The following is a 54199-nucleotide window of genomic DNA, read 5'->3' as shown; positions in this document are numbered from 1 at the left end:
GCGCGCGACATGCTGGCCATCGCCTCCGAAGGCCTGAAGCGCCGGAACCGCCTCTCCGGCGGCCTCGTCGACGAAAGCGGCTATCTGTCCGAGCTGCAGCACATCGCCGAGACCGGCGTCACGCCGGCCGAACGCCTGCTGGAGCTGTACGAGACCCGCTGGGCCGGCGACGCCGGCCGGGTCTTCGAAGACTTCGCGTACTGAGGCTCGTATCGCGCCTCCCGCTTCGCAGGGGAGGCGCGTTGAGGCGTTACCGCAGCCCGCCGTCCGGCCCGGGCCCTTCCACGTTCGGCTCCCAGTGCTCGCGCTGGGTCGTGCCGTCGCCGGCGTCGGTGTGCTGGACGATCTCGTCCACCTCCCGGCGGTCCATGTAGCTGCGGTCTTCCTTGGCGGCGTCGGCGTCGTGGTGCGGGTTCACCGCCGCGTCGTCCACGGCGTACACCTCGATCTCGGGATAGAACGCGATCCGTCCGTTGATCTCGCCGACGGCGTCGTAGGGCGCCTCGTAGGTCCAGGCCGCCTTCTCGACGAGCTCGCCGTCCATGTAGAGGCTGTAGTGGCCGGCGTCGCCCTTGTAGGGGCAGTGGGTCACGTGGTCGGTGCGGGTGAAATATTCCAGCGAGACGTCGTTGCGCGGGAAATAGACGACGGGGCCGAGGTTGGCCTCCTGCATGATCAGGGCGTCGTTGGTGTCGGCGATCACGTGGCCGGCGAAGTACGCGCGCCACCGCCGGTTCGCGGGCTCGATCGTGATCGGATGGTCGGGGCCGGGGGTCAGCATGGCGGGTCCTCCTTCACGCCTGACAACGCGGCAGGGGCGATCAAAGCTCCGCCGCCCGCGAGTCCTTCCGGATATGGGGAGAGCGGGTTGCTTGTGCTTGCGCATCCCGCGTGATTTTCTCCCCGCAAATCTCCGGCCCTCGGGTGAAACTCTCCCGAAGCCCCGGAAGTCCATAGGGAAACCGGAACCTCCTCCGCATGAATCTCATCGTCCTGATCGGCATAGCGATCACGCTCATTACCGGCCTGCCGGTGCTGATGCAGCTCCGCAAGAACCACCCGCGCGGGCTGATCATCCTGTTCTTCGCCGAGATGTGGGAGCGCTTCTCCTACTACGGCATGCGCTCGATCCTGATCTTCTACCTGACCCAGCACCTGCTGTTCGACGACGAGACCGCGAACGCCCAGTACGGCTCCTACACCTCCCTCGTGTACCTGCTGCCGCTCCTGGGCGGCATCCTCGCCGACCGCTACATCGGCACCCGCAAGGCCGTGGCCTTCGGCGCGCTGCTGCTGGTCGCGGGCCACCTGACGATGGCGGTGGAGGGCACGCCCGCCACCCAGACCCTCACCTATGCGGGCCAAACCTATCAGGTCGCCTCTCAGGGGCTGATGGAAGAGCGCAAGGTGGGCCTGGTCGTGAACGGCCAGCAGCACGCGTTCGGCCCTGCCGAGGGCGGCGGTCTGGCCATCCAGGGCCTGCCCGCCGGCGCGCCGCTGCCGGCCGTCCTGCCCGAGGGCTCGTACCAGCTGACCAACACCGTCGATCCGTTCGGCAAGAACGCCTTCTACCTGGCCGTCTCGCTGATCATCATGGGCGTGGGCTTCCTGAAGCCGAACATCTCCACCCTGGTGGGCCAGCTCTATCCGCAGGGCGATCCGCGGCGGGATTCCGGCTTCACCCTCTACTACTACGGCATCAACCTCGGCGCGTTCTGGGCCTCGGTCCTCTGCGGCCTCCTGGGCGTGAAGTTTGGCTGGTGGGCGGGCTTCGGCCTCGCCGGCGTCGGCATGCTGGCCGGCCTCATCGTCTTCGTGCTGGGCAAGAAGCACCTGCTGGGCAACGGCGAGCCGCCGAACCCGGAGCTGCTGAAGCGGCCCGTGGCCGGGCCGATCAACCGCGAATGGCTGATCTACGGTCTCGGCGTGCTGGGCGTGCTGCCCGTGTGGTGGCTGGTGCAGCGCAACGCCGTCGTCGGCGTGGCCCTCGGCATCTCGACCATCGCCTCGTTCATCGGCATCGGCCTGATCATCGCCTTCATGGCCAAGACCTGGGTCGAGCGGCAGCGGATGATGCTGGCCACCGTCCTGATCTTGGGCGCGGTGGTCTTCTTCACCCTCTTCGAACAGGCCGGCACCTCGCTGAACCTGTTCGCGGCGCGGAACGTCGAACTGGTCGGCGTCAGCGCCGCCCAGACCCAGTCGTTCAACGCCGGCTACATCCTCATCTTCGCCCCGATCTTCGCGGCGATGTGGGCCTGGCTGGCGCAGCGCGGCCGTGATCCGAACCCGACCCTGAAGTTCGGCCTCGGCCTCTTCCAGGTGGGCCTCGGCTTCATGGTCGTCGTCTGGGGCGCGAGCTTCGCCGACGAGAACTACCGCCTGCCGATGATCTTCCTGGCGCTGCTCTACATGTTCCACACGACGGGCGAACTGTTCCTGTCGCCGGTGGGCCTGTCCGAGATCACCAAGCTCAGCATCGCCAAGGTCGTCTCGTTCATGATGGCCGTGTGGTTCCTGTCCTCGTCGGTCGCGCAGTACGTCGGCGGCTGGATCGCAGGCATGGCCGGCACCCACACCGTCGGCGGCCAGGTGACCGACCCTGCGGCCTCGCTGGCCGCCTCGCTGAAGGTGTTCAACATGCTGGGCCTGTGGGGCATGGGCATCGGCGTCGCGTTCGTCGTGCTCAGCTTCTTCATCAAGCACTGGGCCCACGGCGTGAACGACCCGGCGGGGCATGCCCAGCCCGAGCCGATCGCCCCGGTGCTCGACGGCGAGCGCCAGGCGGTGAGCCCGGCGGCGATCCGGCGGGACCTGAACAGCTAGATTTTCGGACAACCTGAAAAGACGAAGGCCGCGGAGCGATCCGCGGCCTTCTCTGCTTTCGGCGGCAGCGGGGCGGGCTAGCCGCCGAAAGTCTTTCGGACGCGCACGTAGAGCGAGCGTCCGGGGGTCAGGTCCCGGTCATCCGTGTAGAGCAGCGAACCGGTGCGGCGGTCGGGGCTGAAGGCCTGGGTGTTCACGCGGATGCCGCGCTCGCCGAGGTTCTGGTACTCGACGCGCAGGATCAGGTCGGGCCGCAGCCGCTTGTCGATCCAGGTCGTGATGTAGGCGTTGTGCAGCTTCACGTCGGTGATCGAGTTGTAGCGGTAGGTGGTCTGCGACCAGCCGCCGAACACCGCCACGCCCACGCTGGCGTTCCACTTCGGCAAGTCCTGGGTGTAGCGGGCCTCCCATTCCAGCGGCCTCAGGCGCGAGATCTCGCGCGACGTCAGCGTCGTGGGATCGGCGACCTTCGACCAGCGCTTGTTCAGTTCCCCCTGCAGCACCCCGCCGGTCCAGCCCAGGGGCTCGGACGGGACCTGCAAGGTGACGGTCAGCTCGTCCTTGGTCCCGTCGCCGATGTTGGTCGGCCGGTCGAAGACGAGGCGTTCGGGCCGACCGGTGTCGGGATTGATCCGGTCCACGAACACCGGCCCGCGGTCGATCACGTCCTGCAGTTCCGAGTGGCGATAGGTGAGCGTCAGGGCGCCGCTCTTCCAGAACCGTTGCTCCGCCGCGACCTCGGCCACCCAGGCCCGTTCGGGATTCAGGTCGGGATTGCCGACGCTCACGCCGGTGCCCTCCTCGAAGTCCGCACCCGCGACGAAGTCGTCGAAGTTGAGCTGGCCGACCACGCGTTCCACCCGGGCCCGGATCTGGGTGCTGGGGACCGGCTGCCAGGCGACGGCCAGACGCGGCTTGAGGAAGCTCAGGGTCTTCTCCAGCACGACGTCGCCGTCCGACGAGATTTCCGAGGCTTCGAAGCGCAGGCCGCCGTCGATCGTCCACTGCGGGGCCGGGCGCCACACCGCCTTGGCGAAGGCCTCGCCGCGCAACTCCTCAACTTGCACGTCGGCGGCCGACAGCGCCTGAGGAGCGCCGTTCACGAACGCGACGGACTGGCTGTCCAGCTTGTTCAGGGCCGCCTCGCCGCCAGCCTCGAAGGATAGCGCCGAGGACCGCTGATGCTTCAGCACCGCCCGGCCGATCGTCTCGTTGTAGGTCCGCTCGTTGCGGAACTCGTCCAGCCGGCCCGGCGTCTGCGCCAGGTCCAGGCTGTGGAAGTCGGAGTCGCTGCGCAGCAGCACGGCCTCCAGCTTCGTCCTCGGGCCGAAGTCGCGATTGTAGCGGGCGCCGAACTCCGTCTCGAACTCGTCGTAGGGCGAGGTGAAGTTGTCTACCCGGTCCACGGGGTCGGAGAACCGGACGGTGTTCTCGCTCTTCCAGTTATCCCAGAAGGCCCGACCGTTCAGGGTGATGCGTCCGCCCAGCAGCGGCTGCGAGTAGCCCGCGGTGATTGTCTGCTGAACGCCGTCACTCTCGGCCTCGTAGTCCGCCCGGCGCACGATCGAGCCGTTCGGGGCGATGCGGACGTAGGGGCCGAACTGCCCGCCGTCGTCGTTGCCGTAGCCGTAGCGGATGGTGGTCTCCCAGGTCCGCTGGCCGTCGCCGCCCGATAGCTCCAGGCGCATGCCGTGCATGTTGCGGCCGTCCCAGAGGTGGTTGTTGGCCACGGCGAACAGGCCGCGGAAGCTCGCGCCCTGCTTGCGGACCACATTGGCCAGCACCGACTTGCCCTGCATGTCGATGCCCGGCGCGCCGCCGCGGATGATGTCGATGCGCTCGACGGCGCTGACCGGCACGCGCCGCAGGATCTCTTCCAGGTTGTCGCTCTTGCTGGTCGGCCGCTGGCCGTCGATCAGCACGTTGCCGGCCGCGCCCTCGAAACCGCGGACGCTGTCGCCAGTGTCCAGGGTGAAGCCGGGCACCCGCGCCAGCATTTCCGCGGCGTTGGAGGCCTGCTGGCCCTGGAAGAAGCTGGGGGGATAGCTGATCACCCCCTGCTGCGGGGCCGCTTGCACGGCGGCGGGCGGCGCGGCGGCCACGGCGGCCTGGGCCAGGACGTTGACGATCAGCATACGTTGTAGCTCCCCAAGTGGGAGCAGATGGCCTGTACTCGGGCCGCTGGACAAATTACTTGCCCGTAAGGTGGATTAAATCGATGAAATGTTGCGCCATCACTGGAGGGCGCGCGCGAAAACACCCGGCTGACTGAAGCCGCCGGGCATGTGGTCGCGGGATGTCGAGAGCCTCAGCCGCCGAAGGTCTTCCGGACGCGCACGTACCACATCTGCGGCGCCTTCACGTCGCGGTGTTCCATGGCCGGCGGGCCGCCGGCGTTCCGCGGGCCGGGGTAGCTGACGATCGTCCGCCGCACCCCGCGGCCCGTAACGTTGGGCGCTTCGAAGCGGATGTGGATGTCCGGGCGCGGCTTCCACTCGATGAACGGGTGGACGTAGGTGCTGAATTTCACCGTCTCGACGACGTTGTAGCGGTAGTAGCGCTCGCGGAAGCCGCCGAACACATTGACCCCCAGGTTGATCCGCTGGCGCGGCAGGTCCTGGGTGAGGCCGGCCTCCCACTCCAGCGGCTCCAGGCGCGAGATTTCGCGCTTCTCCAGGGTGGTGGGGTCCGTCACCTCTGACCAGCGCTTGGTTACCTCGCCGCGCAGCAGAAGGCCTTTGAGGCCGACGCGATCGAAGGGGATGCTCGCTTCGAGCGCCAGCTCGTCCTTCGTGCCGTCGCCGATGTTTTCGGGCCGGTCGAACACTTCGCCCGCCGGACCGAACACCGGCCCCCGGTCCACGACGTCCTTCAGCTCGTAGTGGCGGAACGCCATCAGGACCGAGCCCGAACCCCAGAACCTCTGCTCCACCGCTGCTTCGGCCACCCAGGCCTGTTCGGGGTTGAGGTCGGGGTTGCCGGCCGTGACGCCGCCGCCGCTGGAGAACCGGGAGGAGGCGACGAAGTCGTCGAAATTGAGCTGGCCCACCTCGCGCTCGACCCGGAAGCGGAACTGGGTCTGCTTCAGCGCGTCCCAGGTCACCGAGACCCGCGGCTTCCAGTAGTGGAGCGTCTTCTCCAGCACGACGTCGCCGTCGGACGAGATGGTCGAGGTCTCGTAGCGGAGCGAGGAATCGACCGTCCAGGCGGAGATCGGCCGCCAGGTGGCCTTCACGAACGCCTCGCCGCGCTCTTCCTTCACCTGGACGTCGGCGGCCGGAAGATCTTGATCGACCCCGTTGACGAACAGCCGGCTGGCGCTCTCCAGCTCGTTGACCGCGAACTCGCCGCCGCCCTCGAACGAAAGCCGGTCGTCGTGGCGGTACTTCAGAACCGCCCGGCCGATGGTCTCGGTGGTTTCCCGGTCGAGCTCGAAGGTGGAGGTGGCGGGGCCGGCGGCGAAGCGCGAGACGATGTCGAACGTGCCGTCCTGGCGCAGGCCGACCAGTTCGATCGCGGTCCGGGCGTTCAGGCTGCGCGTGTAGTTGACCCCCAGCTCCGCATCGTTCTCGTGGAACATCTCGTCGCTCTCCTCGAGCGCCGGCGCGGGCGCGAGGATCCGAAAGTCCTCGTCGAACTTGTACTTCCGCTCGGACACGCGGCCGTTCATGCGGGCGACGCCGCCCAGCAGCGGGGTCTCGAACGTGCCCGTCCCCTGCCAGTCGAGCAGGTCGCCTTCCTGATCGAGGTCGGCCGTCACCGTGGGCCGGCCGTCGGCGTACCGTCGGATCGCCTCGCCCTGGCCATAGCCGTCGTCGATGCCCTTGCCCGCGTAGAAGCCGAGGTCCCACTTGCGGGGGCCGAACTCGCCTTGCGCCTCGGCCCGAGCCGCGAGCGCCGTGCGGCCGTCGGCGGTGTGGTTCTGGGCCACCGCCACCAGCCCGGTCAGGCCGCCGCCCGCCTTTCGGACCACGTTGGCGATGACGGTCTTGCCCTGCATGTCGATGCCCGGCGCGCCGCCGCGGATGATGTCGATGCGCTCGACCCGGCTCGCCGGGATGCGCCGCAGGATCTGCTCCAGGTCGTCGGTCTTGCTGGCCGGACGGCGGCCGTCGATGATCACATTGCCCGCCGCGCCCTCGAAGCCGCGCACCGAATCCCCGGTGTCCAGGACGAAGCCCGGGACGCGATCCAGCATCTCGGCCGCGTTGGCGGGCTGCTGGTTCGCGAAGAAGCTGGCGGGATAGCTGGTCACGCCCTGGTTGGCCGGAGCGGGCGAGGCGGCGACGGCGGCCTGCGCCAGGACGTGTACGATCAGCATGAAAAACTCCCCAAGCGGCCGCAGGTGAACCGCGTTAGCTCAGGGAGGGCCAATTAAATGGCTGTAAGGTCGGTTAAAGTTCGGAAAGGTTCGGCTAGACGCTGGTCCCGCCGACCGTCAGCCCGGTGATCTTCAGCGAGGGCTGGCCCACGCCCACCGGCACGCTCTGGCCCGACTTGCCGCAGACCCCGATGCCGGGGTCGAAGGCGAAGTCGTCGCCCAGCATGGTCACCCGCGTCAGCGCCGAGGGCCCGTCGCCGATCAGGGTCGCGCCCTTCACCGGCGAGGTCAGCTTGCCGTCCTCGATGAGGTAGGCCTCGGTGCACTGGAACACGAACTTGCCGTTGGTGATGTCCACCTGGCCGCCGCCGAAGTTGGCGCAGTAGAGGCCGCGCTTGGTGGAGGCGATCATCTCCTCGCGGGGCGTGTCGCCGCCCAGCATGCCGGTGTTGGTCATCCTGGGCATGGGCATGTGCGCATAGGACTGCCGCCGCGCGTTGCCGGTGGGCTCCAGGCCCATCAGCCGCGCGCTCTGCCGGTCGTGCATGTAGCCCACCAGGATGCCGTCCTCGATCAGGATGGTCCGCTGGGTGGGCGTGCCTTCGTCGTCCACGGTCAGCGAGCCGCGGCGGCCGAGGATTGCGCCGTCGTCGAAGACGGTGACGCCGGGCGCGGCCACGCGCTCGCCGATCTTGCCCGAGAACGCCGAGGTGCCCTTGCGGTTGAAGTCGCCCTCCAGGCCGTGGCCCACCGCCTCGTGCAGCAGCACGCCGTTCCAGCCCGGGCCCAGCACCACGTCCATCTCGCCGGCGGGGCAGGGAACGGCGTCCAGGTTGACCAGCGCCTGGCGCAGCGCCTCGTCGACCTGGGCCTGCCATTTGTCGGGCGTGATCCAGGTCTCGAAGCCGGCCCGGCCGCCCGCGCCGGTGTAGCCGTTCTCGCGGCGGCCATCCCGCTCCACCGTCACCTGGACGTTGATGCGCGAAAGAGGCCGCACGTCGCGGATCAGCCCGCCCTCGGCCCGCAGGATCTCGATCGTCCGCCGCTCGCCGGCCAGGCTCACCATCACCTGCACGATCCGCGGGTCTCGGGCGCGGGCCCAGGCGTTGATCTCCTCCAGCAGCGCCACCTTGTCGGCGAAGTCGGGCGAGGCGAGGGGATCGTCTTCGGAATAGAGCTTGGCGTTCGTCGCCCGCGGGCCCTCCGCCGCGACGCCCTCGTAGCCGCGCTTGGCCAGCTTCGCGGAATCGGCCGCCCGGCGGATCGCGGCCTCCGAGATCTCGCTGGCGTGGGCGTACCCGGCGGTCTCGCCGGCCACCACGCGCAGGCCGAAGCCCTCGGTGGAATCGTACGCCGCCGACTTCAGCCGACCGTCGTCGAACAGGAAGCTCTCGCTCTCGGAGCGCTCGACGAACAGCTCGCCGTCGTCGGCCCCGGCGAGCGCCTCGCCCAGGACGTCGCGGGCGCGGCCGGCGTCGACGCCGGCGGATTCGAGGATCGAGGGTGCGGGGGTGTGCGCGTTCATCCCGGCAAGATAGGCGCCCGGGCGAAGGGCGTCACCCCGCGCGACGCATTCCGTCGGCGCTCTTTGCGGGCATGACCCGCGACAGGAAATCGCGGGTGAGCCGCACCGCCTCGTCCAGCTGCGCCTCCAGCAACCAGTGGCCGGCGTCCAGCATGTGCAGCTCGGCGTCGGGCAGATCGCGCAGATAGGCCCGGCCCGAGGGCTCGGGCATGTAGCCGTCCTGCGGTCCCCAAAGCATCAGCGTCGGCGGCCGGTGCTCGCGCAGGAAGGCCTGATAGCGCGGGAACCACTGCTCGAAGTTCTCCTTCAGCCCCTCGATCGTCCGGGCGGCGATCGCCTGTCGCTGCGGCGTCATCAGCGACCAGTGCAGCCGCCACAGGTCCGGCGGGATGCGCTGCGCCAGTTCGGGCCGCACGTCGTTGAGGAACTCCTCCCGGAAGCCGTCCTCGCTGATCGCCTCGGCCAGCTTGCGGCGGTTCTCCGCGCTGGGGTCGCGGAACAGCTCGAGCAGGAACGCGTACTTCGGACCCAGCGCGTCGAAGTAGATGTCCACGTTCTGGATGATCAGGGCGGCCAGCCGCGACGGGTCCCGCATCGCCATCCTGAGGCCGATCCAGCCGCCGAAGTCGTGCAGCCAGATCGCGTAGCGCTCCACGCCCAGCTGCTCCAGCAGCCGCTCCAGGGTCTCCGCATGGGCGTCGAAGTCGTAGGCGAACCCCTCCGGCGTGTCGCTGTACCCCGAGCCCAGGAAGTCCGGCGCGATCGTCCGCCAGCGGTCGGCCAGCGCCGGCATCAGGTTGCGGAACTCGTAGGACGAGCACGGATAGCCGTGGGGCAGGACCAGGACCGGCGCGTCCTTCGGCCCCGCCTCGCGATAGAAGACGCCGTCGCCGTCGATCTCCATGCGCAGGTGCCGCACGGCGGTGCTGGAGGACATGGGAGGGCCTCGCGTTCAGCTGCGAGCGGGTAGAACGTCGTTCCTCGACGGCGGGTTCAGCGCCTCCGCAGCGGATCGTGCCCCCAGTTCATCAGGCTCCATCGCCATCGGGTGTCGGTCACGTCTCCCCACGGACGCTGGGCCAGGTGACGGCGGCAGTAGCCGATCACCTTCTTCATATGCGCGTAGTCGGCGTCGGTGAGGTCGGCGACGGTCTTCGCCTTGATCGCCAGGATCTTCCGCGCCGACTGGCGCCCGACCGATTCCGTCTCGCCGCGCCGGACCATGCCCACCTTCTTGCTCTGGGGCGTCGCCAGCCAGGCCTTCAGCTCCTTGGGGCTCAGGTTCACCAGCGCGTCGAACGCGCGGCGGATCTCGGCTTCTTCCTCCGGACTGCGGTGCAAACTGATTCTCCCCAAACGCCGCTCTGCCAGCCGGACGCGCGAACCCCGCGTCAGTGCGGAATCTACGGCTCTTCCCCAGCCAAGGATGCGCAGCCGCCCCATAGGGTGCGCGGCGGCCTTGGCAAGGGCATGCGATGCGCGTATGGACCCGCGCTGAGTGGGCCGGGCGGGCGCCAGCGAGCGCGTCTGCGCGCCTGTTCTCGAAGTCGGCTGAGCGCGCCGCACGTACCGGGGCGCGCCGTCGGACAACCAGACCGAGGGGACATGAAGTCGAGGTTTCAGGGTTTGCGGGCGCTGGCGGCGGGTCTCGTCGCGGCCGCTTCGGGGGTCTTCTGGGGCGCCAGCGCCTTGGCCAATGACCTCGTGGGTCAGCCGACGCCGGGCGGGATCGATCTTCAGCCGGGTGTGACCCCGCTGCGCGAGGACGCGATCTTCTTCCACAACGCGATCCTGCTCCCGGTCATCACGGCCATCACGCTGTTCGTGCTGGCCCTGCTGGTCATCGTGATCGTGAAGTACAACAAGCGCGCCAATCCGGTTCCGGCGCGCTGGAGCCACAACACTCCGATCGAGGTGATCTGGACGGTCGTTCCGGTCCTGATCCTGATGGTCATCGCCATCTTCTCGTTCAAGCTGCTCTACGCCTATCACGACATGCCCAAGCCGGACGTGACCGTGAAGGCGACGGGCTACCAGTGGTACTGGGGCTACGAGTATCCCGACCTGAACGTCTCGGAATACGTCTCCAACATCCTTCCCGAGGATCAGGCCGCCGCCAAGAAGGTCCCCTTCCGCCTGGCGGCCACCGAGCCGCTGGTCGTGCCGGTGAACAAGACCGTCCGCGTGCTGGTCACCGGCGCCGACGTGATCCACGCCTTCGCCGTGCCGTCGTTCGGCGTCATCACCGACGCCATCCCGGGCCGGGTGAACGAGACCTGGTTCAAGGCCGACCGCGTGGGCACCTACTACGGCAACTGCCGTGAGCTGTGCGGCGTGGACCACGCCTTCATGCCGATCGAGGTGCGGGTCGTGACCCAGGCCGAGTTCGACGCCTGGGTGGCGTCCAAGGGCGGCGGCGCGCCGGCGGCGACGCCCAGCGCCCTGAACGCCCAGGCCAACGCCGCGGGCGCCGCGAACACGGAGGCGGCTCCCGCCGCCGCCGACGCGGCCCAGCCGGCCGGCGCCGCCGCTCCGGTCAACCCGGCCGCCCCCGCTCCCGCCACGCCCGAGCCGAAGGCCCCCGCCGCTGCGCCGGCCGCCGCGCCCGCCGCCGCTCCGGCGAAGAAATAAGCAGGACTAGAGAGTAAGATGGCCAACGCCGCCGCTCACGACGCCCACGACCACGGGCACGACCACAAGCCGGGCTTCTTCGCCCGGTGGTTCTTCTCGACCAACCACAAGGACATCGGCACCCTCTACCTGCTGTTCGCCATCATGGCGGGCCTGGTCGGCGGCGCCCTGTCGGGCCTGATCCGCTGGGAACTGGCCGAGCCGGGCATCCAGGTGTTCCGCGAAGGCTCGTGGCTCGCGGCCACCGGCCTCGTCGAGCCCTCCAAGCACGGCTACAACGTGGTCGTCACCGCGCACGCGCTGATCATGATCTTCTTCATGGTCATGCCCGCGCTGATCGGCGGTTTCGGCAACTGGTTCGTCCCGCTGATGATCGGCGCGCCGGACATGGCCTTCCCGCGGATGAACAACATCTCGTTCTGGCTGCTGGTCGCCGCCTGGATCCTGATCTGCACCTCGATGTTCGTGGATGGCGGCCCGGGCCACGGCTTCGGCGGCGGCTGGACGGCCTATCCGCCGCTCTCCACCTCGGGCCACACCGGCCCGTCGATGGACCTGGCGATCCTGTCGCTCCACTTGGCGGGCGCCAGCTCGATCCTGGGCGCGATCAACTTCATCACGACCATCTTCAACATGCGCGCGCCGGGCATGACCCTGCACCGGATGCCGCTGTTCGTCTGGTCGGTGCTGGTCACCGTCTTCCTGCTGCTGCTGTCGCTGCCCGTGCTGGCCGGCGCCATCACCATGCTGCTGACGGACCGCAACTTTAACACCCACTTCTTCGACGCCGCCGGCGGCGGTGACCCGGTCATGTACCAGCATCTGTTCTGGTTCTTCGGTCACCCCGAGGTGTACATCCTGATCCTGCCGGGCTTCGGCATCATCAGCCACATCGTGTCGACCTTCTCGCGCAAGCCGGTCTTCGGCTACCTCGCGATGGCCTACGCCATGGTCGCCATCGGCTTCATCGGCTTCGTCGTGTGGGCGCACCACATGTACACGGTGGGCATGCCCATCAACCTGCGCGCCTACTTCGTGGCGGCCACCATGGTGATCGCGGTGCCGACGGGCGTGAAGGTGTTCTCGTGGATCGCCACGATGTGGGGCGGCTCCATCGACTTCAAGACGCCCATGCTGTGGGCGATCGGCTTCATCTTCCTGTTCACGGTGGGCGGCGTCACGGGCGTCGTGCTGGCCAACGCCGGCATCGACTACAGCCTGCACGACACCTACTACGTGGTGGCCCACTTCCACTACGTGCTGAGCCTCGGCGCCGTGTTCGCGATCTTCGCGGGCTTCTACTACTGGTTCGAGAAGATCTTCGGCGTGAAGTACCGCGAGTGGCTGGGCCAGCTGCACTTCTGGGTCATGTTCATCGGCGTGAACCTGGTCTTCTTCCCGCAGCACTTCCTGGGCCTGCAGGGCATGCCGCGCCGCTACGTCGATTATCCAGCCGCCTTCCACTACTGGAACGAGATCTCCTCGATCGGCTACGCCGTGACCCTGGTGGGCGTGGGCGTGTTCCTGGTGGTGCTGCTCGACGCGATGATCTTCCGCCGCAAGGCCGAGGCCAATCCGTGGGGCGAGGGCGCGACGACGCTGGAGTGGACGCTGTCCTCGCCGCCGCCGTTCCACCAGTTCAACGAGCTGCCCGTGGTGAAGCCGGACACGCACCACTAGCGTCCGGCTCCTTCGGGACCAATCTGATGGGGGGCGCGTCCGGAAGGGCGCGCCCTTCCCGCATTTAAGAGTATACGCATGGCCATGGTTGAAGGCCTGGGCTCACAGGACAGGGCGACGACGAAGGCCCCCGCGCGCTGGCAGGACTTCCTGCAGCTGCTGAAGCCGCGCGTCATGTCGCTGGTGGTGTTCACCGCGCTGACCGGTCTCGTGTGCGCCGACCGCGACATCCACCCGGTGCTGGGCGCCGTCGCCATCCTCTGCATCGCCGTGGGCGCAGGCGCGTCCGGCGCGCTCAACATGTGGTGGGACGCCGACATCGACGCCAAGATGCGCCGCACGCGCGGCCGCCCGGTGCCGGCCGGCAAGGTCCAGGGCTCCGACGCCGCCGCCCTCGGGGTGGTGCTGTCGCTGTTCTCGGTGATGCTGATGGGCATGGCGGTGAACTGGTTCGCCGCGGGCCTCCTCGCCTTCACCATCGTCTTCTACGCCGTCGTCTACACGATGTGGCTCAAGCGCTGGACCGCCCAGAACATCGTCATAGGCGGCTTGGCGGGGGCGCTGCCGCCGGTCATCGGCTGGGCCGCGGCCGACGGGTCCGCGCCGCTGAACGCCTGGCTGCTCTGCGCCATCATCTTCGTCTGGACGCCGTCGCACTTCTGGGCGCTGTCGCTCTACACCTCCGAGGATTACGCCCGCGCCGGGGTGCCGATGATGCCGGTCGTTCGTGGCGCGGCCTCGACCCGCCGGCAGGTGTGGATCTACAGCCTGCTGCTGATCCCGTTCTGCGTCGCCCCCGCCTTCACGGGGCTCGGCGGCGCGCCCTACCTGGCGGTTTCGGCCCTGGGCGGGCTCGTCTACCTGCTGCTGGCCTGGCGGCTGTTCCGCTCGCAGGCGGGGGAGGCGGCCGATCCGCGCAAGGATGACGGCCTCTACGACGTCCGCGCCGGCGCCCGCGACGCGCGCAACCTCTTCGCCTTCTCCATCCTGTACCTCGCCCTCCTGTTCGCCACCCTGCTGGGCGAGCATCTGGCGGGCCTCAAACCCCTGGAGCTCCTCTAGATGAGCGATCCCTCCCGCGAGAGCGACGCCGAGGCCAAGGCCCGCCGCGGCCGCAACATCGCCCTGGCCCTCGGCCTGGTGCTCTTCGTCATCCTGATCTTCGTCGTCACGGTCGTGAGGCTCGGTGGCAATGTCGCAGAACGCCCCTTCTGATCCGCGGCAGGATCCGGCCCGGCGGCGCAACGCGCGCGTCGCGGTGATCTGCGCGGCGGCCTTCTTCGGGATGATCGGCGCCGCCTACGCCTCGGTCCCGCTCTACCGCGCCTTCTGCCAGCTCACCGGTTTCGACGGCACGACGAGGCGGGCCGAGAAGAGCGCCGACGTGGTCCTCGACCGCGCCGTCACCATCCGTTTCGACGCCAACGTGCGTGACTTGCCTTGGACGTTCGTCACCAAGCAGACGCGGCAGGAAGCCAGGATCGGCGAGACCAAGGTCGCCTTCTTCCAGGTGACCAACAACTCGGACAAGCCCATCACCGGGCGGGCCGTGTTCAACGTCGTGCCGGAACAGGCGGGCCCCTATTTCCAGAAGCTCGACTGCTTCTGCTTCTCGGACCAGACCGTGGCCCCCGGCCAGACGGTCGACATGCCGGTGCTGTACTTCATCGATCCGAAGTACGCCCAGGACTTCGAGACCAGGGGCAAGCAGGAGGTGACGCTCTCGTACACCTTCTTCCCGTCCACCACCGCGCCTGCGCCGGCCCGCGCCGACCTGCATCCGCCCAAGGGCAAGCCTGCCCAGGCCGCCGGGGCCGCGGACTGAGCCGTAAGGACGAAATCCCTGCGTTATCCGGGCCCTTTCCCCCTTGGCGGGAGGGTCGACGCAAGGCTATAGCGTCCGCGACTTTCGCGCCTGGCGACTCCGTGTCAGCCGCCCTGGGCGCGTCTAAGAGGGATCTGAGGGGTTAGGACCGCAATGGCCGAAGGCGTCAAACACGACTACCACCTGGTCAACCCGAGCCCCTGGCCGCTCGTCGGCTCGATGTCCGCCGTGGTCATGGCCATTGGCGGCGTCATGTGGATGAAGGGCCTGTTTGGCTTCCCGGAAGGCACCTGGTGGCTGTTCGCCGCCGGCCTCGCCGGCGTCCTCTACACGATGGTCGGCTGGTGGCGCGACGTGGTGAAGGAAGCCAACGCCGGCGACCACACCCCCGTGGTCTCGCTGGGCCTGCGCTACGGCATGATCCTGTTCATCGCCTCCGAGGTGATGTTCTTCGTCGCCTGGTTCTGGATGTTCTTCGAGATGGCCCTCTTCCACGAGGTCCGCACCCACTCGGCGATCGAGGAAGTCCGCAACGCCTGGGCCACCTGGCCGCCGCACGGCGTCGAGACCGTTCCCGCCTGGGAACTGCCGCTGGTGAACACCCTGATCCTGCTGCTCTCGGGCACCACGGTCACCTGGGCCCACCACGCGCTGCAGCAGGGTGACCGCAAGGGCGCCAAGCTGGGCCTGATCCTCACCGTCGTCCTGGGCGCGCTGTTCACCGCGATCCAGGCCTACGAGTACCACCACATCCTGTCGCACCAGTACTTCTTCAACGAGGAAGCGGCGAACTCGGGCCTCTACGGCTCGGCCTTCTTCATGGCCACGGGCTTCCACGGCTTCCACGTCCTCATCGGCACCATCTTCCTGCTGGTCTGCCTGGTGCGGATCATGAACGGCGGCATGACGCCCCAGAAGCACTTCGGCTTCGAAGCGGCCGCCTGGTACTGGCACTTCGTCGACGTGGTGTGGCTGTTCCTGTTCGCCTTCATCTACGTGATCTTCGGCGGCCCGGCCCACTGAGGATGCGTTGAACGGGCTCCGTCCGCTGCTGGCGGGGGCGGCCGGGCGCTGCCCCAACTGCGGGGAGGGCGCCCTCTTCGAAGGCTTCCTGAAGGTCGCGCCCCGGTGCGCGTCCTGCGGCTACGATCTGAAGGCGGCCGACTCCGGAGACGGACCGGCCGTCTTCGTCATTCTGGTGGGCGGCTTCCTCGTGGCCTTCGCCGCCCTCTTCACCGAAATCGCCGTGCATCCCCCGGTGTGGGTGCATCTCCTCGTGTTCCTGCCGCTGGCGCTCGGCGTGTGCCTGGGGCTTCTGCGGCCGATGAAGGGCGTGATGCTCGCCGCCCAGTTCGTGAACAAGGCCAGCGAAGCGCGCCATGACTGAGTCCGCCGCCGCCGGCCGGCGCTTCCCCGTCGGCCTGACGGCCGCCGCAGCCATCGCGCTGTTGATCCTCCTCGGCCTCGGGACCTGGCAACTCCAGCGCCTCGCCTGGAAGCGCGACCTGCTCCAGCGGATCGACGCCCTGCAGCACGCGCCCGCGCGGCCGATCGGGCCGGTGCTCGCCGCCCGATCCGCCGGCCGGGACGTGGACTTCACCCGCGTCACCGTCGAGTGCCCCGGCCTCGCCGCGGCGCCGTATCTCGAGCTCTATGGGCTGCGGGACGGCCAGGTCGGCTCACGCCTGATCTCGGCTTGCGCGGTGGACGGAGGACCCTATCGCACGGTCCTCGTGGATCGCGGCTTCGTCGGCGACACGGTCTCTGCGCGTCCCCCGGTCGATCCGGACGATCGCGCGCCGCTCACCGTCACCGGCGTCCTGCGCAGCCCTGATCCGCCCAGCGCCTTCTCGCCCGCCAACCGGCCCGAACGCTGGTTCACCCGCGACGCCGACGCCATGGCCCGGGCGCTGAACGCGGCGGCTCCTGCGCCCGTGTTCCTGATGGCCGAGACCCCCACCAACCCCGAGTGGAAGGCTCTGGTCCCGGCGCCCGTACCGGCCGATATCCCCAACCGGCATCTCGAGTACGCGCTCACCTGGTACGGCCTTGCCGCCGCCTTGGCGGGCGTCTATGCCGCCATGCTCCTGAAACGGCGGAAGAGCTGATGCGCTACGTCTCGACCCGCGGGCAGGCCCCCGCGGTCGGCTTCACCGACGCGGTCCTGTCCGGCCTCGCGCCCGACGGCGGCCTCTACATCCCCGAGGCGTGGCCGACGTTCTCCCGCGCGAAGATCGAGTCCTTCGCGGGCCGCCCTTACGCCGAGGTGGCCGCCGAGGTGATCGGCGCCTTCGCCGGCGACGAGATCTCGTCCGCCGACATGCTGGACATGTGCCGCGAGGCCTACGCGACCTTCAACCACAAGGCCGTCGTCACGCTGGTCCAGATCGGACCCGACCAGCACCTGGCCGAGCTGTTCCACGGGCCGTCGCTGGCCTTCAAGGACGTGGCCATGCAGATCCTGGCCCGCCTGTACGACCATCTGCTGGGCGCCCAGCGGCGCACCCAGACCATCCTCTGCGCCACCTCCGGCGACACCGGCGGCGCGGCCGTGGAGGCCTTCCGCGGGCGCAAGAACGTGAAGATCGTGGCGCTCTTCCCCGAGGGGCGGATCTCCGAGGTGCAGCGGCGGTTCATGACCACGACCGACGAGCGCAACGTCGCGTGCGTCGCCGTGAAGGGCACGTTCGACGACTGTCAGGCCATCGTGAAACAGGCCTTCCAGGACCAGGCTCTGCGGCAGGCGGTGGACCTCTCGGGCGTCAACTCGATCAACTTCGCCCGCATCGCCGCCCAGGCGGTCTATTTCTTCACGACCGCGGTGGCGCTGGGCGCGCCGCATCGGCCCGTCAGCTTCTGCGTGCCCTCGGGGAACTTCGGCGACGCCTTCGCCGGTTACGTGGCCATGCGGATGGGACTGCCGGTGGCGAAGATCGTCGCCGCCACCAATTCGAACGACATCCTCGCCCGGGCCTTCGAGACCGGCCGCTACGTGCGCGGCGCGGTCCAGCCCACCATATCCCCGGCGATGGACATCCAGTCGGCCTCGAACTTCGAGCGCCTCTACTTCGAGACCGTGAACCGCGAGCCGGTCGAGACCGCGCGCGCCTTCCAGGCCTTCGCCGAGGCCGGCGCCCTCGACATCCCGCCCGCCGCCTACGCCCAGATGCGCGAGGTGTTCCGGGGCGTGACCATCGGCGAGGACGAGACGGCCCGCACCATCGTCTCCACCCTCAACGAGACCGGCGAGCTGATCGACCCGCACACGGCCGTGGGCGTCGCCGCGCTGCGCCATGTGGACGTGCCCGGCCCCGTCGTCGTGCTCTCGACCGCCCACGCCGCCAAGTTCCCCGAGGACGTCGCCAAGGCGTCCGGCGTCACGCCGGCTCTGCCGCGCGGCGTCGCCAACCTCGCCGACCGTCGCGAGACGTTCGATCGCCTGCCCGCCGAGGCCGACACCATCAAGGCCTATGTCCGCGCCTTCGCCGAAGCCTGACGCCGCCACGCCGCGCGTCCACCAGCTCGCCAACGGCGTCCGCGTCGTCTGCGATCCGCTGCCCGGCTGGCAGACGGTGGCGCTGTCGGTCGTCGCCGGGCGTGGCGCCCGCTTCGAGGACGAGGCCCGCTCGGGCTGGTCGCACCTCCTGGAGCACATGGTGTTCAAGGGCGCTGGCGGCCGCTCGGCGCGCGACATCGTCGAGGTGATCGAGGCCGAGGGCGGCCACATCAACGCCGCCACCGGCTACGAGCGGACCAGCTTCCAGGTCCGCGCGCTGAAGGACGGGCTCGACCTGGGTTCCGCCGTCGTCGCCGACCTCGTCCTGCGCCCGACCATGGACGCCGGCGACCTCGCCCGCGAGAAGCAGGTGGTCGGCCAGGAGATCGCCGAGGCCGCCGACACGCCCGACGACCTCGTCTTCGAACTGGCCCAGGAAGCGGCCTTCGGCGGCCAGCCGCTGGGCCGCCCGATCCTGGGGACCACGGCGTCCATCGGCGCCGCCACGCCCGATACGCTCAGCGCCTGGCGCCAGGCGCTCTATGCGGCCCCGTCGCTGGTGATCAGCGCCGCCGGCGCCGTGGATGAGGACGAGCTGTTGCGGCTGGCCGAGCGCGACTTCGGCGGCGCCGACGGCCAGGCCCTTCCGCCGCCCCAGCCGGCGACCTTCACGGGCGGCGTCCGCACGGTCGCCAAGCGGCTGGAGCAGGCCAACGTCGTGCTGCTGCTGCCGGCCGTCGGCGTCCACGATCGCGACTACTTCACCCTGCGGCTGCTGGCCGAGATCCTCGGCGGCGGCATGGCCTCCCGGCTCTTCCAGGAGGCCCGCGAGAAGCGCGGCCTGGCCTACGCGATCGACGCCTATTCCGAGACCTATGCCGACGTCGGCGCCCTGGGCGTCTTCGCCGGCTGCGCGGCCGAGGACGCGGTGGAGCTGGCCGAGGTGACGGTGGCCGAGATCGCCAAGCTCACCGAGCGCGTCCCGCCCGCCGAGCTCGCCCGCGCCAAGGCCCAGCTCAAAGGCTCGATGTTCATGGGCCGCGAGGCCGCGCTCGCCCGCGCCGAGCAGGCCGCCGGCCAGGTGCTGCTGTTCGGCGAGACGCTGGACCCCGAGCATGTGGCGGGCGAGGTCGACGCCGTGACGCCGGAGGCCCTGGCGTCGCTGACCACCCGGATCCTCGAGCAGAAGAAGGCCGCCGTCGCCGTCCTCGGCCCCAAGGCCGCGCTCAAGGCCGCCGACGCCTTCCAGCGCCTGGTGGCCGGCTAGGCTTTGCTTCCGCCGCCAAATCGGCGACTCTCGCGTCGATGGCTCTGCTGGACTGGATCGCGCCGGAAAGCGGCCTTCGCATCGAGGGGGAGGGCGTGTGGCTGCGCGCGCCGCGGTCCTCCGACTATGCCGAATGGCGCGAGCTGCGCGCCGAAAGCCGCGCCTTCCTGCAGCCGTGGGAGCCCACCTGGCCGGCCGACGACCTGTCGCGCGGGGCCTTCCGCCGCCGGCTGCTGGCCTATGCGCGGGACCGCGAGGTCGGCGCAGCCTATCCGTTCTTCGTGTTCCGGGGCTCGGACGATGCGCTGACCGGCGGCATCACGCTCTCCAACGTGCGCCGCGGCGTCGCCCAGATGGGCTCGATCGGCTACTGGTGCGGCCGCCCTTTCACCCGCCAGGGCCTGACGCTGGCGGCCGTCCGCGCGCTCAGCGAGTTCTCCTTCCGCACGCTGGGCCTCCACCGCCTGGAGGCCGCCTGCATCCCCGAGAACCGTCCATCCCGCGATCTGCTCGGCAAGGCCGGCTTCGCCGAGGAGGGGTTCGCCAAGGCTTATCTGAAAATTAACGGCGCTTGGCGAGATCATGTCCTGTTCGGCCGCGTCAGTCCCTATGGCGAGCGCGACGGTCCGGACGAGGGGGTGTCGGTCTGAAGCCGACGCCGGGTTGGGCGCGGCCGGAAGTGATGTCGAACGACCGCTGGATGTGGGACGCCACCGCCACGCTGGAGGCGCTGGGCGCCGCAGACGTCGCGCTGTGGGTGTGGGAGCCTGAGAAGGACCGCCTGCGCCTCACCGGCGCCACCCGCGCCCTGGGCCTGGGCCCGCTCGCCCCCGAATGCTCCTCCGCCGCCCTGCGCGCCCTGGCCCTGCCGCAGGACCGCGCCTATGCCGACGACATCCTGCGCGTCCAGTCGCCCGGCGGGGAGGTGGCCGTGCGCCTGCGCATGCGCGGCGGCGGCGTCTGCATCTGGCGCGGCGTCTGGCTGGAGGAGGGCTGCCGCGCCTCGGGCGTCGTCGCCCCCGAGGTCAAGTTCGCCGCCTCCGACCAGGACGCGCTCACCGGCCTGCTCGACCGCCGCAGCTTCATCGCCCGCGCCCGCGAGCGCCTGCAGGCGCCGGGCTCGCACGAGCTCATCGTCGCCGACCTCGACCGCCTGCGCCGCCTGAACGAGGCCCTGGGCCACGAGCGCGCCGACTTGGTGCTGGCCGCGCTGGGCTCGCGCCTCGCCGCCGCCTTTCCGCCGGGTGCCCTCCTGGCCCGCGTCGGCGAGGACGAGTTCGCCGCCCTGTGTCCCAAACCGGAATCGCCCGGCCCTGCCGCCCTGCGCCGGGCCCTGGAGCACCCGCTGCGGGTCGCCGGCTTCGACATCCACCCCACCCTGTCGATCGGCGCCGTCGAGGCTCCCGGCGGCGACGAGGCGCCCGAGGCGGCCGAGCTGCTGCGCCGTGCAGAGCTCGCCGTCGAATCCGCCCGCAGCCAGGGGCGTGGCGGCGGCGCGGCGGCCTATGGCCGGTCGCTCGAGACCGACGGCCTCTCGCGCCTGGCCCTGGAAGGCGACCTCAAGGGCGCGCTCAGCCGCGGCGAGCTCCTGCCCTTCTACCAGCCGATCGTCCGGCTCTCGACGGGCGCGCTCTCGGGCTTCGAGGCCCTGGTCCGCTGGCGCCATCCGCGCCGCGGCCTCTTGATGCCCGAGCAGTTCCTGCCGCTGTGCGACGAGATGGGGCTGATGAGCGACATCGGCGCCATGATGATGCGCGAGGCCGCCCGCCAGCTCGCCGTCTGGCGCCAGCGCCACCGCGCCGCGGGCGAGCTGTCCGTGGCCGTGAACCTCTCCACCGGCGAGATCGACCGTCCGGATCTCGTCTCCGACGTCACGGCCATCCGCCGCGAGACCGGCCTGCCGCCCGGCGCCCTCAAGCTGGAGGTGACCGAGAGCGACGTCATGCGCGATCCCGACCGCGCCGCCGTCGTCCTGCGCAATCTGCGCGCCGCCGGCGCCGCGCTGGCGCTGGACGACTTCGGCACCGGCTTCTCCTCGCTCAGCTACCTGACGCGGCTGCCCTTCGACACGCTGAAGGTCGACCGCTACTTCGTCCGCACCATGGCTACCAACGAGGGCTCGACGAAGATCGTCTCATCGGTCGTCAAGCTGGGCCAGGATCTCGACATGGAGGTGGTCGCCGAGGGCGTCGAGAACGCCGGCATGGCCCGCCACCTGCTGGCGCTGGGCTGCGACTATGGCCAGGGCTTCGGTTACGCGCCCGCCCTCTCGGCCCAGGAGGCCGAGGTCTACCTCAACGAAAGCTACGTCGACGGCGCCGCGCCCCTGAAGGCCCGCGGATAGCCCAGACCGCTGTCAGGCCCGCCCGGCCTCGGCGCCCAGGAACTTCGGGTCGATGCCCAGCTTGGCGAGCGCCCGCGACCACTTGGTCGCGTAGTCGCAGTCGAAGATCAGCGCCTCGTCCGCCTCGCAGGTCAGCCACACGTTCTCGCGGATCTCCTGCTCGAGCTGGCCCGCGCCCCAGCCGGCGTAGCCCAGCGCCAGCAGAGAGCGTCTCGGCCGGTCTTCCTCGCGGCCCATGGCCTCCAGCACCTCGCGGGTGGCCGTCAGCCCCACGCCGGCGCCGACCTCCAGGCTGAACTCGCCGCGGTAGTCGTCGGTGTGCAGCACGAAGCCCCGCTCGCGCTCCACCGGGCCGCCGACGCGCACGAGGTCCGGCGGCAGCACGATCGTGGACTTGATCCCCAGCCGCTCCAGAAGGTCCGGCACGGTCAGGCCCTCCACCGGATGGTTCAGGGCGATGCCCATCGCGTGGTGGGCGTCGTGGGCGCAGATCAGGATCAGCGTGCGTTCGAACCTCGGGTCCGAGATCCCCGGCATCGAGATCAGGAGTTGGCCGGACAGGAAGCCGCTTTCCATCGCCGCGAATGTCGACCCTCCTCGTGGCGCTTTCAAGGAGCTTCGGCTATCAGCGTCGCTCAAAGAGCCCTTCAGGAGACGCCTCATGACCATCAAAGTCGGCGACAAGCTGCCCAGCATGACCCTGACCCAGGCCACGGCCGAGGGGCCGAAGCCGGTCTCCACCGACGACTTCTTCAAGGGGCGCACCGTCGCGCTCTTCGCCGTCCCCGGCGCCTTCACGCCCACCTGCTCGGCCAAGCACCTGCCCGGCTTCAAGCAGGAGGCTTCGAACCTCAAGGCCAAGGGCGTCGACGAGATCGCCTGCATCTCGGTCAACGACGCCTTCGTCATGCGCGCCTGGGCCGAGGACCAGGCGGTGGGCGAGGACATCGCCATGCTGGCCGACGGCAACGGCGCCTTCGCCAAGGCCATCGGCCTCGATTTCGACGGCTCCAAGTTCGGCATGGGTCCGCGCTCGCAGCGCTATTCGATGATCGTCAAGGACGGCGTCGTCGAGCAGCTCAACGTCGAGCAGGCCGGCGAATTCAAGGTCTCGTCCGCCGACTACCTGCTGGCCCAGCTCTAGGGTCCCCCCGCCTGGCGGCGACGACACTCACGTCCGGGAAAACGGCCGGCTCACATAGCGCGAGCCGGCCTCTCCGAACCGCCAGGGCTTCTCCACCGCCTTGGTGATGCCGATCCGGGGCCCCGCCACGATCCCCGCCGCCGGCCCGAGTTTCAGGGCGAAGGGCGCCTGGTCGGCGCGCATCCCGTCGTGCTCCCGCGTCACCGCCAGCGCCTGGCACAACTTGCCCGGCCCCGAGCAGAGCGCGCGGCGGTCCATCAGCCCGCGCCGCTCGGCCATGATCTCGAGCCCATGCGTCGGCTCCAGCGCCCGGATCAGCACGGCCGCCCCATCGCCGTCTGCGCCGCACACCAGGTTCATGCACCAGTGGATGCCGTAGCTTCGGTAGACGTAGATGTGCGCCGGCGGCCCGAACATCACGCGGTTCCGCGGCGTGGGACCTGAGAAGCTGTGCGAGGCCGGGTCCTCCTGGTGGTAGGCCTCGGTCTCGACGATCCGCCCGCCCACGCCGTTCAGTGTCAGCTCCCAGCCGATCAGCTCGCGGGCCACGAGCACGGGGTCGCGCATCCAGAAGTCTTGACGCGGCGGGTTCGAAGGTCCGGAATCTCTCACAACGACAGAACGCATAAGGTGGGAGGATGCCGATGCCCTACGTCCAGGGCCAGACCGTCCATGACGCGGACAGCCACATCATGGAGCTGCCGGGCACGATCCATCGCTACCTCGACCCCAAGGTCCGGGACGCCTTCGTGGAGAAGACCGGCCGCAAGGATGTCCTGCCCGAGTGGTTCGCCAGGGCCGCGGACCAGCACGACGATCCCGAATTCCGCGCCGGCGCCGAGGCCAACATCCTGCTGCGCAAGAACTACGAGGCGCTGGGCGCCTTCCGCGCCGAGGACCGGCCGGCCACCCTCGATCACCTGGGCTTCGCCTCCCAGCTCGTCTTCACCACCGCCTGCCTCTCGAACTGGGGTCTGGAGCAGATGGGGGAGGTCGACCTCGCGCTCGAGGCCGCCCGCGCCCACAACCGCATGATGACCGAGTTCTGCTCGGTCGACCGCCGCCTGCTGGCCACCGGCTACGTGCCGCTCGTGGACCGGGCGCGCGCGCCGCAGATCGCCCGCGAGGCCATCGCCCTCGGCGCCAAGGGGCTCGTGATCCCGTCCCGCCATCCGCCCGGCTTCTCGCCCAGCCATATCGAGCTCGATCCGCTCTGGGCCCTGGCGGAGGAGGCCGGCCTGCCGATCCTCTTCCACGTCGGCGGCGAGGAGAAGATGCACCCCGACTACCTGGAAAACGGCCTGCCGCCGGTGAAGGATTTCCACGGCGGCGACGAGAACTTCACCTCCCTCACCTTCATGACCATCCCGCTCAGCATCTGGCAGACCCTCTCGGCCCTGGTGATCGACGGCGTCTTCGACCGCTTCCCCAGGCTGAAGTTCGGCGCGATCGAGCTGGGCGCATCCTGGCTGCCCAGCCTGATGCGCTTCCTCGATTCCGGCTGCGCGGCCTTCGGCAGGGAGGAGCGGCTGCAGAAGCTGTCGGCGCGCCCGTCCGAGATCCTGCGCCGCCAGCTCCGCGTCACGCCCTATCCGCACGAAGACGTCCGCTGGATCATGGAGAACGCCGGCGAGGAGATGGTGCTGTTCTCCTCCGACTTCCCGCACATCGAAGGCGGTCGAAACCCGCTCAAGCGGTTCAACGAGAGCCTGGAGGGCGTCTCCGATGCGGCCCGCCGCCGCTTCTACCGCGACAACTTCATCGACCTGATGGGCCGGGGCCTCGACCCGGCCCTGCACGACCTGCCCGCGAGAGAGGCTGCCTGATCGAAGCCGTCATCCCGGCCGCGGCGAAGCGGAGAGCCGGGACCCAGGCGGCGTTGCTGTGCGTCATAAATCCTGGATCGGCCTTGCCGGCCGTCGGGACGACGTCTGGGTTCCGCGGACGCTAAGCCACCTGGGCCGCGGCCTGCTCGGCCGGCGCCTGCAGCGCCCGCAGGATCGACGCCATAAGTTCGCCGACCTGGATCGGCTTGGGCGAGTGCTCGGTGAAGCCCAGCGACAGGTAACGCTCGCGGCCGCCGGAGGTCACGTCCGCGGTCAGCGCCACCACCGGAACGCCGCGGTTCGGCCCCTCCATCTCGCGCAGGCGGGCCAGGGCCTCGATGCCGGTCATCCCGGGCATCTGGATGTCCATCAGCACCAGGTCGAAGGGTTGCGCGCCGAGCAGCTCCAGCGCCTCGGGCCCGCTTGCCGCCTTCACCACCATGGCGTCGAAGGCGGACAGCAATTGGTCCAGCACCAGCAGGTTCACCGCATTGTCGTCCACCGCCAGGATGGTCATGCCGCCGATGCCGCTGCGGCCGTCCGCGGGCGCAGTCGAGCTCGGCGGAGCCGCCGGCTCGGCCTGGGTGCGCGCGCCCACCAGAGCCAGCGGGATCTCGACGTTGAAGGTCGAGCCGGTCCCAAGCTCGCTTTCGGCCCAGACCCGTCCGCCCATCAGCTCGGTGAGCTGTTTCACGATAGCCAGGCCCAGGCCGGTGCCGCCGAACTTCCGCACCTCCGCCTCCTCGCCCTGCGAGAAGCGGTCGAACAGGGTCGGCAGATAGGCCGCCGCGATTCCGGGGCCGGTATCCTTCACCGAGAAGCGGGTCAGCGCCCGGCCGTCCGCCTGGGGCTCGGACCGGACGATCACCTCCACCGCACCGGCCTCGGTGAACTTCAGCGCATTGCCCACGAGGTTGAAGAGGATCTGCCGCAGCCGCAGCGCGTCGGCCAGAACGAAGTCCGGCACGCCGTCGTCCACGTTCAGGTGCAGCGCCACGCCCTTCTCCTCGGCGCGGCCGCCCCAGAAGCCGACCAGGCGATCCAGCATCAGGCGCAGGTCCTCGGGACGGGCGAGGATGTCGAGGCGCCCGGCGTCGATCTTCGAGACGTCCAGGATGTCGTTGAGGATCGACAGCAGGTACTCGCCGCTGTCGATCAGGGTGTCCAGGCGCTCGATCTGCCGGGGATCGGTCTCCTCGCGCTTGAGCAGCTGGGCCATGCCCAGCACGCCGTTCATGGGCGTACGGATCTCGTGGCTCATCGTCGCCAGGAAGTTGGACTTGGCGCTGTTGGCGCGGCGGGCCTCCTCGCGGGCGCTGTCGGCGGCGGCCCGTTCGGCCAGGGCCTGGTCGCGCGCCGCCTCCAGGTCGGCCACGATCGCCAGGCTCGAGGCGTAGGCCTCGTACCAGGTGGTGATCGCCTGCACCGTGTTGGTGGAGATCATCAACATCACCGACAGCAGGATCGCGCAGCCGATCAGGATGCCGACCGCGTGCGCCGGCTCGAGCTGGATGAGCGCCAGCCCCACGCCGAGAAGCAGCAGCGGCGTCGCGAAGGCCCAGAAGATCATCCGTCGCAGCGAGCCCGATGAGAGCGCCAGGGCGACGATCAGGCAGGCCTGGGTTCCCAGGTAGGCCAGCTCCGCTTCCGCGCCGCGTGCGGCCATGATCGAGGTGGGCGTCAGATAGATGATGGTTCGCAGCGCGCAGAGCGCGGCGAGCTTGCGGAAGCCCTTCTCCTCGTCGGCTCCCGCGCTGCTGGCGATCCATCGCCGCAGGAGAACCTGTTGCAGGCCGTCGATGGCGGTGGAGCTCACGAAGCCGGCCAGGGCGAGCCACGGGTGCCCCAGCAGGAAGATCGCCAGGGCGCCCAGGGCGTTGAAGGCCACATGCCCCCGGAACGGGAACAGCAGCCCCGCCAGCGTAAGCTGGTATGCGCTGAAGCTGTCGCTCGCCGGGCCCAGCAAGGCCTGGCGGTCCATCGCGGTCTTCGACATGACGCCCATAGTCTCCCCGGCGGGAAGGCTAGGGCCAAAAAGTAAAACTTAGAAAAACAACGGAATCCGAGCCGCCTAGCCCGCCAGCGCCTCGGCCGTGACTTGCTCCAGCTCGCTCCAGCCCTCGGCCATGCCTTCCGAGAGGCCGGGCGCGCCGCTCAACACCTGAGCGGCGTAAAGCCGGGCGAGCGCGCCCTTGCTCTGCATCCAGGGGTCGTCCGAACCCGCCGCGGCCAGCGCCTGGCGGCCGAGGATCCAGCCGCCGATCACGTCGCCCGCCAGCTTCAGGTAGGGAACTGACGCGGCCAGGGCGGCGGCGTTGTCGACCGACAGCAGCCACTCGGTCGCCTGATCGAGCGCCGCGACGCCCGCCGCCAGCCGCCGTCCGACCGGCGCGAGGCCTTCGGCGTCGGAAAGCACCTGCGCCGTCAGGGCCATCTCCGCGCACAGGCCGCGCATGGTCTCGCCGCCGTTCGAGCGCACCTTGCGCCCCACCAGGTCGGCGGCCTGCACGCCGTTGGTGCCTTCGTAGATCGGCGCGATCCGGGCGTCGCGATAGTGCTGGGCCGCGCCGGTCTCCTCGATGAAGCCCATGCCGCCGTGCACCTGAACGCCGGTCGAGGCGACCTCCACGCCGATGTCGGTGGACCACGCCTTGGCGATGGGGGTCAGCAGCTCCTGACGGGCCTTGGCCGCGGCGCGTTCCTCCTCGGTCTCGGCCAGGCGGGCGAGGTCGGCGAGCACGCCCGTGGTCAGGCAGATTCCCCGCGCGGCCTCGATCTTCGCCTTGGACAGCATCAGCATCCGGCGCACGTCCGGGTGGCCCCAGATCGGCGCCGGGTTCTCGCTCGACCAGACGGCGCGGCCCTGCTTGCGCTCCAGGCTGAACGCCAGCGCCTGCTGGAAGGCCCGTTCGGCGATGGCCACGCCCTGGACGCCCACCTGCAGGCGCGCGGCGTTCATCATGACGAACATGTGGGCCAGGCCCTGGCCCAGCTCGCCGACCAGTTCGGCCTTCGCGCCCTCGTACAGCATCACGCAGGTGGGCGAGCCGTGGATGCCCAGCTTGTGCTCGATCGAGCCCGGCCGGAAGTCGTTGCGGCCGCCCAGAGACCCGTCGTCCTTCAGCTCGTACTTCGAGGTCAGGAACAGGCTGATGCCCTTCACGCCGGGGGGCGCCTCGGGCGTGCGGGCCAGCACCAGGTGGATGATGTTGTCGGTGGCGTCGTGGTCGCCCCAGGTGATGAAGATCTTCTGGCCGTACAGCCGGTAGCCGCCCTCGCCGTCGGGCTCGGCCCGGGCCGTCAGCGCGCCCAGGTCGGTGCCCGCCTGCGGCTCGGTCAGCACCATGGCGCCGGTCCATTCACCCGACACCAGCTTCGGCAGCACCAGGGTCTTCTGCCGCTCCGTGCCGTGCAGGGTCAGGGCCTCGATCGCCGCCTGGGTCAGCATCGGGCAGAGGCCGAAGGCCATGTTCGCCGCGTGCGTCATTTCGAAGACGGCCAGCTCCATGGCCTTGGGCAAGCCCTGGCCGCCGAACTCCGGCTCGGCGGCGAGCGAGTTCCAGCCCTGCTCGGCGAAGGCCTTGTAGGCCGCCGCGAAGCCCGGCGCCGCCGTCACCGCTCCGTTGGCGTATTTGGCCCCCTGCTGGTCGCCCACCCGGTTGAGCGGCGCGAGTTCGTTGTCGGCGAAGGCCCCGGCCGCCTCCAGCACCGCCTGGACGGTGTCCTCGTCGAGGTCGGGGAAGGCGCGCTTGACCAGTTCGGGGTGGCCGACGGTCTTGAGGGCGAAGGCGAGGTCACGGACGGGGGCGCGGAAGGTCATGGCCGCCTTCTAGACGCACCCGCCGGCCCGTTAAAGTTGCCGCTAGCGTCAGCCCGTCTTCTTGAAGTAGCCGCCGGGCTTCATGTTGCCGTCCATGTTCGGCTTGTAGCCCTGCCAGGTCGTGACGAGCGTCGCGCCCTTGCGGCTCAGCGTGAACAGCGGCTGGCCGGGCTGGTACAGCTTCACGCCATATTGGTTGGCGACCGACCCGTCGCCGAAGCTCACGAAGTTCACCACCAGCCGATCGCCGTTCGGCACGGCCGTGCAGCGGATCTGGGTGTTCGTCTGATAGCCCTCGGCGGTCAGCCGGCAGCTGTTCGGGCCGACCGTCAGCTTGTGGTCCACCGAGATGGTTATGCCCGTGCCGACCGCGTCGCGGCCGAGGGCTTCGTGGAAGGCGTAGGTTCCAGTCCAGGCGGGGGCGGCCTGGGCGGTCGCCGCCAGACCGAAGACGGCGACCCCGAGGAGGAGTGATTTCACGGGCGGATTTCCTTTCTTCGGGCTCACGGCATCACGCCGTTCGGGATTTCCTGGGCCTTGTAGTCGGCGCCCCCGCGCGGGTTGTTGCCGAAGGCCACGAAGAACGCCCGCTTCTTGCCGCAGGCGTTCACCACCCAGCGCTCGTAGCTGCGCTGGACCGAGGCGACCCGATAGGCGGGGTTCCGAGGCTCGTAACCCGCCGGCTGCATCGCGCTGTCGATCGAGAAGATGAAGCTGCACTGGTAGCGCTGCTTGGTGTAGCCGGTGATCGTGCTCAGCAGGTCGGCCATCAGCTTGCCGCTGGCGCGGGTCTTGCCGGTGAACCGGACGTCCATGGCCTGGGCGCTCTGACCGCCGATCGCGGCGAGGGTCAGGGCTGCCGCCAGGAGGCGAGATGGCTTCACGCTTCATCCTCTCGTTGCGGGCATCCCAGGATCAAACGAGCGCCGCCGTTTCCGGTTTCCGGCCGAAGGCTGTAGGGACAGGCGCCGTGAAGACCGACCTCGCCAGCGCCGTCGAAGCCCTGAGGGCGGGGAAGCTCGTGCTCCTCCCGACCGAGACGGTCTATGGGCTCGCGGCGAGCGCGGCCGACGCCAGGGCGGTCGCGGCGGTCTACGCGGCCAAGGGCCGGCCGAGCTTCAACCCCCTGATCGCCCATGTCGCCGACGTCGCCGCGGCCCGGCGGGTCGCGCGGTTCGACTCACGCGCCGAGACGCTGGCCGCCGCGTTCTGGCCGGGACCGCTGACGCTAGTGCTGCCGGTCGCCGACGCGTCCGCCGTTTGCGACCTGGCCCGCGCGGGCCTCGACACCGTCGCCGTCCGGGCGCCCGCGCATCCGCTGGCCCGCGCCCTGCTCCAGGCCTTCGGCGGCCCGGTCGTCGCGCCCTCGGCCAATCGCTCGGGCCGGCCCAGCCCCACCACCTTCGCCGCTGCCGTCGAGGAGACCGGCGACAGCGCCGCCGCGGGGCTCGACGGCGGCCCCTGCGAGGTCGGCCTGGAGTCCACCGTGGTCGCGCTGCTGGACCGCCCGCGCCTGCTGCGGCCGGGCGCCGTCACCCGGGCCGAGATCGAGGCGGTGATCGGACCGCTGGCCGACGCCGAGGCCGATGCGAAGCGCTCGCCCGGCCGCCTGGCCCGCCACTACGCCCCTGACCTGCCGGTCCGCCTGGACGTCGAGATCCCCAGGCCCGGCGAGGCCTTCCTCGCCTTCGGCCCCGCCCGCCACGACCGGCTCTTCCAGCTCAGCGAGACCCGCGACCTCGCGGAAGCGGCCGCCAATCTTTTCGCCCATCTCCGCGCCGCCGACCGCTCGGGCGCCACGGGCATCGCCGTGGCCCCCATCCCGCACGAAGGCCTGGGCGAGGCGATCAACGACCGCCTGAAGCGCGCGGCGGGCTTCGTCGGGTGATAGGCTCCAGCCCATGACCGCGTCCCTTCCTGCTGACGTCATCTCCCGCCTGAAGTCCGTGCTGGGCGAGGGCGGCTGGAGCGAGGATCCCGAGCGCATCGCGCCGAAGCTCGTGGAATGGCGCGACCGCTGGGTGGGCCGGACCGCCTTCCTGGCGCTTCCGAAGTCCACCGCCGAGGTCGCCGCCGTCGTCGGCGTCTGCGCCGAGGCCCGCCAGCCGATCACCGTCCAGGGCGGCAACACCGGCCTCGTCGGCGGCCAGATCCCCCAGGGCGAGGTGCTGCTGTCCACCGAACGCCTGCGCACGATCCGCGAGGTCTCCCCCCTCGACGACGTGATCACCGCCGAGGCCGGCGTCACGCTGTCGGAGATCCACGCCGCGGCCGCGCAGGTCCGCCGCCGCTTCCCGCTGGGCCTGGCGTCGGAAGGCTCGGCCACCGTCGGCGGCTTCGTCTCCACCAACGCCGGCGGGACCCAGGTGCTGCGCTACGGCATGACCCGAAACCTGGTCCTCGGCCTGGAAGCCGTCCTGCCGAACGGCGAGGTCTGGAACGGCCTCAAGCACCTGCGCAAGGACAACACCGGCTACGATCTGAAGCAGCTCCTGATCGGCGCCGAAGGCGTCCTGGGCGTCGTCACCGCCGCCGGTCTGAAGCTCCATCCCGAGCTCGCCAGCCGCGCGATAGCCTTCCTCGGCGTCCCGTCGCCCGACGCCGCCATCGAACTGCTCGCCCGCGCCAAGGACGTCTCCGGCGGCGCCGTCGAGGCCTTCGAGCTGATGGGCCGCCTCGGCGTCGAGTTCACCATCCGCAACATCGCCGGCACGCGCGATCCGCTGGCTGCGCCGCATCCCTGGTACGTCCTGGCCGAGTTCGCCACAGCGGAGCCGGGCTCGGCGGAGCGCGCCATGCAGGCCTTCCTCGAAGCCGGCCTTGAGGCCGGCCTGATCGCCGACGCCGTCGTCGCCCAGACGCAGGCCCAGGCCAAGGCGCTCTGGGCCATCCGCGAGAACCAGTCGCCGGCCCAGAAGCCCGAGGGCGCCACCTGGAAGCACGACGTCGCCGTGCCGGTCAGCGCCGTGCCGGCCTTCCTGCGCGAGGCCGACGTCGCCATGCGCGCCTTCGCTCCCGGCTGCCGCATCGCCGCCTTCGGCCACGTCGGCGACGGCAACATCCATTACGACGTGCTGCGGCCCGACGGCGGTTCGAACGAGGCCCATGCCGCCCGCCGCGACGAGGGCTCGCGGATCGTCCACGACATCGTCGCGCGCCTGGGCGGCTCGATCAGCGCCGAGCACGGCCTGGGGGCGATGAAGACGGCGGAAGCCGCCCGCTACAAGTCCACGACCGAAATCGAGGCGATGAAGGCCATCCGGCGGGCGCTCGATCCCCACCGGATCCTGAATCCGCGCGTTCTGTTCTGACGCCCTTGGCGGTCCCGGCGGCTCCGCTTAAGAGGGCGCGGAATGCTCATCGTCCTCTCCCCGGCCAAGGCGCTCGACTTCACTGCGCCGCCCGTCTCCGCGCCGCTGACGACGCCTGAGCTCACGGCCGAGACGACTGAGCTCGCCAAGGTCACGCGGAAGCTCACCGCAGCCGACCTCAAGCGGCTGATGTCGCTGTCCGAAAGCCTGGCCAAGCTGAACCGCGAGCGCTTCCAGGCTTTCGACCCCGCCTCCGAGGACGGCCTCCAGGCCGCCTTCGCCTTCAACGGCGACGTCTATTCCGGCCTCAGGGCCCGCGAGCTCGATCGGAAGGCGCTCGCCTGGGCGCAGGACCACGTCCGCATCCTCTCCGGCCTCTACGGCCTGCTGCGCCCGCTCGACGCCATCCAGCCGTATCGGCTCGAGATGGGAACCCGGCTGAAGACCAGGCGCGGCCAGAGCCTCTATGACTTCTGGGGCGACCGGGTCAGCACGGCGCTCAACGCCGCCGCCCACGGCCACAAGGACAAGACGCTCGTGAACTGCGCCTCGGGCGAGTACTTCGGCGCCGTCGATCGCGCGGCCCTGAAGCTGCCCGTGGTCTCCTGCCGCTTCCTGGAGGAGAAGGACGGCGAGGCTCGCATCATCTCGTTCTACGCCAAGCGCGCCCGGGGCCTGATCGCCCGCTACGCCATCGACAACCGCATCGACCGCGCCGCCGACCTCAGGGCCTTCGACGTCGCCGGCTACCGCTTCGTCCCCGAGCTTTCGACGGACGAGGAATTCACCTTCGCGCGGCCCCAGCCGCCGCCGCCCTCACAGAGCAAGGAAGCCTGACCATGGCCGTCGACTATCATCTGGAAGGCCAGGTCGCCGTCGTCACCGGCTCGTCCAGCGGCATCGGCCAGGCGCTGGCCGAGGCCCTCGCCGGCCAGGGCGTCAACGTCGTCCTCAACGGCTTCGGCGACCCGGCCCAGATCGAGGCCGAGCGCGCCCGCATCGAGGCCGAGACCGGCGTGAAGGTCCGCTACCACGGCGCCGACATGACCAAGCCCGAGCAGATCCGCGATCTGATCGCCTTCGCCCGGTCCGAGTTCGGCCGCCTCGACATCCTGGTGAACAACGCCGGCGTCCAGCACGTCGCCCCGGTGGAGGAGTTTCCCGAGGATCGCTGGGACCAGATCATCGCCATCAACCTGACCTCGGCCTTCCATGCGACGAAGGCGGCGATCCCGCTGATGAAGGCGGCCGGCCGCGGCCGCATCGTCAACATCGCCTCGGCTCACGGCCTCGTGGCCTCGCCGTTCAAGTCGGCCTATGTCGCGGCCAAGCACGGCATCGTCGGCTTCACCAAGTCCTGCGCGCTGGAGCTCGCCCGCAGCGGGGTCACCGTCAACGCCATCTGCCCGGGCTATGTGAAGACCCCGCTGGTCGACGCCCAGATCGCCGACCAGGCCAAGGCCCGCGGCATCGCGCCCGAGCGGGTGGTCGAGGACGTCATCCTGGCCGCCCAGCCGAACAAGACGTTCGTGGCCTACGACCACCTGGCCGGCATGCTGCTCTACCTCGTCTCGGACCTCGGAGCCTCGACCACCGGCGCGGCGCTCACCGCCGACGGCGGCTGGACCGCCGCTTGACCCCGCGTCACGGTTTCCAACGATAACCTGAAGGGTCATCCTGTCGGGAAAAGACGACGGGAGGACGGCCATGACCCTGCACACCAAGCTCTGCGATCTGCTGGGCGTCCGCCATCCGGTGATGCTGGCCGGCATGGGCGGGGTCTCCTACGCCGAACTCGCCGCGGCCGTGTCCCAGGCCGGCGGCTACGGCGTCCTCGGCATGGCCGGCAAGGACCCGCAGTTCATCCGCGAGCAGATGCGCGAGGTCCGCCGCCGCACCGACCGGCCGTTCGGCGTCGACCTGCTGGCCGCCTCGCCCGAGAGCCTCACCGCCTCGGTCGACGTGATCATCGAGGAGGGCGCCTCGGCCTTCATCGCCGGACTGGGCGTGCCCATGCCGATCCTGGAGAAGCTGCAGAAGGCGGGCCTCAAGGTCATGGTCGTCTGCGGGGCCGTGAAGCACGCGGTGAAGGCCGAGCAGGCCGGCTGCGACGCGGTGATCTGCCAGGGCGGGGAGGGCGGCGGCCACACCGGCCTCGTCGGCACCATGCCGCTGGTGGCCCAGGCGGTCGAAGCCGTGAAGATCCCGGTGGTCGCCGCGGGCGGCCTCTATGACGGCCGCGGTCTCGCCGCGGCGCTCGCCCTGGGCGCCGTCGGCGTCTGGATGGGCACCCGCTTCATCGCCTCCGCCGAGGCCCACGCCGGCCAGATGTACCGCGACACCATCCTGGCCGCGACCGACGAGGACACCGTCCGCACCCGCTGCTACTCGGGCAAGCCGATGCGGGTGAAGAAGAACCCCTATGTCGAAGACTGGGAGAGCCGCCCGGCCGACATCCAGCCCTTCCCGATGCAGGCGATCCACTCGCACCAGACCGGCGTCATGGGCGGCATCGGCGGGCAGACCGAGGGCCTCGATGCCGATCGCTCCTGCTTCGCCATGGGCCAGTCGGCCGGCGGCGTGCACGACGTGCGTCCCGCCGGCGAGATCGTGGCCGGGATCGTCGCCGAGGCCGAGGCCGCCCTCGACCGCATGGCCGCCCTGCGCGGCCGGGCGATGGCGGGAGCCTAGGCGGTGGGCAGGCCCGTCAGCCAGCGGGCCAGGTTCTCGGCATAGCGGCGCACCGAGGCCTGAGCCTCGGGGCTGCGCGCCAGCCCGTCGCCCGGCGGCTCGTCGACGAAGCTCGGGCAGCCCGCCGCCGGGTCCCAGTTGTAGTCGCAGAAGTGGTGGAAGGTGGACTGGGCGACCGCTCGGCCGCCCGCCTCCGACGCCTCGAACGCCACCGCCAGATTAAAGGGCCGGTTGGTCACGCGGCTGACGCCCGTGGCGATCACCCGGGCGCTGGGGTCATCCGGCGGCGCGCCGACGCCGCCCTCGTGCGGGTGGGCGGGCAGGAACCGCAACCGCCCGTCCGGCTGCGCGGGATCGGCCAGCACCGGGTGCAGCGGCCCCACGACCGTCACCTCCTGGAAGTCGCCGTTGGGCCCCGAATGGTAGTTGGGCCACAGGATGTGCGAGGTCTCGACGTCGTCGATCCGCCGCCGGTCTTCGTCCGGATCCGGCTGCTTGGAGTGGAAGTAGTGGGCCTTGCCCACGCCGCCGATCGTGCAGACCGAGGCGCCCAGGTCCATGTGGTCGCGCGTCACCATCAGTCCGCCGCCACGTTTGCGGAAGCCGCTCAGGCCGGCGCAGTCCTCCGACATCAGGCCGTCGCCTTCGTCGACGGCGAACAGCCATACCGCGTCGAAATCCGAGTGGCTCAGTGCGGAGATCACGCTGTCGGGCGCCCCCGGCGGATCGCGGTCGCGGGCCGTGACCTCGAACAGCGTCTCGCCGCCCGGCCCGGTCAGGCCGGCGAGGTGGTCGCGCAGCATGGCGAACCGGACGATCGACCAGTCGTCCTCGACGGTCGGGATGGTGGTCTGCAGCAGGATCTTGCGCGGCACGGTCGGGCTCTTCGGTTAGGGGGCGGTAGCTAGATAGGCGTTGGGGTCGCGGACAAAAGCCGCGGCCTCGGCGAGGCAGCCCTGCCAGGCGGCCAGGTGCGTGCGGCCGCTCTCGGGGGTGTCGGACTTCAGCAGCAGGGCGGCGTAGGTGGCGTGCGGCTTCGCCTGCTTGTCCTGGTAGATGCGGCAGACGACCGAGCTCTGGTTGAAGCCGTTGATCTGCGTAAGCGTCGGCGCGCCCACGTCGGCCAGGGCGTCGAACAGCACCGCCTGGCAGGCCCGGCCGTTGGCGTTGCAGCCGGCGAACTGGACCGAGAAGTTGGCCGCCGTCGAGGTCACGCCCACGAACACGCTGTCGCCCTCGCGCCGGGGGGCCGCCACCTTGGCGCCCGCCCCGGTCAGGAGGTCGCTCAGGGTCTGCGGATTGGTGGCGTCATAGGCGCCGGCGGGGGCGGCTTTCGGGGTGGACCTGGCGGGCGCGGTCTTGGCCGGCGCCGCCTTGGCCGCGGCGGCCTTGGGAGCGGGCTTCGCGGTCTGCGCGAGCGCCGGGGACGCCGCCAGGCAAAGCGCGATCAGGGTCGTGGCGAAACGTGTCATGGGAAAGCGCTAACAGACGTGCGATCTGGGCGCGAGCATGGCGTCGGACGGCCCGATGTGGTCAAGCTGTCGTCACGACGTCCGCTTTGAGATAACCTGTTATCCGAGGAGAGTTGAGATGCGCGGTACCATCGTCTTCGCCGCGGCCGCCCTGATGGCGTCCAGCCTGGCTCCGACCCTGGCGTCGGCCCAGACCCAGGGCTGCACGAACCCCAATCCGGCCCTGTGCGACGCCACCAAGCGCGAGACCCTGGCCGACAAGCAGTTCGGCCAGAGCCGCGACGGCATGACCAGCTATGTCCGCAAGAGCGCCCGCGACGACGACAAGCAGAACCGCCAGAGCGTCGAGGTCCAGATCAACGAGGCGATCATGGCCGGCCGTTGCGACGACGCGGTGAAGATCGCCAAGGACAATGGCTACCACGCGGCGGTGTCGCAGATCCGCCGCTCCTGCAAGAGCTAGTTCAACGGAGGGTCGGATGCGGTTCGCGGTCGGTCTCAGTTGTCTCGCCCTGGTCGCAGCCGCGCCGGCGTTCGCGCAAGGCGTCTCAAACGGGCAGGCGGGCGCGCCCAACGCCGTCGGCCGCGATCCCTGTCCGTTTTCGGCGAGCAGCCCCGGCTGCCCCTCGTTGCGGATGGGTCCGCGCCCTGGTGCGCTGTTCGACGCCTTCGAGCGGCGGCGCGAGCGGAACACGCTCTACGCCAGCATCCAGGCCTCGCTCGACCGCGGCGATTGCGAGAATGCGCGGGCCAAGGCCGTCGACGACGGGCGCCACGAACTCGCCGCCCGGATCGGCCGGGCGTGCAAGGGCCGCTCCTGACCTCACGCTCCACGTCCGGTTTCCGTAGCGTCCTCCGCCACCCCTGGTTAAGCTCGCCCCGAAGTTTCGGGAGGGTTGAAGGGCCATGGAGCTCGCAGTCGCAGGCGTCTTTCTGTTCTTGGCGATCGTGGTGGCGTTCAGCGCCATCAAGATCGTGCCCCAGGGACGCGAGTACACGGTCGAGCGGTTCGGCCGCTACACCCGCACGCTCAAGCCGGGCATCAGCTTCCTGACCCCCTTCGTCGAGGGGATCGGCCGGCGCGTGAACATGATGGAGCAGGTGCTGGACGTGCCGCGCCAGGAGGTCATCACCAAGGACAACGCCGCCGTCCAGGTCGACGGCATCGTCTTCATCCAGGTGATGGACGCCGCCGCCGCAGCCTACCGGGTCGACAACCTCAACTACGCCATTCAGCAGCTCGCCATGACCAACCTGCGGACGGTGGTGGGCTCGATGGAGCTGGACGAGGTGCTCAGCCAGCGCGACGCCATCAACACGCGCCTGCTGAACGTGATCGACGAGGCGACCGGTCCCTGGGGCGTCAAGGCCGCGCGGATCGAGATCAAGGACCTCCAGCCGCCGCCCGACATCACCGCCGCCATGGCGCGCCAGATGAAGGCCGAGCGCGAGCGCCGCGCGGTGATCACCGAGGCCGACGGCGAGAAGTCCGCGGCCATCGCCCGCGCCGAGGGCGCCAAGCAGTCGGCCATCCTGGAGGCCGAAGGCCGCCGCGAAGCCGCCTACCGCGACGCCGAGGCCCGCGAGCGCGAAGCCGAAGCCGAGGCGAAGGCCACCGAGATGGTCTCCAACGCCATCGCCCGCGGCGACGTGAACGCCATCAACTACTTCGTCGCCCAGAAGTATGTGGAAGCCTTCGCCCAGCTCGCCAACAGCCCGCAGCAGAAGACGGTGATCGTCCCGGCCGAGATGAGCGCCCTGGTCGGGTCGGTCGGCGGCATCGGCGAGCTGGTGAAGGCGATCCAGGCCGATCCGCCGGCCCGGCCGGCGCCTGCCCGCGCGCGCGGCGCGGCCGTGCCGCCGACGGGGGCCTGACGTCATGCAGACGCTCGCCGATCTCTACGCCGCCCAGCCGTTCTGGATCTGGGTGGCGCTCGCCGCGGGGCTGCTCGCCATAGAGATCATGAGCGGCTCCGGCTGGCTGTTGTGGGCCTCGGCCTCGGCGGCGGCGGTCGCGCTGGCCACGGCGCTGGGCGACCTGTCCCTGGCCATGGCGGTGCTGGTCTTCGCGCTGCTGACGATCGTCTCGACCCTGCTCGCGCGTCGCTATCTGCCGCGTTCCGTCGCGGCCGGCGCGGGGGACATCAACGACAACATCGAGCGGCTGGTCGGCCGCTCGGGCGCCGCGGTCCAGCCCTTCAGCGGCGGCGCGGGCCGCGTGCTCATCGACGGCAAGGAATGGCCGGCCGAGCTCGAGGATGGTGGCGCTGTGGACGCCGGATCGCGCGTCGAGGTCACCGGAATCTCCGGCGTTCGCCTCACCGTCCGCAGGGCCTGACCGGCGAACGCCGGTCGCTCTGGCGGCCCTCGGAACGGCCAAGCTGCGCCCCCGTGGCGCTTGCAAACCGTCACACTTGCGCCGTGCTCTGGCGGCAGCTTGACCCCGGGGATCATGCCGCGCTTATGTGCGCGGCGAACGAAACACCCCCCCAAAGAACACTGAAGAAACTCCAGGAGAAGCGAAGGTGAAGACGCCCAAGGCTATCGGGCTCGTGGCGGCGCTGGCGGCGCTCGTCCTCGTGCCCGCCGCGGCCGTGTCGCAAGGCAAGAAGGACGCCGAGATCCCGGCCGCCGCCCGCAAGAGCGGGATGGCCGAGGCTCCGGCCATCGTCCAGGCCGCTGGTCTGGGCTGCAATGTCTCCGACGCCCGCAAGATCGGCGAAGATAAGAAGACCAAGACCGGCTACTACGAAGTGGCCTGCGGCGCCGGGAACATGGGCTTCGTGCTCCAGGCTCCCGCCGGCGCCGCGCCGACCGTCTTCACCTGCATCGAGGCCAACACCCCGCCGGGTCCGGACCAGAAGCCGTCGGCGCCCTGCCTGCTGCCGGAAAACGCCGACCCGAAGGCTTCGCTGGCCCCGCTGATCCAGAAGAGCGGCGTCCAGTGCCTGCCGGAACAGGCCCGCGGCATCGGCCAGACCAAGACCAACACCTACATCGAAGTCGCCTGTCAGGGCGGCGAAGGCTACATCGTCTCGGCCAGCGCGCCGTTCGACGCGGCCAAGCCGGTTCAGGCCCAGAACTGCCTGGTCTACGACGACGCCGAGACCAACATTAAGTGCACGCTGACCGACAAGGCCAAGCGCCTCGCGGTCGTCGACACCTACGCCCAGGCCGCGAACAACGGCTGCGCGGTGAAGGACCGCCGCTTCCTCGGCGCCGCCAAGGACAACGCGCAGTACTTCGAAGCTTCGTGCCAGGACGGCAAGGGCTACATCTACAAGGTGACGGGCGGGAAGGTCGCCGAGACCTACGAGTGCGCCAAGGCCAGCCACCTGCTGGGCGGCTGCACCCTGACCGATGCTCGCCAGGCCGCGACCGAACAGGCGGCGCTCTACACCCGGCTGGCCAAGGCCGCCGGTTCGAACTGCGACGTCGACAAGTACGCCCTGTTCCCGCCGCGTCCCGGCGAGGAAGTGGTCGAGATGGTCTGCAAGGACGGCAAGGGCGCCATCGGCCTGTTCAAGGCGGCCGGCGGCGGCAGCCAGGTCCTGGACTGCGGCCGCGCCCCGGTGGCCGGCTACAAGTGCAGCCTGAGCAAGGACGCGGGCTACGCCAACCTCACCGCCGACCTCAAGAAGTTCAACTTCAACTCCTGCGACGTCTCGGAATCGCGGGTGGTCGGCAAGTCGGAGAAGGGCACCACCTACGTGGAAGTCGCCTGCGCCGACGGCCTCAAGGGCTACATGATCGAGTACCAGTCGACCCCGAAGGTCCAGGCGGTCAACGCCCTGGGCTGCGCCTTCGCCGGGAACTGCAAGCTGAAGGGCAACACCTGAGCCCTCGGCCAGGCTGAAACAGGAAAGGCCCCGGAGCGATCCGGGGCCTTTTTCTTTCCGCTCCTCCCCCGTGCAACGGGGGAGGGGGACCACGAAGTGGTGGAGGGGGCGCGCTCGGCGCCGGGACGCCCCCTCCGTCAGCGTCGCCGACACCTCCCCCCTTGCAACGGGGGAGGAGCGCTTCTCTCCTAGATCACCGCCTCGATGAACCGCGGGCCCTTGTTGGCCATCGCGTCTGCGAACGCCCGGTCGAAGTCCTCGGCCGTCTCGCACCGCACGGCCGGCACGCCCAGGCCCTTGGCGACCGAAACCCAGTCGATCTTCGGGTCGCTCAGGTCCAGCAGCTGCGAGGCCTTCGGGCCGGCGTCGCCGGCGCCGGTCCGCGTCATCTCGACGTTCAGGATCCGGTAGGTGTGGTTGGCGAAGACCACGACAGCGATGTCCAGCTTCTCGCGCGCCATCGTCCACAGCGCCTGCACCGTGTACATCGCCGCCCCGTCGCCGTTCAGCGACACGACCTTGCGCTCGGGCGCGGCCACCGCGGCGCCGATGGCGATCGGCAGGCCGATGCCGATGGCCCCGCCGGTCAGCGCCAGCACGTCATGGGCTCGCGCGGTCGCGGTCCCGATGGCGACGCCCGTGCCCGAGGTCACCGCGTCGTCGCACAGCACCGCATCCTCCGGCAGGTGCCGGGCGATGGAGGCGCCGGCGTAGTAGGCGTTCAGGCCCCCGCTCGGGGCCGCCTCGGGGATCTTCAGCGGCTGGACCGGCCCGTCCTTCGGCGCGCCCAGCGCATCGGCCAGGGCGCCCAGGCCCGCGACCGCATCCTCGCCGCGCTCGGCGAGCGTCATCGTCTCGCAGCCCTCGGGGACCAGCACGCTGGGACGGTCGGGATAGGCGAAGAACGCCACCGGCGTCGTCGTGCCGACGAAGACCATCAGGTCGACGCCCTCCAGCTCCTGCAGCGCCATCTCGCCAAAGTACTGCATCTTCTTCGGCAGGAAGACGCCGGCGCCCCGCCGCTGCCGCGGCACGAAGGTGTCGGAATAGACCGTCACGCCCGCCGCCTCGAGCCGGGCGGCTTCCTTCAGCGCCTCCTCGCGGCAGGCCTGGCCGCCCAGCAGGACGATCGGCTTCTTCGCCGCCTTGATGGCGCGGGCCGCCGCGTCCACCGCCGCGCCGGACGGCGCCGGCCGCGTGACCTTCTGGGCGATCGCTGGCTCGCCGCTGGTTTCCAGCCACGCGCTGTCGGCCGGCAGGATCAGGGTCACCGGCCCGCCGGGCGGGCCATAGCTCGCCGCCACCGCCTCGGCCGTCAGCGCCGAGACCTCGGCCGCGCTGTCCGCCGACTTCACCCAGATCGAGTTCGGCTTCACCAGGGTGGCGATGTCCGAGTTCAGCGGCGCGTCGTACTGCCGGTGATAGGTCGCGTGGTCGCCCACCACGTTGACGATCGGCGTGAAGGCCCGGCGCGCGTTGTGCAGGTTGGCCACGCCGTTGCCGTAGCCGGGGCCCAGGTGCAGCAGGGTGCAGGCCGGCTTGTCGGCGATGCGGCCGTAGCCGTCCGCCGCCCCCGTCGCCACGCCCTCGAACAGGCACAGCACCGCCCGCATCTGCGGCACGCCGTCCAGCGCGGCCACGAACTGCATTTCGCTGGTGCCGGGGTTGGCGAAACAGGCGGTGACCTCGTTGGCCGCCAGGGTGGAGATCAGGGCGTCGGCGCCGTTCATTCAGAAGCTCATCACGTCAGGAGGAACAGGATCGGCGTACAGCCGCTGGGCGGCCTGGGCGTGCTTGGCCCGGGCCAGGCTCTGGGCGATGTAGCCCTTGTCGGTGATCTCGCCGGCGTTGGGGTCGGGCGGACCGGGGAGCACCAGGGCGCGCGCCACCTTCGCGCCGCCCGCGGCCGTCGCGTTGTAGCGGGCGAGGCCGGCCCGCACCGCCGCCTCGACCTCGGCCCGCGCCATCGTGGGGTTCGGGTAGAGCAGCAGGCCCACGGCCTCCTCGCCCTCGCCGCAGACGACGGCGTCGGTCACGGCCCCGCCGATCGCGCCCACCGCCTTGATGCGCAGGTCGCCCACCGTGACGAAGGTCCCGCTCGCCAGCTTGAAGTTCTCGGAGAGGCGGCCGTCGAAGATCAGCCCGGCCTTCGGGTCGGCCGGGTCCACGAACCGCGCGGCGTCGCCCAGGCGGTAGAAGCCCTCCTCGTCGAAGGCTGCCGCCGAGAGCTCGGGCCGGCCGAGGTAGCCCTGCGTCACCTGCGGCCCCTTCACCCGGAAGTCCAGCTTGCCCGCCTCCGGGACCAGCCGCACCGAGGTGCCCGGCAGCGGCGCCCCGATCATCCCCATCCGGCCGTTGGTCCAGTGGACGTTGCAGGCCGTCGGTCCGGTCTCGGTGGCGCCATAGCCGCTGGAGAAGCTGATCCGCTCGCCCACGGTGCGCACCGCCACCGCCTGGATCCGGTCCGCCGTCTGCTGGCCCAGCGCCGCGCCGCCGTACTGCATCAGCCTGAGCTTCGAGAAGAAGTTGCGCGCCAGCGCCTCGTCCTGCTCCAGCGCGTCCACCAGCAGCATCCAGCCGGCGGGCACCATGTTCATGTAGGTCGGCTGCACCTCGCGCAGGTTGCGCACCGTCTCGGCGAACTTCGCCGCCGTCGGCTGGCCCGCGTCGATGTACAGCGTCCCGCCGCGGTGCAGGCACATGTGCAGGATGGCGTTGGCCCCCAGGCTGTGGCTCCAGGGCGCCGAGTGCAGCAGCACCGGCGGGTCGGGGTCGTCGAAACAGGCCGCGATCTGGGCCGAGTTCAGACTGATCTCGCGGTGCGCGCAGATCACCGCCTTGGGCAGGCCCGTCGACCCCGACGTCAGCAGATACTTGGCGTGCTGCTCCGGCCGGCAGGTGAAGTCCGCCGCCTGTTCCCGGTAGAGCCGCTCCAGCGGCGTGTGGCCCGCGCCGGCGTTCAGGCCCGCGATCACCGGCAGCCCCGCCAGGGCCTCGCACGACAGCCCGTCGGCGAACAGGCCCGCATCCTCGGTATAGACGGCCGCCGGCTTCAGCACCTCGCAGGCGTGCGCCAGCCGCGTCAGGTTCGCTCCCGGCAGGCCATACTGCGGCGACACCGGCGCCGCCGGCATCCCCTGGCTCATGGCCGCATACTTGATCAGCGCATGGTCGATCCCGTTCCGCGCCAGGATCAGCAGCGGCCGCTCGCCCGTGACGCCCAGGTCGCGCAGGCCGCCGGCCAGCGCCGCGATCCGCTGCCTCGCCTCGGCGAACGTCACCGTCCGCCATCCGTCCCCGCTGCGCTCGGCCAGCCACACCCGGTCGGGCGCCTCGGCGGCCCAGAGGTCCAGGGCCGAGGTCATCGTCTGGTGACGGGTGGAATAGGGCGTCGGGTTGGTCAGGACGTATTCGCCGCCCGGCCGCTGCTCGACGTCCAGCCGGCGGGGCGCGTAGCGAGGGTCCCGGAACGGCGCGGTTTCGGTGCGGAGCTCGGCGTCCATGCCCCTGGGTTAAGGTTCGACGCAGGGGAAGTCCACCGTCTCCGACCCTTCGGCGCGTCAGTCGCCGGTCATCACCGGGCGCACCTCCACCTTGGAGCCCGGCGCCCCGGGGATCCTGCGGGCGATCGCCAGGGCCGCCTCCAGGTCTGCGGCCTCCACGACGTAGTAGCCGCCCAGGTGCTCCTTGGTCTCGGTGTAGGGGCCGTCCAGCACGGCGTGCCGGCCGTCGCCGCCGCGCACCACCGTCATCGCCGTCTCGGGCGGCTGCAGCCCGGCGCCGTCGCTCATCACGCCGCTCCGCCGCAGCTCCGTCGCCAGCGCCATGTGCTCGGCCACCACCCGCTCCAGCAGCTTCAGCCCCGCCTCGCCCTCATAGGCCTCGGCCGGGTCGTAGATCAGCAGCATGTATTTCATGGCGGAGTTCTCCCTTTCTCGTGCTCGGCCCTCAGGACGCGCGGCGGCCAAGCCGGCCCGACACGGGTCTTTCGTCCTCGCTCACTTTTTTCCGTCGCCTTCGCGTCGGCCCGGATGGCGGCTATGGGTGCCGCCTCAGTCCGGGGGAGTTCTCCGCCTTGCGCAACATCCTGATCGCCGCCGTCCTCGCCGCGGCCCCCGTCGCGGCCCCGTCGTCCGTCCGGGCCCAGACCGCGCCCGCCCCGCCGGACGCCCACGTCCGCGCCCTGGCCGCCGGCTACAAGGCGGCCTTCCTGTGCTCCAACCTGTTCAACGCCGGCATGAGCCCCGAGCAGGTGGCGAAGGACGACCTCGAGGGCATCTATCCCGACTACCAGCAGCTCGTCCGCGACCTGCCCGCCGAGATCGACCGCGACGCCCGCCGGGTCAGCGTCCGCTTCGACGAGCGCCTGCCGCCCCGCATCGCCGCCTGGCGCCCCAACCTGGGCTGCAGCCAGCTGCCGGTGGGCGCGCCCGCCGACCTCGCCGCCCGCCTCCCGCAGGTGACGCTGGCCAGGCCGCAGGCCGACGCCCGCGCCTGGCCCGACGGCGAGGCCGGCATCCGTCCGCGCCCGTCGGCGAAGCTGAAGGCCGCCGTGGCCAGGAGCTTCGACTCCGCTGCCTACGGCGCCGGCACGAAGACCACCGCCGTCGTCGTGGTGAAGGACGGGAAGATCGTCGCCGAGCAGTACCGCGCCGACTTCACCCCGCTCACGCCCCAGCGCACCTGGTCGGCCGCCAAGAGCCTGACCGCCACCGTCGTCGGCCGCGCCGTCCAGCTCGGCCACGTCAAGGTCGACGAGCCCGTCAACATTCCCGAATGGCCCGCCGGCGACCCCCGGCGCCGGATCACGCTCGCCCAGCTCATGCACATGGGCTCGGGCCTGTGGACCGACGGCCCCGGCAACCGCACCGACGAGGTCTATCTGGGCGGCGCCCTCGTCACCCAGACGGCGGCCGCCATGCCGCTGGAGGCCGCCCCCGACAGCCGCTTCCGCTACGCCAACAACGACACCCTGCTGGCCGCCCGCGCCGTCCGCGCCGCCCTGGGCGACGGCCAGGCCGCCCTCGACTTTCCCTTCGCCGAGCTCCTCTGGAAGATCGGCATGACCCACACCACGCCCGAGACCGACTGGCAGGGGAACTACATCCTCTCCAGCCAGGTCTGGACCACGGCCCGCGACCTCGCCCGTTTGGGCCTGCTCTACCAGAACGACGGCGTCTGGAACGGCGAGCGCCTGCTGCCCGAAGGCTGGTCGAGGTTCGTGGCCACGCCCGCGCCCGCCCAGCCGCCTTCCGGCCCCGGCTACGGCGCCTTCTTCTGGCTCTACGGCCAGGCCCAGGGCCTGCCCGCCGACACCTACGCCATGAACGGCAACCGCGGGCAGTACGTCTTCATCGTCCCCTCGAAGGGCGTGGTGATCGTCCGCCGCGGCTTCGATCCCGCCGGCAAGCGGTTCGACGAGGCCGCCTTCGCCCGCGACGTCCTGGCCGCCCTCTAGCGGCCCTCAAATGAGGGCCGCCGGAACGGCCGGGACGCCCCGCCGTTCGGCCAGCGATCCGCTCGCGTGCAGGAGAAGCCGATGGTCGTGCGTCAGGAAAAGCCGATGAACGAGGCCGGCCGCGCGCCGAAGGGCCGCCTGACCTGGGTGGCGCTGGCCGCCATCGCCCTGTTCCTGGTCGTCCTCGTCTTCACGATGTTCAAGCCCGCCGCCCCCGACAACCGCGGCGGCGAGGCCCCTGCCGCCGCCGGCGCTCCGGGCGACGCCTCGCCCGCGCCGGGCTCCAAGGCCGCCCCCGGCTAGGCCGGCCTGTCGCGGGTCATCTCCACCATCGTCGGGCGGAAGCCCACCGAGGCGAACAGCCGCTGGGCGCCCGCGTTGGGATAGGCCGCCGACAGCACCACCTGCGGCGCGCCCAGCGCCTCCAGCCGCTCGATCGCCGCCAGCAGCAGCCGCCGTCCCACGCCGCGCCCCTGTTCGGCCGGGTCCACCACCAGGTCGTAGACCACGCCCGCCGGCCCGCGCAGGGCCAGCCAGTCCATCCCCTCCAGCGCCCCATAGGCATAGCCGACCAGGCGTCCTTCCGCGTCCGCCGCCGCCAGCACCACCACGTCGCGCTTCCCGAGCTCCTCGACGAGATAGGCGCCATAGCCCCGTGCCGTGTCGGCCGTGGGCGCGATGAACCGCCGGGCGTCGAAGTCGTGGTGGCGCGCCACCAGAAGGGCGCCCAGTTCGCCCAGGCGGGCCTCGTCCGCCGCCGTCGCCGGGCGCAGGGTGATCTCGCTGTCCATCACCACAGCATATGGCGCCCGCTCACCGCCCGAACCAGCCGTCGCGTCCGCCCGGCATGGGGATCTGGTTCGGCCCCGGCCGCCAGGTGGTCGTCGCCTCCCGCTCGGCCCGCCCGGTCTCCGGGTTCGGCACATAGCCCACCACCGTCTTCTCGCCGGTCTCGGGGTCCTCCTCGATCTTGAACAGCCGGAACAGGATCTGTTTGGGCTCCTCCCGCACCTCGGGCTCTACCGGCTTGATGCGGAACACCTTCGGCGCGTTGACCCCGGCGACCCACCGCAGGTGCTTGAGCTGCACGTCCACGGCATAGGCGGTCTGCGGCGTCACCGCCTCGGCCAGTTTGCAGGCCCGGTCGGTCCACATCTCGGCCTGGATGCGCTTGCCGATCTGCACCGCGTCCTCGAACTCGGGAAACCGCCGCCGCCAGTAGAAGATCGTCGACAGCGACGGCATCGTCGGGTCCCTGCCGATGGCGGTCAGGCTCTCGCCCTCGCACAGCCGCTCGAAGATCGCCTGGGCGGTCGCCTCGCACAGCCCGAACGGCTGGCCCCGCACGCCCGCCGGCCGCCCGCCGATCCGCCGCGCCTCGGACAGCGCCTCGCCGAACTCGGGCTTCTCCCGCGCCCACTTGGCCACCGCCTCCGGCGTCGGCATCCCGTCCTCGGCGCAGATGCGATAGATCAGCTCGCCCGCCGCCACCCGCTCCAGCAGCCGCCGCGCCAGCGCCTCCGACCACCGCACATAGACGCGCGTCTCCACCGCCGCCCGCCACGCGGGTCGCCGCTTGCCCTTGGCCATCATGAGCCTCGCCGTTCCGGTTTTCAGATGCCGCGCCGCGATCCCGCTCCTCCCCCGTGCAACGGGGGAGGGGGACCACGAAGTGGTGGAGGGGGCGCTCACGCCCCAAGACGCACTCCGCAACGCTGCCCCAACTCTCCCACAAACGCGCGCGCAGGGCAAGAACAAAAGAAGAACTTTAGAACCGCTACCGCCCTCGCGAAGCGGGGGAGGGGGACCGCGCGCCGCAGAGCGCGTGGTGGAGGGGGCAAGCCCCGAGCGCCGCGACTGCCGCTCGCCCCCTCCACCCTCCGCTCTTCGCCCTCCGCCGCCACCCCCCTTCTCCCCTTGCGGGAGAAGGTGGCCTGCGAAGCAGGTCGGATGAGGGGTCGAGCCGCCCTCCGTCACGAACCCCGCCGCTCGCCGCCGATCCCAGCGAGACCCCTCATCCGGCCGCCTGCGGCGCGCCCTCGCCGTTCGACCTGCCACGCTCAAGCCCTAACAGGCGGTGCGCGTGAACACAGGAACCGCTACCGCCCCCGCGAAGCGGGGGAGGGGGACCGCGCGCCGCAGAGCGCGTGGTGGAGGGGGCAAGCCTCAAGCGCCGCGCGTGCCGCTCGCCCCTCCACCCTCGGCTCTTCGCCATCCGCCATCACCTCCCTTCTCCCCTTGCGGGAGAAGGTGGCCTGCGAAGCAGGTCGGATGAGGGGTCAAGCCGCCCTCCGTCACGAACCCCGCCGCCGCTCGCCGCCGATCCCCAGCGAACCCCTGATCCGGGCGCCTGCGGCCTGTCCCTCCCCATCAAAGGAGGGAAGAGCGCGAGCCATCGACGCCCACGTTCGGCCTGCTAGGCTCAAGCTTCGGCGGGCGGCGTGGGTGGAATGAGCCAGATCGAAAGCATCGCGACGACGCTCGCCAAGGGTGGCTTCATCGCCGCCGCCCTGGCCTATTGGTGGCTGGCCGGCAGGGTAGCTCGTGCGCGGCGCGGCGCCCGTATCCGCCCGCATCGGCTCCTGATCATCCCGTTCTTCATGGATGCGGAGACCCTCACCGAGGACGGCCGCCGCCACTACCGCTGGCTCAATCGCATCTGGGTCGCCGGCATGGCTTGCTGGGGCGTCCTCCTCCTCAGCATGATCCTGTGAGCCGGGCGCCGATTTCCGCGGAGCATCCCCCGGGGATGCCGCCCCGCCATTGATCTCACGGCAGGCTGGCGTTGAGACCGGAAGATCAAGAGCCTGGCCCCGCGAGCGGCGGAGGTACGCTGGTGGCGCCAAGCCGCCCCCACCCCTCATCCCCCGTTGACTCCCGTTCCACCTTCCCCGACACATCCCGCCAACTCTCGCGGGAGAGGCCGGATTCTCGGATCCGGCGCCGAAGGCGCAACCGCCCCGGAAACGCTCAGGCAAAAGGACCGCGCGGGCTGATGAACGCTGGAAAGTTCCTCCTTCGCCGATGACGGCGGAGTAGGGCGCCGAAGGAGCAGAGGGCCGCCAGGCTAGCGCCGGCCCGAAATCTCTCAGGCCCAATGGACAGCGGGGGCGCGAACGACGAAACCGGCTCCCCGGTTGTCGTCTCGCCGCATCGTCAGCCGGAGTCCGCGCCTCATGTCCGACACGCCCAACACCGCCGGCGACCTGCCCGCCGAGGCCGTGCTCAAGACGACGCCGCTCACCGACACCCATGTGGCGCTGGGCGCGCGCATGGTCCCGTTCGCGGGCTATTCCATGCCGGTGCAGTACGCCGACGGCGTGATGAAGGAGCACCTCTGGACGCGCGAGAGCGCGGGCCTGTTCGACGTCTCCCACATGGGCCAGGCCCGCATCCGCGGCGTCGCCCCGCTGGCCGCCTTCGAGGAGATCGTGCCCGGCGACTACATCGGCCTGAAGCCCGGCCGGCAGAAGTATTCCGTCCTGCTGAACCGCCAGGGCGGCATCATCGACGACCTGATGGCGGGCCGCCCGATCGCCGCCGACGGCTCGGGCGACGACGGCCTCTTCGTGGTGGTCAACGGCGCCTGCAAGGACAACGACTTCAAGGTCATCGACGACGAGCTCGCCGGCCAGGTGCAGATCGAGCGCCTGGAGGACCGCGCCCTCATCGCCATCCAGGGCCCGAAGGCGGTGGACGCCCTGAAGGTCCACGTCCCCGAGGTCGTCACCATGGCCTTCATGGACATCCGCCTGCTGGAGGGCTTCGGCGCCGAGCTGATCGTCTCGCGCTCGGGCTACACCGGCGAGGACGGCTTCGAGATCTCGGTCCCGGCGCATGCGGCGACCACCGTCTGGAACAAGCTGCTGGCGGACGAGCGGGTGAAGCCCATCGGCCTCGGCGCGCGCGACAGCCTGCGCCTGGAGGCCGGCCTGCCGCTCTACGGCCACGACCTCGACGAGACGGTCAGCCCGGTCGAGGCGGGGCTCACCTTCGCCATCAACAAGAACCGCCGCGAACAGCGCGACTTCCCGGGCGCGGCGCGGATCGTCAAGGAACTGGCCGAGGGCCCGGCGCGCGTCCGCGTCGGCCTGAAGGTCAAGGAAGGCGCCCCGGCCCGCGAGGGCGCCGAAGTCGCCGACGAGGCCGGCAAAGTCGTCGGCGTCGTCACCTCCGGCGGCTATTCGCCCACCCTGCGCTACGGCATCGCGCTCGCCTTCGTGCCGCCGGCGCTGGCCGAGCCCGGGACCGAGCTCAAGGTCATCGTCCGCGGCAAGGCCCAGGCCTGCGAGGTCGTGAAGACCCCCTTCGTCCCGCAACGCTACGTGCGGAAGGTCTAGGCATGGCCGCCGCCGCTCGCGCGCCGCAGGCGCAGTCATTCGACCACCAAGCCCACCAAGTTCACCAAGGCGCCCGCGTTTCTCTTGGTGTGCTTGGTGAACTTGGTGGTTCAAACAACGGCGCTGACGCGCCCACCGGCTTCTGAGGAGACCCCAGGATGCGCTTCACCAAGGATCACGAGTGGGTGTCGCTGGACGGCGACGTCGCCACCGTCGGCATCACCAGCCACGCGGCCGAACAGCTCGGCGACGTGGTGTTCGTCGAGACGCCACAGGTCGGCAAGTCGGTGAAGGCCGGCGAGGCCTTCGCCGTCGTCGAGAGCGTCAAGGCGGCCTCCGACGTCTACGCCCCCGTCACCGGCGAGGTGGTCGAGGCCAACGACGCGCTGTCCGGCGCGCCCGAGACGGTCAACCAGTCGGCCGAGGGCGAAGGCTGGTTCGCCAAGGTCCGCGTCGCCAACCCGTCCGAGCTCGACGCCCTGATGGATAAGGCCGCCTACGACGCCTACGTGGCGAGCCTCTAGCCGCGCGCAGCGCAATGATCTCGACCGCGGAAAACGCCGAAAATCGCGGAATGTGCAGCCGCCGACTTCCGCGCCCTTCCGCGTCTTCCGCGGTTCCCAATTTCCGCGCCTTCGGCGCGCAGGACTGACCCGATGAGATACCTCCCGCTCACCCCCGCCGACCGGGCCGAGATGCTGGCCGTGATCGGCGCGCCGAACATCGACGCGCTGTTCGCCGACGTGCCGGCCGCCGCGCGCAAGGCCGACCTGTTCGACCTGCCGCTGCACGCGGGCGAGCTGGAGGTGGAGCGGGAGCTCTCCGCGCTGGCGGCGCTCAACCGGCCGGCCGGGGCCGGGCCGTTCTTCTGCGGCGCCGGCGCCTACCGCCACCACGTGCCCGCCAGCGTCGACCACATCATCCAGCGGTCGGAGTTCCTGACCAGCTACACGCCCTACCAGCCCGAGATCGCGCAGGGGACCCTGCAGGTCCTCTTCGAGTTCCAGACCCAGGTCGCCGCGCTCACCGGCCTCGATGTGGCCAACGCCTCGATGTACGACGGCTCCACCGCCTGTGCAGAAGCTGTGATGATGGCCCAGCGCGTGACGCGGCGTGAGAAGGCCATCCTGTCGGGCGGCCTGCACCCGCACTACGCGGCCACCACCCAGACCATCGCCCATGCCGAGGGGATGGAGATCGTCCGCCAGGCCGCCGCCATCGACGCCGAGGCCGCGGTCATCGACGCGATCGACGAGGCGACCGCCTGCGTCGTCGTCCAGACCCCGAACGTCTTCGGCGTGGTCACCGATGTCACGCGCATCGCCGAGGCCGCCCACGCCAAGGGCGCGCTGCTGATCGTGGTGACGACCGAGGCGGTGTCGTTCGGCCTGCTCAAGTCGCCGGGGGCGATGGGCGCCGACATCGCGGTCGCCGAAGGCCAGTCGATCGGCAACGCCCTGAACTACGGCGGCCCCTACGTGGGCCTCTTCGCCGCCCGCGAGAAGTTCGTCCGCCAGATGCCCGGCCGCCTCTGCGGCGAGACCGTCGATGCGGAGGGCCGCCGCGGCTACGTGCTGACGCTGTCGACCCGCGAGCAGCACATCCGCCGCGAGAAGGCGACCTCGAACATCTGCACCAACTCGGGGCTTTGCGCGCTCGCCTTCACCATCCACCTGTCGCTGCTGGGCGGTCAGGGGCTGAAACAGCTCGCCGCCATCAACCACGCCAAGGCGCGCGAGCTGAAGGCCGCCGTCGAGGCCGCCGGCCTCGAGGTCCTGACGCCGCGCTTCTTCAACGAGATCGCGGTGCGGACCCGCGGCCCCGCCGCCGCGCTGGTGGACAGGCTGTTGGCCGACGGCGTCGTCGCCGGCGTGCCGTTCTCCCGCCTGGATCCGGCGGCCGGCCTGGACGACGTCCTGCTGCTCGCCGCCACCGAAACCACCACGTCTTCCGACATCGCCGCGCTGAAGGACGCGCTCGCCCGATGACCATGCAGAACGTGGGCCGTCCCACCCGCCCCGAAGGCTCGGCCGATGCGACCGGCTTCCAGTCCCTGACCGGCGGCCGTGCGCTGCTCCAGGACGAGGCCCTCCTGTTCGAGCTGGACGGCTGGGACAAGACCGGCGTCGACCTGCCGGCCTGCGAGCTCGACGCTTCGGACCTCGGCGACCTGGTCCGCGACGACCTCCGCCTGCCGGGCCTCTCCGAGCCCGAGGCCGTGCGCCACTACGTGCGCCTGTCCCAGAAGAACCACGCCATCGACCTGGCGCTCTACCCCCTGGGCTCGTGCACCATGAAGCACAACCCGCGCCTGAACGAGAAGATGGCCCGCCTGGCCGGCTTCGCCGACCTGCACCCCCTCCAGCCCGTGGCCACCACCCAGGGCGCGCTGCAGCTCATGGATCGCCTGGCCCACTGGCTGAAGACGCTGACCGGCATGGCCGCCGTCGCGCTCTCGCCCAAGGCCGGCGCCCACGGCGAGCTCTGCGGCCTGCTGTGCATCAAGGCCGCCCACGAGGCCGCCGGCCAGGGCCATCGCCGGACCGTGCTGGTCCCCACCTCGGCCCACGGCACCAACCCGGCCACCGCCGCCTTCGTCGGCTACTCGGTGCGTGAAATTGCTCAGACCACGGACGGTCGCGTCGACCTCGCCGACCTCGCAGCCCAGCTCGGCCCCGACGTCGCCGCCATCATGGTCACGAACCCAAACACCTGCGGCCTGTTCGAGCGGGACATCCTCGAGATCAGCCGCCTGACCCACGCCGCCGGGGCCTATTTTTACTGCGACGGGGCCAACTTCAACGCCATCGTCGGCCGTGTCCGCCCCGGCGACCTTGGCGTCGACGCCATGCACATCAACCTGCACAAGACCTTCTCCACGCCCCATGGCGGTGGCGGTCCCGGCGCGGGTCCGGTCGTGCTGTCCGAGGCGCTCGCGCCGTTCGCGCCGGCCCCCTGGATCGTCAGCGGGGAGGGGGACTTCGCCCTCCAGGAGCAGGATGCCGGCTTCGGCCGCCTGTGCGCCTTCCACGGCCAGATGGGCATGTTCGTCCGCGCCCTGGCCTACATGCTCAGCCACGGCGCCGACGGCCTGCGCCAGGTCGCCGAAGACGCCGTGCTGAACGCCAACTACGTCAAGGCCAGCCTCTCCGACGTCATGACGCCGGCGTTCCCGGAGGGGCCGTGCATGCACGAGGCGCTGTTCGACGACGCCTGGCTGGAAGGCACGGGCGTGACGACCCTCGACTTCGCGAAGGCGATGATCGACGAGGGCTTCCACCCGATGACCATGTACTTCCCCCTGGTCGTGCATGGCGCGATGCTGATCGAGCCGACCGAAACGGAGTCGAAGCAGGAGCTCGACCGCTTCTGCGGCGCGCTCCGAGCCCTCGCTCAGGCCGCGAAGTCCGGCGATGCCGACCGTTTCAAAGGCGCGCCCCACCTCGCCCCGATGCGCCGGCTGGACGAGACCCTCGCCGCGCGTAAGCCCAAGCTTGTGTGGCGTGAAGAACCCGCAGGTGTGGCGCCGGCGCCATTAGCTGCGGAATAGCGGCGCGTTAGGAAAATTTAACGCGCCGGCCGCTTTACGACTCCGGCCCGGCTTCACATATCTGGGACGTGACAGCGGAACCTCCCCTTCCGCTGCGCGCTCCCAGGTCCGTTCACGTGTCTTTCGCCATGCCATCATTGCGCGTGTACCGCGCCACGGACGATCTCGCGCGCGAGATTGTGGCCCGCTTCGTGCGGACGGGCCTCGTGCTGTTTGGCGCGGCTATCGTGATTGCAGGCGTGCTGATCGCCCCGCTGCCGGGTCCCGGCGGCATTCCGGTGATCGTGGTTGGCCTGATGATCGTGCTGCGCAACTCGTTCAAGGCGAAGCGGCAGTTCGTGAAGTTCCAGCGGGCCCATCCGAAGACGGTTTACCCGATCCGCCGGCTGTTGCGGCGGGAGCCGGAAGTGTTTCCGGTGTTCTGGCAGCAGACCTTGCGCGTCGAACGCGTGGTCCTGCCGAGCCGTTTTCGATTTGCCGTGAAGACGCGGCGGCGCTTCCGGCGCCGCCGCTAAGATCCGCTACTGCAGCTTCGCTGCGAGCTGATTGATGCCGCGGTCGACCAGCGGGTCGGACTTCGACTGAGCAAGCCGGGCGGCGAGCACCGTTTCGGTGGCGCGCGCGGCAAGATCAATCGCCGCGGACTTCACCTGCGCGGCGGCCTCAGCCTGAGCGGCCTCGATCTTGCGCTCGGCGAGTTGGGTGCGCAGCGCCAGATCTTCTTGCAGACGGACCTTGGCGTCCGCGGCGAGGCGCTTGGCGTGTTCCTGTGCTGTCTCGATGAGATCGCGGGCCTGGGCCTCGGCCTCAGCGCGCTGCTTGTTGATGTCCGC

Annotated in this window: 54 protein-coding genes and 1 riboswitch (2 of these 55 only partly in view); of the genes, 34 read left to right on the top strand and 20 right to left on the bottom strand. The window is 70.4% G+C overall.

Translation table 11 applies throughout. The features are described from left to right. A protein-coding gene (locus ACO2Q0_RS19630; protein WP_423353203.1) for a glutamate--cysteine ligase crosses the window boundary here: on the top strand, positions 1–204 show its end. The gene continues 1152 nt to the left of window position 1, outside the view; 204 of the gene's 1356 nt are visible here — the last part of the coding sequence; the start codon falls outside the window, past its left edge; its stop codon occupies positions 202–204. A gap of 46 nt (positions 205–250) precedes the next feature. Here ACO2Q0_RS19630 and ACO2Q0_RS19625 read toward each other — a convergent pair whose 3' ends face one another. Then, positions 251–781 (bottom strand): DUF427 domain-containing protein, encoded by a 531-nt coding sequence (locus ACO2Q0_RS19625; protein ID WP_423353202.1) that lies wholly within the window; start codon positions 779–781, stop codon positions 251–253. 197 nt (positions 782–978) lie between these two features. On the opposite strand from ACO2Q0_RS19625, the gene ACO2Q0_RS19620 reads away from it, so the two are divergent. After that, positions 979–2826, top strand: a complete 1848-nt coding sequence (locus ACO2Q0_RS19620) for a peptide MFS transporter (protein ID WP_423353201.1) — start codon at positions 979–981, stop codon at positions 2824–2826. Between the two features lie 77 nt (positions 2827–2903). Here ACO2Q0_RS19620 and ACO2Q0_RS19615 read toward each other — a convergent pair whose 3' ends face one another. The 5 genes from ACO2Q0_RS19615 to ACO2Q0_RS19595 form a co-directional block, all read right to left on the bottom strand. Further along, positions 2904–4961 carry a TonB-dependent receptor plug domain-containing protein gene (locus ACO2Q0_RS19615; RefSeq protein ID WP_423353200.1) on the bottom strand — a complete coding sequence of 686 codons (2058 nt, stop codon included), beginning with the start codon at positions 4959–4961 and terminating at the stop codon, positions 2904–2906. Between the two features lie 173 nt (positions 4962–5134). Beyond that, positions 5135–7147 (bottom strand): TonB-dependent receptor plug domain-containing protein, encoded by a 2013-nt coding sequence (locus tag ACO2Q0_RS19610; RefSeq protein ID WP_423353199.1) that lies wholly within the window; start codon positions 7145–7147, stop codon positions 5135–5137. A 94-nt stretch (positions 7148–7241) separates the two neighbouring features. Further along, entirely contained in the window at positions 7242–8672 is a 1431-nt protein-coding gene (gene tldD, locus ACO2Q0_RS19605) for a metalloprotease TldD (protein WP_423353198.1), read from the bottom strand. A gap of 31 nt (positions 8673–8703) precedes the next feature. After that, complete coding sequence (locus ACO2Q0_RS19600) at positions 8704–9609, bottom strand: alpha/beta fold hydrolase (protein WP_423353197.1); 906 nt, start codon at positions 9607–9609, stop codon at positions 8704–8706. 56 nt (positions 9610–9665) lie between these two features. Continuing rightward, a complete protein-coding gene (locus ACO2Q0_RS19595; protein ID WP_423353196.1) occupies positions 9666–10013 on the bottom strand; it encodes a DUF3140 domain-containing protein in 348 nt (115 codons plus the stop codon). Between the two features lie 264 nt (positions 10014–10277). Here ACO2Q0_RS19595 and coxB point away from each other — a divergent pair, with 264 nt between their 5' ends. From coxB to ACO2Q0_RS19535, 12 genes are all read left to right on the top strand, one after another. Next, positions 10278–11303 carry a cytochrome c oxidase subunit II gene (gene coxB / locus ACO2Q0_RS19590; RefSeq protein ID WP_423353195.1) on the top strand — a complete coding sequence of 342 codons (1026 nt, stop codon included), beginning with the start codon at positions 10278–10280 and terminating at the stop codon, positions 11301–11303. 18 nt (positions 11304–11321) lie between these two features. Beyond that, positions 11322–12983: a cytochrome c oxidase subunit I gene (gene ctaD, locus ACO2Q0_RS19585; protein ID WP_423353194.1), complete on the top strand. Its 1662-nt coding sequence runs from the start codon at positions 11322–11324 to the stop codon at positions 12981–12983. Between the two features lie 78 nt (positions 12984–13061). Next, a complete protein-coding gene (gene cyoE, locus ACO2Q0_RS19580) occupies positions 13062–14045 on the top strand; it encodes a heme o synthase (protein ID WP_423353193.1) in 984 nt (327 codons plus the stop codon). Continuing rightward, positions 14046–14198 carry a hypothetical protein gene (locus ACO2Q0_RS19575; protein ID WP_423353192.1) on the top strand — a complete coding sequence of 51 codons (153 nt, stop codon included), beginning with the start codon at positions 14046–14048 and terminating at the stop codon, positions 14196–14198. Next, on the top strand, positions 14176–14808 hold the full coding sequence (locus ACO2Q0_RS19570) for a cytochrome c oxidase assembly protein (protein ID WP_423353191.1): 633 nt from the start codon (positions 14176–14178) through the stop codon (positions 14806–14808). The genes ACO2Q0_RS19575 and ACO2Q0_RS19570 overlap by 23 nt, the downstream gene beginning before the upstream one ends. Positions 14809–14961: 153 nt before the next feature. Then, entirely contained in the window at positions 14962–15831 is an 870-nt protein-coding gene (locus ACO2Q0_RS19565; protein WP_423353190.1) for a cytochrome c oxidase subunit 3, read from the top strand. A gap of 7 nt (positions 15832–15838) precedes the next feature. Further along, complete coding sequence (locus tag ACO2Q0_RS19560; protein ID WP_423353189.1) at positions 15839–16195, top strand: DUF983 domain-containing protein; 357 nt, start codon at positions 15839–15841, stop codon at positions 16193–16195. Further along, positions 16188–16916 (top strand): SURF1 family protein, encoded by a 729-nt coding sequence (locus ACO2Q0_RS19555; protein WP_423353188.1) that lies wholly within the window; start codon positions 16188–16190, stop codon positions 16914–16916. Before ACO2Q0_RS19560 ends, ACO2Q0_RS19555 begins: the two co-directional genes overlap by 8 nt. Beyond that, positions 16916–18304 (top strand): threonine synthase, encoded by a 1389-nt coding sequence (gene thrC / locus ACO2Q0_RS19550; RefSeq protein WP_423353187.1) that lies wholly within the window; start codon positions 16916–16918, stop codon positions 18302–18304. The genes ACO2Q0_RS19555 and thrC overlap by 1 nt, the downstream gene beginning before the upstream one ends. Then, a complete protein-coding gene (locus ACO2Q0_RS19545; protein ID WP_423353186.1) occupies positions 18279–19571 on the top strand; it encodes a M16 family metallopeptidase in 1293 nt (430 codons plus the stop codon). The genes thrC and ACO2Q0_RS19545 overlap by 26 nt, the downstream gene beginning before the upstream one ends. Positions 19572–19609: 38 nt before the next feature. Further along, entirely contained in the window at positions 19610–20221 is a 612-nt protein-coding gene (locus tag ACO2Q0_RS19540; protein ID WP_423353185.1) for a GNAT family N-acetyltransferase, read from the top strand. A gap of 32 nt (positions 20222–20253) precedes the next feature. Next, positions 20254–21915, top strand: coding sequence for a putative bifunctional diguanylate cyclase/phosphodiesterase (locus ACO2Q0_RS19535; protein WP_423353184.1), 1662 nt, complete (start codon positions 20254–20256; stop codon positions 21913–21915). Positions 21916–21927: 12 nt separating this feature from the next. Here ACO2Q0_RS19535 and ACO2Q0_RS19530 read toward each other — a convergent pair whose 3' ends face one another. Further along, positions 21928–22491, bottom strand: a complete 564-nt coding sequence (locus ACO2Q0_RS19530; RefSeq protein WP_423353183.1) for a YqgE/AlgH family protein — start codon at positions 22489–22491, stop codon at positions 21928–21930. An 85-nt stretch (positions 22492–22576) separates the two neighbouring features. On the opposite strand from ACO2Q0_RS19530, the gene ACO2Q0_RS19525 reads away from it, so the two are divergent. After that, a complete protein-coding gene (locus ACO2Q0_RS19525; RefSeq protein ID WP_423353182.1) occupies positions 22577–23059 on the top strand; it encodes a peroxiredoxin in 483 nt (160 codons plus the stop codon). A 27-nt stretch (positions 23060–23086) separates the two neighbouring features. On the opposite strand, the gene ACO2Q0_RS19520 is transcribed toward ACO2Q0_RS19525, so the two are convergent. Further along, a complete protein-coding gene (locus ACO2Q0_RS19520; protein ID WP_423353181.1) occupies positions 23087–23626 on the bottom strand; it encodes a DNA-3-methyladenine glycosylase in 540 nt (179 codons plus the stop codon). Positions 23627–23703: 77 nt separating this feature from the next. Between ACO2Q0_RS19520 and ACO2Q0_RS19515 the strand changes: the two genes are divergently transcribed. Continuing rightward, a complete protein-coding gene (locus tag ACO2Q0_RS19515; protein WP_423353180.1) occupies positions 23704–24885 on the top strand; it encodes an amidohydrolase family protein in 1182 nt (393 codons plus the stop codon). Positions 24886–25006: 121 nt separating this feature from the next. Here ACO2Q0_RS19515 and ACO2Q0_RS19510 read toward each other — a convergent pair whose 3' ends face one another. The 4 genes from ACO2Q0_RS19510 to ACO2Q0_RS19495 all read right to left on the bottom strand — a co-directional run bounded on the left by ACO2Q0_RS19510 (position 25007) and on the right by ACO2Q0_RS19495 (position 29589). Next, entirely contained in the window at positions 25007–26881 is a 1875-nt protein-coding gene (locus ACO2Q0_RS19510; RefSeq protein WP_423353179.1) for an ATP-binding protein, read from the bottom strand. A gap of 75 nt (positions 26882–26956) precedes the next feature. Continuing rightward, on the bottom strand, positions 26957–28705 hold the full coding sequence (locus ACO2Q0_RS19505) for an acyl-CoA dehydrogenase (RefSeq protein ID WP_423353178.1): 1749 nt from the start codon (positions 28703–28705) through the stop codon (positions 26957–26959). A 48-nt stretch (positions 28706–28753) separates the two neighbouring features. Further along, positions 28754–29185: a DUF5991 domain-containing protein gene (locus ACO2Q0_RS19500; protein WP_423353177.1), complete on the bottom strand. Its 432-nt coding sequence runs from the start codon at positions 29183–29185 to the stop codon at positions 28754–28756. 23 nt (positions 29186–29208) lie between these two features. Further along, on the bottom strand, positions 29209–29589 hold the full coding sequence (locus tag ACO2Q0_RS19495; protein ID WP_423353176.1) for a hypothetical protein: 381 nt from the start codon (positions 29587–29589) through the stop codon (positions 29209–29211). An 86-nt stretch (positions 29590–29675) separates the two neighbouring features. Here ACO2Q0_RS19495 and ACO2Q0_RS19490 point away from each other — a divergent pair, with 86 nt between their 5' ends. From ACO2Q0_RS19490 to ACO2Q0_RS19470, 5 genes are all read left to right on the top strand, one after another. Then, positions 29676–30593: an L-threonylcarbamoyladenylate synthase gene (locus tag ACO2Q0_RS19490; protein ID WP_423353175.1), complete on the top strand. Its 918-nt coding sequence runs from the start codon at positions 29676–29678 to the stop codon at positions 30591–30593. Positions 30594–30606: 13 nt separating this feature from the next. After that, entirely contained in the window at positions 30607–32016 is a 1410-nt protein-coding gene (locus ACO2Q0_RS19485; protein WP_423353174.1) for an FAD-binding oxidoreductase, read from the top strand. Between the two features lie 42 nt (positions 32017–32058). Next, on the top strand, positions 32059–32853 hold the full coding sequence (yaaA, locus tag ACO2Q0_RS19480; RefSeq protein ID WP_423353173.1) for a peroxide stress protein YaaA: 795 nt from the start codon (positions 32059–32061) through the stop codon (positions 32851–32853). A gap of 2 nt (positions 32854–32855) precedes the next feature. Beyond that, positions 32856–33653: a 3-hydroxybutyrate dehydrogenase gene (locus ACO2Q0_RS19475; protein ID WP_423353172.1), complete on the top strand. Its 798-nt coding sequence runs from the start codon at positions 32856–32858 to the stop codon at positions 33651–33653. 70 nt (positions 33654–33723) lie between these two features. Continuing rightward, positions 33724–34707, top strand: a complete 984-nt coding sequence (locus ACO2Q0_RS19470) for an NAD(P)H-dependent flavin oxidoreductase (protein ID WP_423353171.1) — start codon at positions 33724–33726, stop codon at positions 34705–34707. Here ACO2Q0_RS19470 and ACO2Q0_RS19465 read toward each other — a convergent pair. Both ACO2Q0_RS19465 and ACO2Q0_RS19460 read right to left on the bottom strand, forming a co-directional pair. Beyond that, positions 34704–35582 (bottom strand): hypothetical protein, encoded by an 879-nt coding sequence (locus ACO2Q0_RS19465; protein ID WP_423353170.1) that lies wholly within the window; start codon positions 35580–35582, stop codon positions 34704–34706. The genes ACO2Q0_RS19470 and ACO2Q0_RS19465 overlap by 4 nt on opposite strands. A 15-nt stretch (positions 35583–35597) precedes the next feature. Continuing rightward, positions 35598–36179, bottom strand: a complete 582-nt coding sequence (locus tag ACO2Q0_RS19460) for a hypothetical protein (protein WP_423353169.1) — start codon at positions 36177–36179, stop codon at positions 35598–35600. 118 nt (positions 36180–36297) lie between these two features. Here ACO2Q0_RS19460 and ACO2Q0_RS19455 point away from each other — a divergent pair, with 118 nt between their 5' ends. The 5 genes from ACO2Q0_RS19455 to ACO2Q0_RS19435 all read left to right on the top strand — a co-directional run bounded on the left by ACO2Q0_RS19455 (position 36298) and on the right by ACO2Q0_RS19435 (position 40018). Beyond that, a complete protein-coding gene (locus ACO2Q0_RS19455) occupies positions 36298–36642 on the top strand; it encodes a hypothetical protein (protein ID WP_423353168.1) in 345 nt (114 codons plus the stop codon). A 16-nt stretch (positions 36643–36658) separates the two neighbouring features. Further along, positions 36659–37000 (top strand): hypothetical protein, encoded by a 342-nt coding sequence (locus ACO2Q0_RS19450; protein WP_423353167.1) that lies wholly within the window; start codon positions 36659–36661, stop codon positions 36998–37000. A gap of 85 nt (positions 37001–37085) precedes the next feature. Continuing rightward, positions 37086–38054: an SPFH domain-containing protein gene (locus tag ACO2Q0_RS19445; protein WP_423353166.1), complete on the top strand. Its 969-nt coding sequence runs from the start codon at positions 37086–37088 to the stop codon at positions 38052–38054. A gap of 4 nt (positions 38055–38058) precedes the next feature. Next, the gene (locus ACO2Q0_RS19440; protein WP_423353165.1) at positions 38059–38517 is read left to right on the top strand and encodes an NfeD family protein; all 459 of its coding nucleotides are present in this window, start codon (positions 38059–38061) and stop codon (positions 38515–38517) included. 187 nt (positions 38518–38704) lie between these two features. Then, positions 38705–40018: a hypothetical protein gene (locus tag ACO2Q0_RS19435; protein ID WP_423353164.1), complete on the top strand. Its 1314-nt coding sequence runs from the start codon at positions 38705–38707 to the stop codon at positions 40016–40018. Between the two features lie 188 nt (positions 40019–40206). On the opposite strand, the gene ACO2Q0_RS19430 is transcribed toward ACO2Q0_RS19435, so the two are convergent. The 3 genes from ACO2Q0_RS19430 to ACO2Q0_RS19420 are packed head-to-tail and all read right to left on the bottom strand — an operon-like array spanning position 40207 to position 43935. Beyond that, entirely contained in the window at positions 40207–41748 is a 1542-nt protein-coding gene (locus tag ACO2Q0_RS19430; RefSeq protein ID WP_423353163.1) for an acetolactate synthase large subunit, read from the bottom strand. After that, the gene (locus ACO2Q0_RS19425) at positions 41749–43521 is read right to left on the bottom strand and encodes a feruloyl-CoA synthase (protein ID WP_423353162.1); all 1773 of its coding nucleotides are present in this window, start codon (positions 43519–43521) and stop codon (positions 41749–41751) included. It lies immediately after the preceding gene. Between the two features lie 57 nt (positions 43522–43578). After that, entirely contained in the window at positions 43579–43935 is a 357-nt protein-coding gene (locus tag ACO2Q0_RS19420; protein ID WP_423353161.1) for a YciI family protein, read from the bottom strand. 158 nt (positions 43936–44093) lie between these two features. On the opposite strand from ACO2Q0_RS19420, the gene ACO2Q0_RS19415 reads away from it, so the two are divergent. Both ACO2Q0_RS19415 and ACO2Q0_RS19410 read left to right on the top strand, forming a co-directional pair. After that, positions 44094–45476, top strand: coding sequence for a serine hydrolase domain-containing protein (locus ACO2Q0_RS19415; protein WP_423353160.1), 1383 nt, complete (start codon positions 44094–44096; stop codon positions 45474–45476). Positions 45477–45557: 81 nt separating this feature from the next. Then, positions 45558–45779, top strand: a complete 222-nt coding sequence (locus ACO2Q0_RS19410) for a hypothetical protein (protein ID WP_423353159.1) — start codon at positions 45558–45560, stop codon at positions 45777–45779. Here the strand turns inward: ACO2Q0_RS19410 and ACO2Q0_RS19405 are convergent. Next, a complete protein-coding gene (locus ACO2Q0_RS19405; protein ID WP_423353158.1) occupies positions 45776–46267 on the bottom strand; it encodes a GNAT family N-acetyltransferase in 492 nt (163 codons plus the stop codon). The two genes, ACO2Q0_RS19410 and ACO2Q0_RS19405, sit on opposite strands and share 4 nt — an antisense overlap. A gap of 22 nt (positions 46268–46289) precedes the next feature. Continuing rightward, complete coding sequence (locus ACO2Q0_RS19400) at positions 46290–47066, bottom strand: hypothetical protein (RefSeq protein ID WP_423353157.1); 777 nt, start codon at positions 47064–47066, stop codon at positions 46290–46292. An 860-nt stretch (positions 47067–47926) separates the two neighbouring features. Between ACO2Q0_RS19400 and ACO2Q0_RS19395 the strand changes: the two genes are divergently transcribed. The 6 genes from ACO2Q0_RS19395 (at position 47927) to ACO2Q0_RS19370 (ending at position 53881) form a co-directional block, all read left to right on the top strand. Beyond that, on the top strand, positions 47927–48190 hold the full coding sequence (locus ACO2Q0_RS19395; RefSeq protein WP_423353156.1) for a hypothetical protein: 264 nt from the start codon (positions 47927–47929) through the stop codon (positions 48188–48190). Between the two features lie 190 nt (positions 48191–48380). Continuing rightward, positions 48381–48472, top strand: a riboswitch (glycine riboswitch). Positions 48473–48652: 180 nt separating this feature from the next. Beyond that, positions 48653–49816 (top strand): glycine cleavage system aminomethyltransferase GcvT, encoded by a 1164-nt coding sequence (gcvT, locus tag ACO2Q0_RS19390; RefSeq protein WP_423353155.1) that lies wholly within the window; start codon positions 48653–48655, stop codon positions 49814–49816. Between the two features lie 158 nt (positions 49817–49974). Next, positions 49975–50340, top strand: a complete 366-nt coding sequence (gene gcvH / locus ACO2Q0_RS19385) for a glycine cleavage system protein GcvH (protein WP_423353154.1) — start codon at positions 49975–49977, stop codon at positions 50338–50340. Between the two features lie 132 nt (positions 50341–50472). Then, a complete protein-coding gene (gcvPA, locus tag ACO2Q0_RS19380; RefSeq protein WP_423353153.1) occupies positions 50473–51804 on the top strand; it encodes an aminomethyl-transferring glycine dehydrogenase subunit GcvPA in 1332 nt (443 codons plus the stop codon). Continuing rightward, positions 51801–53366 carry an aminomethyl-transferring glycine dehydrogenase subunit GcvPB gene (gcvPB, locus tag ACO2Q0_RS19375; RefSeq protein ID WP_423353152.1) on the top strand — a complete coding sequence of 522 codons (1566 nt, stop codon included), beginning with the start codon at positions 51801–51803 and terminating at the stop codon, positions 53364–53366. The genes gcvPA and gcvPB overlap by 4 nt, the downstream gene beginning before the upstream one ends. A gap of 116 nt (positions 53367–53482) precedes the next feature. Further along, positions 53483–53881 (top strand): PGPGW domain-containing protein, encoded by a 399-nt coding sequence (locus ACO2Q0_RS19370; protein WP_423353151.1) that lies wholly within the window; start codon positions 53483–53485, stop codon positions 53879–53881. A 6-nt stretch (positions 53882–53887) separates the two neighbouring features. Here ACO2Q0_RS19370 and ACO2Q0_RS19365 read toward each other — a convergent pair whose 3' ends face one another. Then, a protein-coding gene (locus ACO2Q0_RS19365; RefSeq protein WP_423353150.1) for an ATP F0F1 synthase subunit B crosses the window boundary here: on the bottom strand, positions 53888–54199 show its 3' portion. It continues 204 nt past the right edge of the window; 312 of the gene's 516 nt are visible here — the last part of the coding sequence; its start codon lies beyond the right edge, outside the window — the gene reads right to left on this strand; the stop codon is at positions 53888–53890.

It is taken from the genome of Phenylobacterium sp. VNQ135, from assembly GCF_049445735.1.
Classification (GTDB): domain Bacteria; phylum Pseudomonadota; class Alphaproteobacteria; order Caulobacterales; family Caulobacteraceae; genus Phenylobacterium.
This window is presented reverse-complemented; position numbering and strand designations above follow the sequence as displayed.

What these genes read in the sequence shown, in the direction of transcription:
- ACO2Q0_RS19625 (WP_423353202.1), bottom strand. Translation starts at nt 781, where the DNA reads ATGCTGACCCCCGGCCCCGACCATCCGATCACGATCGAGCCCGCGAAC.
- ACO2Q0_RS19620 (WP_423353201.1), top strand. Translation starts at nt 979, where the DNA reads ATGAATCTCATCGTCCTGATCGGCATAGCGATCACGCTCATTACCGGC.
- ACO2Q0_RS19615 (WP_423353200.1), bottom strand. Translation starts at nt 4,961, where the DNA reads ATGCTGATCGTCAACGTCCTGGCCCAGGCCGCCGTGGCCGCCGCGCCG.
- ACO2Q0_RS19610 (WP_423353199.1), bottom strand. Translation starts at nt 7,147, where the DNA reads ATGCTGATCGTACACGTCCTGGCGCAGGCCGCCGTCGCCGCCTCGCCC.
- tldD (WP_423353198.1), bottom strand. Translation starts at nt 8,672, where the DNA reads ATGAACGCGCACACCCCCGCACCCTCGATCCTCGAATCCGCCGGCGTC.
- ACO2Q0_RS19600 (WP_423353197.1), bottom strand. Translation starts at nt 9,609, where the DNA reads ATGTCCTCCAGCACCGCCGTGCGGCACCTGCGCATGGAGATCGACGGC.
- coxB (WP_423353195.1), top strand. Translation starts at nt 10,278, where the DNA reads ATGAAGTCGAGGTTTCAGGGTTTGCGGGCGCTGGCGGCGGGTCTCGTC.
- ctaD (WP_423353194.1), top strand. Translation starts at nt 11,322, where the DNA reads ATGGCCAACGCCGCCGCTCACGACGCCCACGACCACGGGCACGACCAC.
- cyoE (WP_423353193.1), top strand. Translation starts at nt 13,062, where the DNA reads ATGGCCATGGTTGAAGGCCTGGGCTCACAGGACAGGGCGACGACGAAG.
- ACO2Q0_RS19575 (WP_423353192.1), top strand. Translation starts at nt 14,046, where the DNA reads ATGAGCGATCCCTCCCGCGAGAGCGACGCCGAGGCCAAGGCCCGCCGC.
- ACO2Q0_RS19570 (WP_423353191.1), top strand. Translation starts at nt 14,176, where the DNA reads ATGTCGCAGAACGCCCCTTCTGATCCGCGGCAGGATCCGGCCCGGCGG.
- ACO2Q0_RS19565 (WP_423353190.1), top strand. Translation starts at nt 14,962, where the DNA reads ATGGCCGAAGGCGTCAAACACGACTACCACCTGGTCAACCCGAGCCCC.
- ACO2Q0_RS19555 (WP_423353188.1), top strand. Translation starts at nt 16,188, where the DNA reads ATGACTGAGTCCGCCGCCGCCGGCCGGCGCTTCCCCGTCGGCCTGACG.
- thrC (WP_423353187.1), top strand. Translation starts at nt 16,916, where the DNA reads ATGCGCTACGTCTCGACCCGCGGGCAGGCCCCCGCGGTCGGCTTCACC.
- ACO2Q0_RS19545 (WP_423353186.1), top strand. Translation starts at nt 18,279, where the DNA reads ATGTCCGCGCCTTCGCCGAAGCCTGACGCCGCCACGCCGCGCGTCCAC.
- ACO2Q0_RS19540 (WP_423353185.1), top strand. Translation starts at nt 19,610, where the DNA reads ATGGCTCTGCTGGACTGGATCGCGCCGGAAAGCGGCCTTCGCATCGAG.
- ACO2Q0_RS19535 (WP_423353184.1), top strand. Translation starts at nt 20,254, where the DNA reads ATGTCGAACGACCGCTGGATGTGGGACGCCACCGCCACGCTGGAGGCG.
- ACO2Q0_RS19530 (WP_423353183.1), bottom strand. Translation starts at nt 22,491, where the DNA reads ATGGAAAGCGGCTTCCTGTCCGGCCAACTCCTGATCTCGATGCCGGGG.
- ACO2Q0_RS19525 (WP_423353182.1), top strand. Translation starts at nt 22,577, where the DNA reads ATGACCATCAAAGTCGGCGACAAGCTGCCCAGCATGACCCTGACCCAG.
- ACO2Q0_RS19520 (WP_423353181.1), bottom strand. Translation starts at nt 23,626, where the DNA reads ATGCGCGACCCCGTGCTCGTGGCCCGCGAGCTGATCGGCTGGGAGCTG.
- ACO2Q0_RS19515 (WP_423353180.1), top strand. Translation starts at nt 23,704, where the DNA reads ATGCCCTACGTCCAGGGCCAGACCGTCCATGACGCGGACAGCCACATC.
- ACO2Q0_RS19510 (WP_423353179.1), bottom strand. Translation starts at nt 26,881, where the DNA reads ATGTCGAAGACCGCGATGGACCGCCAGGCCTTGCTGGGCCCGGCGAGC.
- ACO2Q0_RS19505 (WP_423353178.1), bottom strand. Translation starts at nt 28,705, where the DNA reads ATGACCTTCCGCGCCCCCGTCCGTGACCTCGCCTTCGCCCTCAAGACC.
- ACO2Q0_RS19485 (WP_423353174.1), top strand. Translation starts at nt 30,607, where the DNA reads ATGACCGCGTCCCTTCCTGCTGACGTCATCTCCCGCCTGAAGTCCGTG.
- yaaA (WP_423353173.1), top strand. Translation starts at nt 32,059, where the DNA reads ATGCTCATCGTCCTCTCCCCGGCCAAGGCGCTCGACTTCACTGCGCCG.
- ACO2Q0_RS19475 (WP_423353172.1), top strand. Translation starts at nt 32,856, where the DNA reads ATGGCCGTCGACTATCATCTGGAAGGCCAGGTCGCCGTCGTCACCGGC.
- ACO2Q0_RS19470 (WP_423353171.1), top strand. Translation starts at nt 33,724, where the DNA reads ATGACCCTGCACACCAAGCTCTGCGATCTGCTGGGCGTCCGCCATCCG.
- ACO2Q0_RS19460 (WP_423353169.1), bottom strand. Translation starts at nt 36,179, where the DNA reads ATGACACGTTTCGCCACGACCCTGATCGCGCTTTGCCTGGCGGCGTCC.
- ACO2Q0_RS19455 (WP_423353168.1), top strand. Translation starts at nt 36,298, where the DNA reads ATGCGCGGTACCATCGTCTTCGCCGCGGCCGCCCTGATGGCGTCCAGC.
- ACO2Q0_RS19450 (WP_423353167.1), top strand. Translation starts at nt 36,659, where the DNA reads ATGCGGTTCGCGGTCGGTCTCAGTTGTCTCGCCCTGGTCGCAGCCGCG.
- ACO2Q0_RS19445 (WP_423353166.1), top strand. Translation starts at nt 37,086, where the DNA reads ATGGAGCTCGCAGTCGCAGGCGTCTTTCTGTTCTTGGCGATCGTGGTG.
- ACO2Q0_RS19440 (WP_423353165.1), top strand. Translation starts at nt 38,059, where the DNA reads ATGCAGACGCTCGCCGATCTCTACGCCGCCCAGCCGTTCTGGATCTGG.
- ACO2Q0_RS19430 (WP_423353163.1), bottom strand. Translation starts at nt 41,748, where the DNA reads ATGAACGGCGCCGACGCCCTGATCTCCACCCTGGCGGCCAACGAGGTC.
- ACO2Q0_RS19425 (WP_423353162.1), bottom strand. Translation starts at nt 43,521, where the DNA reads ATGGACGCCGAGCTCCGCACCGAAACCGCGCCGTTCCGGGACCCTCGC.
- ACO2Q0_RS19420 (WP_423353161.1), bottom strand. Translation starts at nt 43,935, where the DNA reads ATGAAATACATGCTGCTGATCTACGACCCGGCCGAGGCCTATGAGGGC.
- ACO2Q0_RS19410 (WP_423353159.1), top strand. Translation starts at nt 45,558, where the DNA reads ATGGTCGTGCGTCAGGAAAAGCCGATGAACGAGGCCGGCCGCGCGCCG.
- ACO2Q0_RS19405 (WP_423353158.1), bottom strand. Translation starts at nt 46,267, where the DNA reads ATGGACAGCGAGATCACCCTGCGCCCGGCGACGGCGGCGGACGAGGCC.
- ACO2Q0_RS19400 (WP_423353157.1), bottom strand. Translation starts at nt 47,066, where the DNA reads ATGGCCAAGGGCAAGCGGCGACCCGCGTGGCGGGCGGCGGTGGAGACG.
- ACO2Q0_RS19395 (WP_423353156.1), top strand. Translation starts at nt 47,927, where the DNA reads ATGAGCCAGATCGAAAGCATCGCGACGACGCTCGCCAAGGGTGGCTTC.
- gcvT (WP_423353155.1), top strand. Translation starts at nt 48,653, where the DNA reads ATGTCCGACACGCCCAACACCGCCGGCGACCTGCCCGCCGAGGCCGTG.
- gcvH (WP_423353154.1), top strand. Translation starts at nt 49,975, where the DNA reads ATGCGCTTCACCAAGGATCACGAGTGGGTGTCGCTGGACGGCGACGTC.
- gcvPA (WP_423353153.1), top strand. Translation starts at nt 50,473, where the DNA reads ATGAGATACCTCCCGCTCACCCCCGCCGACCGGGCCGAGATGCTGGCC.
- gcvPB (WP_423353152.1), top strand. Translation starts at nt 51,801, where the DNA reads ATGACCATGCAGAACGTGGGCCGTCCCACCCGCCCCGAAGGCTCGGCC.